Origin of the sequence: Streptomyces sp. NPDC026659 (assembly GCF_040638245.1) — a bacterium.
GTDB lineage: Bacteria > Actinomycetota > Actinomycetes > Streptomycetales > Streptomycetaceae > Streptomyces.
On sequence record NZ_JBEZXY010000007.1, the window covers coordinates 1 to 57,671 of the forward strand.

Annotated in this window: 45 protein-coding genes, 1 tRNA gene and 2 pseudogenes (1 of these 48 running past the window's edge); 22 read left to right on the top strand and 26 right to left on the bottom strand. The window is 71.9% G+C overall.

What is annotated here, in order from left to right:
* Window positions 1–437 precede the first annotated feature (437 nt).
* Window positions 438–3,158 (bottom strand): DNA polymerase I, encoded by a 2,721-nt coding sequence (gene polA / locus AB0E91_RS18440; RefSeq protein ID WP_361782479.1) that lies wholly within the window; start codon window positions 3,156–3,158, stop codon window positions 438–440.
* A gap of 245 nt (window positions 3,159–3,403) precedes the next feature.
* Between polA and AB0E91_RS18445 the strand changes: the two genes are divergently transcribed.
* The 7 genes from AB0E91_RS18445 (at window position 3,404) to AB0E91_RS18475 (ending at window position 12,714) form a co-directional block, all read left to right on the top strand.
* Window positions 3,404–5,704, top strand: a complete 2,301-nt coding sequence (locus AB0E91_RS18445; protein ID WP_361782482.1) for an FdhF/YdeP family oxidoreductase — start codon at window positions 3,404–3,406, stop codon at window positions 5,702–5,704.
* 80 nt (window positions 5,705–5,784) lie between these two features.
* The gene (locus tag AB0E91_RS18450; protein ID WP_361782485.1) at window positions 5,785–6,258 is read left to right on the top strand and encodes a hotdog fold thioesterase; all 474 of its coding nucleotides are present in this window, start codon (window positions 5,785–5,787) and stop codon (window positions 6,256–6,258) included.
* Between the two features lie 569 nt (window positions 6,259–6,827).
* On the top strand, window positions 6,828–8,063 hold the full coding sequence (locus AB0E91_RS18455; protein ID WP_361782488.1) for a branched-chain amino acid ABC transporter substrate-binding protein: 1,236 nt from the start codon (window positions 6,828–6,830) through the stop codon (window positions 8,061–8,063).
* A 109-nt stretch (window positions 8,064–8,172) separates the two neighbouring features.
* On the top strand, window positions 8,173–9,105 hold the full coding sequence (locus AB0E91_RS18460) for a branched-chain amino acid ABC transporter permease (RefSeq protein ID WP_361782491.1): 933 nt from the start codon (window positions 8,173–8,175) through the stop codon (window positions 9,103–9,105).
* A gap of 5 nt (window positions 9,106–9,110) precedes the next feature.
* On the top strand, window positions 9,111–10,949 hold the full coding sequence (locus AB0E91_RS18465) for a branched-chain amino acid ABC transporter permease (protein WP_361782494.1): 1,839 nt from the start codon (window positions 9,111–9,113) through the stop codon (window positions 10,947–10,949).
* 5 nt (window positions 10,950–10,954) lie between these two features.
* The gene (locus AB0E91_RS18470; RefSeq protein WP_361782497.1) at window positions 10,955–12,001 is read left to right on the top strand and encodes an ABC transporter ATP-binding protein; all 1,047 of its coding nucleotides are present in this window, start codon (window positions 10,955–10,957) and stop codon (window positions 11,999–12,001) included.
* Window positions 11,998–12,714: an ABC transporter ATP-binding protein gene (locus AB0E91_RS18475; protein ID WP_361782500.1), complete on the top strand. Its 717-nt coding sequence runs from the start codon at window positions 11,998–12,000 to the stop codon at window positions 12,712–12,714. The genes AB0E91_RS18470 and AB0E91_RS18475 overlap by 4 nt, the downstream gene beginning before the upstream one ends.
* A 69-nt stretch (window positions 12,715–12,783) precedes the next feature.
* On the opposite strand, the gene AB0E91_RS18480 is transcribed toward AB0E91_RS18475, so the two are convergent.
* The gene (locus tag AB0E91_RS18480) at window positions 12,784–13,455 is read right to left on the bottom strand and encodes a response regulator (RefSeq protein ID WP_361782503.1); all 672 of its coding nucleotides are present in this window, start codon (window positions 13,453–13,455) and stop codon (window positions 12,784–12,786) included.
* Window positions 13,456–13,554: 99 nt separating this feature from the next.
* Between AB0E91_RS18480 and AB0E91_RS18485 the strand changes: the two genes are divergently transcribed.
* Both AB0E91_RS18485 and AB0E91_RS18490 read left to right on the top strand, forming a co-directional pair.
* Window positions 13,555–13,629: transfer RNA gene (locus AB0E91_RS18485), tRNA-Leu, on the top strand.
* 105 nt (window positions 13,630–13,734) lie between these two features.
* A complete protein-coding gene (locus AB0E91_RS18490; protein ID WP_361782506.1) occupies window positions 13,735–14,511 on the top strand; it encodes a transcriptional regulator in 777 nt (258 codons plus the stop codon).
* A gap of 6 nt (window positions 14,512–14,517) precedes the next feature.
* On the opposite strand, the gene pyk is transcribed toward AB0E91_RS18490, so the two are convergent.
* Both pyk and AB0E91_RS18500 read right to left on the bottom strand, forming a co-directional pair.
* On the bottom strand, window positions 14,518–15,954 hold the full coding sequence (gene pyk, locus AB0E91_RS18495; RefSeq protein WP_361782509.1) for a pyruvate kinase: 1,437 nt from the start codon (window positions 15,952–15,954) through the stop codon (window positions 14,518–14,520).
* 203 nt (window positions 15,955–16,157) lie between these two features.
* Window positions 16,158–16,850, bottom strand: coding sequence for an SIMPL domain-containing protein (locus AB0E91_RS18500; protein ID WP_361782512.1), 693 nt, complete (start codon window positions 16,848–16,850; stop codon window positions 16,158–16,160).
* Between the two features lie 149 nt (window positions 16,851–16,999).
* Here AB0E91_RS18500 and AB0E91_RS18505 point away from each other — a divergent pair, with 149 nt between their 5' ends.
* The gene (locus AB0E91_RS18505; protein WP_361782515.1) at window positions 17,000–18,823 is read left to right on the top strand and encodes a 5'-nucleotidase C-terminal domain-containing protein; all 1,824 of its coding nucleotides are present in this window, start codon (window positions 17,000–17,002) and stop codon (window positions 18,821–18,823) included.
* An 8-nt stretch (window positions 18,824–18,831) separates the two neighbouring features.
* On the opposite strand, the gene AB0E91_RS18510 is transcribed toward AB0E91_RS18505, so the two are convergent.
* Window positions 18,832–20,244 (bottom strand): SidA/IucD/PvdA family monooxygenase, encoded by a 1,413-nt coding sequence (locus AB0E91_RS18510; protein WP_361782518.1) that lies wholly within the window; start codon window positions 20,242–20,244, stop codon window positions 18,832–18,834.
* Window positions 20,241–21,599 carry an aminotransferase class V-fold PLP-dependent enzyme gene (locus AB0E91_RS18515; RefSeq protein ID WP_361782521.1) on the bottom strand — a complete coding sequence of 453 codons (1,359 nt, stop codon included), beginning with the start codon at window positions 21,597–21,599 and terminating at the stop codon, window positions 20,241–20,243. The genes AB0E91_RS18510 and AB0E91_RS18515 overlap by 4 nt, the downstream gene beginning before the upstream one ends.
* A gap of 146 nt (window positions 21,600–21,745) precedes the next feature.
* Here AB0E91_RS18515 and AB0E91_RS18520 point away from each other — a divergent pair, with 146 nt between their 5' ends.
* Window positions 21,746–22,306 carry a GNAT family N-acetyltransferase gene (locus tag AB0E91_RS18520; protein ID WP_361782524.1) on the top strand — a complete coding sequence of 187 codons (561 nt, stop codon included), beginning with the start codon at window positions 21,746–21,748 and terminating at the stop codon, window positions 22,304–22,306.
* A 25-nt stretch (window positions 22,307–22,331) separates the two neighbouring features.
* Here AB0E91_RS18520 and pepN read toward each other — a convergent pair whose 3' ends face one another.
* Window positions 22,332–24,815, bottom strand: coding sequence for an aminopeptidase N (gene pepN / locus AB0E91_RS18525; protein ID WP_361782527.1), 2,484 nt, complete (start codon window positions 24,813–24,815; stop codon window positions 22,332–22,334).
* Between the two features lie 130 nt (window positions 24,816–24,945).
* Entirely contained in the window at window positions 24,946–25,287 is a 342-nt protein-coding gene (locus AB0E91_RS18530; protein WP_361782530.1) for a chorismate mutase, read from the bottom strand.
* Window positions 25,288–25,385: 98 nt separating this feature from the next.
* On the opposite strand from AB0E91_RS18530, the gene AB0E91_RS18535 reads away from it, so the two are divergent.
* Both AB0E91_RS18535 and AB0E91_RS18540 read left to right on the top strand, forming a co-directional pair.
* Window positions 25,386–26,273, top strand: a complete 888-nt coding sequence (locus tag AB0E91_RS18535; protein WP_361782533.1) for a hypothetical protein — start codon at window positions 25,386–25,388, stop codon at window positions 26,271–26,273.
* Window positions 26,274–26,956: 683 nt separating this feature from the next.
* Complete coding sequence (locus tag AB0E91_RS18540; protein ID WP_361782535.1) at window positions 26,957–27,874, top strand: rhomboid family intramembrane serine protease; 918 nt, start codon at window positions 26,957–26,959, stop codon at window positions 27,872–27,874.
* A gap of 107 nt (window positions 27,875–27,981) precedes the next feature.
* Here the strand turns inward: AB0E91_RS18540 and AB0E91_RS18545 are convergent, their stop codons facing one another.
* The 3 genes from AB0E91_RS18545 to AB0E91_RS18555 form a co-directional block, all read right to left on the bottom strand.
* Window positions 27,982–29,445 (bottom strand): glutamate synthase subunit beta, encoded by a 1,464-nt coding sequence (locus tag AB0E91_RS18545; RefSeq protein ID WP_361782538.1) that lies wholly within the window; start codon window positions 29,443–29,445, stop codon window positions 27,982–27,984.
* Entirely contained in the window at window positions 29,438–34,033 is a 4,596-nt protein-coding gene (gene gltB / locus AB0E91_RS18550; protein WP_361782541.1) for a glutamate synthase large subunit, read from the bottom strand. Before gltB ends, AB0E91_RS18545 begins: the two co-directional genes overlap by 8 nt.
* A 463-nt stretch (window positions 34,034–34,496) precedes the next feature.
* The gene (locus tag AB0E91_RS18555) at window positions 34,497–35,228 is read right to left on the bottom strand and encodes a VIT1/CCC1 transporter family protein (protein ID WP_361782544.1); all 732 of its coding nucleotides are present in this window, start codon (window positions 35,226–35,228) and stop codon (window positions 34,497–34,499) included.
* 282 nt (window positions 35,229–35,510) lie between these two features.
* Here AB0E91_RS18555 and AB0E91_RS18560 point away from each other — a divergent pair.
* From AB0E91_RS18560 to AB0E91_RS18590, 7 genes and pseudogenes are all read left to right on the top strand, one after another.
* Window positions 35,511–36,557: pseudogene (locus tag AB0E91_RS18560) on the top strand (ADP-ribosylglycohydrolase family protein); the annotation flags it as partial.
* A gap of 380 nt (window positions 36,558–36,937) precedes the next feature.
* Window positions 36,938–38,050: an ADP-ribosylglycohydrolase family protein gene (locus tag AB0E91_RS18565; protein ID WP_361782547.1), complete on the top strand. Its 1,113-nt coding sequence runs from the start codon at window positions 36,938–36,940 to the stop codon at window positions 38,048–38,050.
* A 7-nt stretch (window positions 38,051–38,057) separates the two neighbouring features.
* Window positions 38,058–39,272, top strand: a complete 1,215-nt coding sequence (locus AB0E91_RS18570; RefSeq protein WP_361782550.1) for an ADP-ribosylglycohydrolase family protein — start codon at window positions 38,058–38,060, stop codon at window positions 39,270–39,272.
* The gene (locus AB0E91_RS18575; protein WP_361782553.1) at window positions 39,269–40,630 is read left to right on the top strand and encodes an ADP-ribosylglycohydrolase family protein; all 1,362 of its coding nucleotides are present in this window, start codon (window positions 39,269–39,271) and stop codon (window positions 40,628–40,630) included. Before AB0E91_RS18570 ends, AB0E91_RS18575 begins: the two co-directional genes overlap by 4 nt.
* Window positions 40,627–41,520, top strand: a complete 894-nt coding sequence (gene rbsK / locus AB0E91_RS18580) for a ribokinase (protein WP_361782556.1) — start codon at window positions 40,627–40,629, stop codon at window positions 41,518–41,520. The genes AB0E91_RS18575 and rbsK overlap by 4 nt, the downstream gene beginning before the upstream one ends.
* Window positions 41,517–42,746 (top strand): CoA transferase, encoded by a 1,230-nt coding sequence (locus AB0E91_RS18585; protein WP_361782559.1) that lies wholly within the window; start codon window positions 41,517–41,519, stop codon window positions 42,744–42,746. Before rbsK ends, AB0E91_RS18585 begins: the two co-directional genes overlap by 4 nt.
* Window positions 42,743–43,555 (top strand): CoA ester lyase, encoded by an 813-nt coding sequence (locus tag AB0E91_RS18590; protein WP_161181070.1) that lies wholly within the window; start codon window positions 42,743–42,745, stop codon window positions 43,553–43,555. Before AB0E91_RS18585 ends, AB0E91_RS18590 begins: the two co-directional genes overlap by 4 nt.
* A 94-nt stretch (window positions 43,556–43,649) precedes the next feature.
* On the opposite strand, the gene lgt is transcribed toward AB0E91_RS18590, so the two are convergent.
* The 12 genes and pseudogenes from lgt to hisI form a co-directional block, all read right to left on the bottom strand.
* Window positions 43,650–44,669 carry a prolipoprotein diacylglyceryl transferase gene (lgt, locus tag AB0E91_RS18595; protein ID WP_361782564.1) on the bottom strand — a complete coding sequence of 340 codons (1,020 nt, stop codon included), beginning with the start codon at window positions 44,667–44,669 and terminating at the stop codon, window positions 43,650–43,652.
* An 85-nt stretch (window positions 44,670–44,754) separates the two neighbouring features.
* Window positions 44,755–45,531 carry a thioredoxin domain-containing protein gene (locus tag AB0E91_RS18600; protein ID WP_361782567.1) on the bottom strand — a complete coding sequence of 259 codons (777 nt, stop codon included), beginning with the start codon at window positions 45,529–45,531 and terminating at the stop codon, window positions 44,755–44,757.
* A 109-nt stretch (window positions 45,532–45,640) separates the two neighbouring features.
* Window positions 45,641–46,459 carry a tryptophan synthase subunit alpha gene (trpA, locus tag AB0E91_RS18605; protein ID WP_361782570.1) on the bottom strand — a complete coding sequence of 273 codons (819 nt, stop codon included), beginning with the start codon at window positions 46,457–46,459 and terminating at the stop codon, window positions 45,641–45,643.
* On the bottom strand, window positions 46,456–47,739 hold the full coding sequence (trpB, locus tag AB0E91_RS18610) for a tryptophan synthase subunit beta (protein ID WP_361782573.1): 1,284 nt from the start codon (window positions 47,737–47,739) through the stop codon (window positions 46,456–46,458). The genes trpA and trpB overlap by 4 nt, the downstream gene beginning before the upstream one ends.
* 326 nt (window positions 47,740–48,065) lie before the next feature.
* Complete coding sequence (gene trpC, locus AB0E91_RS18615) at window positions 48,066–48,875, bottom strand: indole-3-glycerol phosphate synthase TrpC (RefSeq protein WP_361782576.1); 810 nt, start codon at window positions 48,873–48,875, stop codon at window positions 48,066–48,068.
* A gap of 150 nt (window positions 48,876–49,025) precedes the next feature.
* Window positions 49,026–49,418 (bottom strand): DUF2752 domain-containing protein, encoded by a 393-nt coding sequence (locus AB0E91_RS18620; RefSeq protein ID WP_361783532.1) that lies wholly within the window; start codon window positions 49,416–49,418, stop codon window positions 49,026–49,028.
* 119 nt (window positions 49,419–49,537) lie between these two features.
* Window positions 49,538–49,962: pseudogene (locus AB0E91_RS18625) on the bottom strand (helix-turn-helix transcriptional regulator).
* Window positions 49,963–49,977: 15 nt separating this feature from the next.
* Window positions 49,978–50,208: a DUF6879 family protein gene (locus AB0E91_RS18630; protein WP_361782579.1), complete on the bottom strand. Its 231-nt coding sequence runs from the start codon at window positions 50,206–50,208 to the stop codon at window positions 49,978–49,980.
* 521 nt (window positions 50,209–50,729) lie between these two features.
* Window positions 50,730–50,987, bottom strand: a complete 258-nt coding sequence (locus AB0E91_RS18635; RefSeq protein WP_361782582.1) for an HGxxPAAW family protein — start codon at window positions 50,985–50,987, stop codon at window positions 50,730–50,732.
* A 172-nt stretch (window positions 50,988–51,159) separates the two neighbouring features.
* Window positions 51,160–51,798: a TIGR02234 family membrane protein gene (locus tag AB0E91_RS18640; protein WP_361782585.1), complete on the bottom strand. Its 639-nt coding sequence runs from the start codon at window positions 51,796–51,798 to the stop codon at window positions 51,160–51,162.
* A 50-nt stretch (window positions 51,799–51,848) separates the two neighbouring features.
* A complete protein-coding gene (locus AB0E91_RS18645; RefSeq protein WP_361783535.1) occupies window positions 51,849–53,330 on the bottom strand; it encodes an anthranilate synthase component I in 1,482 nt (493 codons plus the stop codon).
* A 5-nt stretch (window positions 53,331–53,335) separates the two neighbouring features.
* Window positions 53,336–53,716 (bottom strand): phosphoribosyl-AMP cyclohydrolase, encoded by a 381-nt coding sequence (hisI, locus tag AB0E91_RS18650; protein ID WP_361782588.1) that lies wholly within the window; start codon window positions 53,714–53,716, stop codon window positions 53,336–53,338.
* Window positions 53,717–53,798: 82 nt separating this feature from the next.
* Between hisI and AB0E91_RS18655 the strand changes: the two genes are divergently transcribed.
* Together AB0E91_RS18655 and AB0E91_RS18660 are read left to right on the top strand one after the other, a co-directional pair.
* Window positions 53,799–54,434: a TIGR03085 family metal-binding protein gene (locus AB0E91_RS18655; protein ID WP_361782591.1), complete on the top strand. Its 636-nt coding sequence runs from the start codon at window positions 53,799–53,801 to the stop codon at window positions 54,432–54,434.
* Window positions 54,435–54,453: 19 nt separating this feature from the next.
* Window positions 54,454–54,852, top strand: a complete 399-nt coding sequence (locus tag AB0E91_RS18660) for a VOC family protein (RefSeq protein WP_361782594.1) — start codon at window positions 54,454–54,456, stop codon at window positions 54,850–54,852.
* 18 nt (window positions 54,853–54,870) lie between these two features.
* On the opposite strand, the gene AB0E91_RS18665 is transcribed toward AB0E91_RS18660, so the two are convergent.
* From AB0E91_RS18665 to hisF, 3 genes are all read right to left on the bottom strand, one after another.
* Complete coding sequence (locus AB0E91_RS18665; protein WP_361782597.1) at window positions 54,871–56,346, bottom strand: MFS transporter; 1,476 nt, start codon at window positions 56,344–56,346, stop codon at window positions 54,871–54,873.
* A 14-nt stretch (window positions 56,347–56,360) separates the two neighbouring features.
* A complete protein-coding gene (locus AB0E91_RS18670; RefSeq protein ID WP_361782600.1) occupies window positions 56,361–56,948 on the bottom strand; it encodes a helix-turn-helix domain-containing protein in 588 nt (195 codons plus the stop codon).
* An 85-nt stretch (window positions 56,949–57,033) separates the two neighbouring features.
* On the bottom strand, window positions 57,034–57,671 hold the 3' portion of the coding sequence (gene hisF, locus AB0E91_RS18675; RefSeq protein ID WP_361782603.1) for an imidazole glycerol phosphate synthase subunit HisF. Its footprint extends 118 nt past the window's final position; 638 of the gene's 756 nt are visible here — the last part of the coding sequence; its start codon lies off the right edge, out of view — the gene reads right to left on this strand; the stop codon is at window positions 57,034–57,036.

The window sequence follows — 57,671 nt, forward strand, 5'->3', positions numbered from 1 at the left end:
TTTCCGATCCGATTTCCTCGGTGCTTTCCAGGTTCTCGCTTTCGCGTTTCCCTTTCCGGCGGTTCCGACTCTATCAGATCCTTTTCGGTGTCTGATTCCCGGCCGGCGGGATTGTCTGGGCTTTTCGGCTTTCGCCGTTCGGCCTTTCGACATTCACCACGTTAGCCGATTCCCTCTCGGACTCATAATCGAGTCCCAGCGGATTCAATTCGGACATGCGGACACGTCGAATCGACCCCCGCCAGGGGGAAGTCGTAGGTAGTGGGGTGGCCGCTTCCGTCTACTGGCGATTGCCGTACCCGGTTCAAGCGACTCGGAGAACATTACGCATCTTCCAAGACCGAGTCAACGTGACCTGCGTCTCGTCCGGGGTACGACACATACGACACGGGGGAGGGCAGTGCGGAACCTGCCCTCCCCCGACGACGCTGTCCACGTCAGTGCGCGGCCGACTCCCAGTCCGGGCCCACGCCCACCGAGACGTCCAGGGGCGCCCGGAGGGACACCGCGTCGGCCATTTCGCGGCGGACGATCTCCTCCACGGCGGCGCGTTCGCCGGGGGCGATCTCCAGGACGATTTCGTCGTGGACCTGGAGGAGCATGCGGGACTTCAGGTCGGTCTCGCGCAAGGCGCGGTCGACATGGAGCATGGCGATCTTGACGATGTCGGCCGCGGTGCCCTGGATGGGGGCGTTGAGGGCCATGCGCTCGGCCGCCTCACGGCGCTGGCGGTTGTCGCTGTTGAGGTCGGGGAGATAGCGGCGGCGGCCGAAGAGGGTCGCCGTGTAGCCCGTCGCCCGCGCCTCGTCGACGACCCGGCGCAGATAGTCCCGTACGCCGCCGAAGCGCTCGAAGTAGGTGTCCATCAGGGCGCGGGCCTCGCCCGCCTCGATGTTCAGCTGCTGGGAGAGGCCGAAGGCGGAAAGCCCGTACGCCAGGCCGTACGACATCGCCTTGATCTTGCGGCGCATCTCCGGGTCGACCGCGTCCCGGCCGACGGAGAACACCTGGGAGGCGACCGTGGTGTGCAGGTCCTCGCCGGAGGTGAACGCCTCGAGGAGGCCCTCGTCCTCGGAGAGGTGGGCCATCACGCGCAGCTCGATCTGGCTGTAGTCGGCGGTCATCAGGGACTCGAAGCCCTCGCCCACCACGAAGCCGCGGCGGATCGCGCGGCCCTCGTCGGTGCGGACGGGGATGTTCTGCAGGTTCGGGTCCGTGGAGGAGAGCCGGCCGGTCGCGGCCACCGTCTGGTTGAAGGTGGTGTGGATACGGCCGTCGCCCGCGATGGTCTTGATCAGGCCCTCGACCGTGACGCGCAGCTTGGCCTGCTCACGGTGGCGGAGCATGATCACCGGCAGCTCGTTCTCCGTCTGGGCGGCGAGCCAGGCGAGCGCGTCGGCGTCGGTGGTGTACCCGGTCTTGGTCTTCTTGGTCTTGGGCAGCGCCAGCTCGCCGAAGAGGACTTCCTGGAGCTGCTTGGGCGAGCCGAGGTTGAACTCGTGCCCGGCGGCCGCGTGGGCCTCCTTCACGGCCTGCTGCACCGCGCCCGCGAAGGTCTGCTCCATGGTCTCCAGGTGCGCGCGGTCGGCCGCGATGCCGTGCCGCTCCATGCGGGCGAGCAGCGCGGAGGTGGGCAGCTCCATGTCGCGCAGCAGATCGGCCGCGCCGACCTCCTCCAGGCGGGCCTCGAACGCCTCGCCCAGGTCGAGGATCGTGCGGGCCTGGATCATCAGCGCCTCGGCCTCGGCACCGTCGTCCGCGCCGAACGCCAGCTGGCCGTCGGCCGCGGCGGCCGGGGCCAGCTCGCGGTGCAGATACTCCAGCGAGAGCGCGTCCAGGTCGAAGGAGCGGCGTCCCGGCTTGACCAGGTACGCGGCGAGCGCGGTGTCCATGCGGACGCCCTCGACGCTCCAGCCGTGCTCACCGAAGACCCGCATCGCGCCCTTGGCGTTGTGGAACACCTTGGGGCGGTCCGCGTCCGCCAGCCACGCGGCGAAGGCCCGCTCGTCGGCCTCGTCCAGTTCGGCCGGGTCGAACCAGGCGGCCGCTCCGCCGGGCGCCGCGAGGGCGACCTCGGCCACCGAGCCCGTGCCCAGCGCCCAGGTGTCCACCGTGGCGACGCCAAGGATCTCCGTGCCGTACTCGGCCAGCCAGGGGGCCAGCTCGCCGGTGCCCAGGACCGTGCCGTCGATCTCCACGCCCTCGGTCGCGACCGGGGTCGTCTCGGCCTCCTCGGCGCCGGGGTCGACGGCGAAGAGCCGCTCGCGCAGGGAGGGGTTGCGGATCTCCAGGGTGTCCAGGATCGTCACGACGGCCTTGCGGTCGTACGGGGCGCGCTCCAGCTCGGCGACCGACTTCGACAGCTCGACCTCGCGCTCCAGCTCGGTCAGGACGCGGTTGAGCTTGACCGACTCCAAGTGGTCGCGGAGGTTCTGGCCTGCCTTGCCCTTGACCTCCTCGACCCGCTCGACCAGTTCCGCGAACGAGCCGAACTGGTTGATCCACTTCGCGGCGGTCTTCTCGCCGACACCGGGGATGCCGGGCAGGTTGTCGGACGGGTCGCCGCGCAGGGCGGCGAAGTCGGGGTACTGCGCGGGCGTCAACCCGTACTTCTCGAGAACCTTCTCCGGGGTGAACCGGGTCAGCTCCGAGACGCCCTTGGTCGGGTAGAGGACCGTGGTGTGGTCGCTGACCAGCTGGAAGGAGTCGCGGTCGCCGGTGACGATCAGTACGTCGAAGCCCGCGGCCTCGGCCTGGGTGGCGAGGGTGGCGATCACGTCGTCCGCCTCGAAGCCGTCGATCGCGAAGCGGGGCGCGTTCATGGCGTCGAGCAGCTCACCGATCAGCTCGACCTGGCCCTTGAACTCGTCCGGGGTCTTGGAACGGTTCGCCTTGTACTCGGTGAAGCGCTCCGAGCGCCAGGTCTTGCGGGACACGTCGAACGCCACCGCGAAGTGCGTGGGCGCCTCGTCACGCAGGGTGTTGGCCAGCATCGAGGCGAAGCCGTAGATCGCGTTCGTGGGCTGGCCCGTCGCGGTGGTGAAGTTCTCCGCGGGCAGCGCGAAGAACGCGCGGTACGCCAGCGAATGCCCGTCCATGAGCATCAGCCGGGGCCGGCCGGGGTTGGTCTCGTTCTGCTTCGCTGCTGTCTCTGCCACGCCTCCGATCCTGCCACGGCCCACTGACAGCCGAGTCCACGAACAGGACGGGGCCGGGCGGGCGACGACCGAGGAAGCCACCCGTCCGCCGTTCACCGCGCCCCTCCCTCCGCTCACCGACCGCCCCGCCCCACCCCCTCCCCCTGCGCCCCCTCGCCAGGCATCCTGATGCGCGGGACGTGGGAACGGGCCGCGAACAGCGCGCGGCGCCGGACCCGGAAACACAGTCGAAGGGGAGCGGGCACATGGCGACGAAGCCGCCCAAGAGCGATCCGGTGCAGGACGCGCCGCGGACAGGGGAGCCGAAGCACGCGGCGGCGGGGCTGCCCGCGGTGGTGCACTCCTTGAAGATCGCGCAGGAGCAGATGGGGGTCAGGCGCACCGCGCTCACCCTGCTCCGGGTGAACCAGAAGGACGGCTTCGACTGTCCCGGCTGCGCCTGGCCCGAGCCCGAGCACCGGCACGCCGCCGAGTTCTGCGAGAACGGCGCGAAGGCGGTGGCCGAGGAGGCCACGCTGCGCCGGGTGACCCCGGGGTTCTTCGCGGAGCACTCCGTCGCGGATCTGTCCGACAAGAGCGGTTATTGGCTGGGCCAGCAGGGGCGGCTCACGCACCCCATGTATCTCGCCGAGGGGGCGAGCCACTACGAGCCCGTGTCCTGGGAGCGTGCCCTCGGCATCGTCGCCGAGGAGATCGCCGCGCTGGGCTCCCCCGACGAGGCCGTCTTCTACACCTCGGGCCGTACCAGCAACGAGGCCGCCTTCCTCTATCAGCTGTTCGCGCGCGAGCTGGGCACCAACAACCTGCCCGACTGCTCCAACATGTGCCACGAGTCCTCCGGCTCGGCGCTGTCGGAGACGATCGGCATCGGCAAGGGCAGCGTCCTCCTGGAGGACCTCTACCGCGCCGATCTGATCATCGTCGCGGGGCAGAACCCGGGCACCAACCACCCCCGCATGCTCTCCGCACTGGAGAAGGCCAAGGCGTCCGGGGCGCGGATCATCAGCGTCAACCCGCTGCCCGAGGCGGGCCTGGAGCGGTTCAAGAACCCGCAGACCCCGCAGGGGATGATCAGGGGCGCCGCGCTCACCGATCTCTTCCTTCAGATCCGCCTCGGCGGCGACCAGGCCCTCTTCCGTCTCCTCAACAAGCTCGTCCTGGAGACGGAGGGCGCGGTGGACGAGGAGTTCGTCCGCGAACACACCCATGGGTACGAGGAGTTCGCGGACGCCGCCCGCAAGGCCGAGTGGGACGAGACCCTGGCCGCGACCGGCCTGGCCCGCGAGGAGATCGAGCGGGCGCTCGCCATGGTGCTGGAGTCGAAGCGGGTCATCGTCTGCTGGGCCATGGGGCTCACCCAGCACAAGCACTCCGTGCCGACCATCCGCGAGGTGGTCAACTTCCTTCTCCTGCGCGGCAACATCGGCCGCCCGGGCGCGGGCGTCTGCCCGGTGCGCGGTCACTCGAACGTGCAGGGCGACCGCACCATGGGCATCTTCGAGCGGCCCGCCCCGGCCTTCCTGGACGCGCTGGAGAAGGAGTTCGGGTTCGCTCCCCCGCGCGCGCACGGTTTCGACGTCGTACGGGCCATCCGCGCGCTGCGCGACGGCGAGGCGAAGGTGTTCTTCGCCATGGGCGGCAACTTCGTCTCCGCCTCCCCCGACACCGAGGTCACCGAGGCGGCGATGCGCCGGGCGCGGCTGACCGTGCATGTGTCGACCAAGCTGAACCGTTCGCACGTGGTCACCGGCGCCCGCGCCCTGATCCTGCCGACGCTCGGCCGCACCGAGCGCGATGTGCAGGGCGGCGGCGAGCAGTTCGTGACCGTCGAGGACTCCATGGGCATGGTGCACGCCTCGCGCGGACGGCTCGCGCCCGCGAGCCCGCAGCTGCTGTCGGAGCCCGCGATCGTGTGCCGCCTGGCGCGCCGGGTGCTGCCGGACAGCAGGGTGCCGTGGGAGGAGTTCGAGCGGGACTACGCGGCGATCCGCGACCGCATCGCGCGGGTGGTCCCCGGCTTCGAGGACTTCAACGCGCGCGTGGCCGACCCCGCGGGCTTCGCCCTGCCGCACGGGCCGCGCGACGAGCGCCGCTTCGCGACGGCCACCGGCAAGGCCAACTTCACGGCCGCCCCGGTGGAGCACCCCGAGCTGCCCGAGGGCCGGCTGCTGCTGCAGACGCTGCGCTCGCACGACCAGTACAACACCACGATCTACGGCCTGGACGACCGTTACCGGGGCATCACCGACGGCCGCCGCGTCGTCCTGATCCACCCCGAGGACGCGCGCGAACTGGGCGTGGCCGACGGGTCGTACGTCGATCTGGTGGGCGAGTGGCGCGACGGGGTGGAGCGGCGGGCGCCCGGTTTCCGGGTGGTGCACTACCCGACGGCGCGGGGCTGCGCGGCCTCGTACTACCCGGAGACCAATGTGCTCGTGCCGCTGGACGCCACCGCCGACACCAGCAACACCCCGGCGAGCAAGTCGGTGGTGGTCCGGCTGGAGGCGGCCGCGACACCCCGTCTGGAACAATCGGCGACCGACTGAGCGTTCGCTCAGCGACGGCGGCGTGCCGTCGGAGACAGGGACGTGCCGCCGGACAGGCGTGGCGAGAACGGAGCGGGATCATGGGTGAGCAGCAGCAGGTGAAATTCCCGCAGGAGATCATCGACGAGTACGCGGCGCTCGGTGTGGACCTGCCCGCGCTGTTCTCGGCGGGCCACCTCGGCACGCGGATGGGGGTGCAGATCCTGGAGGCGGCCCCGGACCGGGTGGTGGCCACCATGCCGGTGGAGGGCAACACCCAGCCGTACGGCCTGCTGCACGGCGGCGCCTCGGCGGTGCTCGCCGAGACCCTGGGCTCGATCGGCGCCATGCTGCACGGCGGCAGCTCGAAGATCGCGGTGGGCGTGGACCTGAACTGCACGCACCACCGGGGCGTGCGCTCCGGCCTGGTGACCGGCGTGGCCACGCCGGTGCACCGGGGCCGCTCGACGGCGACGTACGAGGTCGTGATCAGTGACGAGGAGGGCCGCCGGGTCTGCACGGCCCGGCTGACCTGTCTGCTGCGTGACGTCCGGCCGGGCGGCGCCGAGGGCTGAGCCCGCCGAGGACGGGACCAAGTGACCGTCCTTCTTGTCGAGTTGATGAAGTGTCAGGGCCGGGGGCCCGCGTCGTCCGGAGTGCCGGCGGCGCGGGCCCCCGGCCCTCGCCATGCCCGCATATGACCGAATTCCGGGAAACCGGAAGGCGCCGAACCATTTCCCTGAAAGTAACTCTGCGTAATACGCGCGCAATACGGATTCCTGTTCCACCCCACGTTCCCGATCCGCCCGGCAGATCGTCGCGGTCCCGAATGTCACGTGCCGCGACGAAGATCGCGTCATCACCAAAACCCTTGAGACGCCTGAACAGTTGAGGGGCGTTCCTGCGGGTTCTCACGATGTGGACGGGGCGAACCGGACCGAATTCCTGCCTTTCCCCCACCGCGTACCGCTCTGCATTACCTCGTGTCATAACAAGAGCGTCACAGCATTCGTCAGACCCTCCTCCACGTTCCCCACACACGCCTAGAGTCACGGCCAGTCACCGCGCCCCGGATTCACTTTTCGGCCAGTGCGCGGCTCGACCGTTTCCATGAGGATGCGGTCGTCCAGGGAAAGGACTGATCGTGCGTCAACGTTCGCTCATCGCCATCACCGCCGCGCTGGCTGCGGGAGCTCTCACCCTGACCGCCTGCGGCTCGCGCGACAGCGGCGACAAGGGGAACGGCTCCGCGGGCGGCGGCACCACCGTCACCATCGGCATCGACGCCCCGCTGACCGGCGACCTGTCCGCGCTGGGCCTCGGCATCAAGAACTCGGTCGACCTCGCGGCCAAGACCGCGAACAAGAAGGAGTACGTCAAGGGCGTCACCTTCAAGATCGACGCCAAGGACGACCAGGCCCAGCCCTCCTCCGGCCAGCAGAACTCCGTCGCCTTCGTCACCGACAAGAGCGTCCTCGGCGTCGTCGGCCCGCTCAACTCCTCCGTCGCCGAGTCGATGCAGAAGGTCCTCGACGACGCCAAGCTGGCCCAGGTCTCCCCCGCCAACACCAACCCGGCCCTCACCCAGGGCGTCGACTGGCAGAAGACCAAGGCCCGCACCTACAAGTCGTACTTCCGCACCGCGACCACGGACGCCATCCAGGGCCCGTTCGCCGCCCAGTACGTCTACAACAAGGCCAAGAAGACCAAGGTCTTCGTCATCGACGACAAGAAGACCTACGGCGCCGGTCTCGCCGCCACCTTCTCCGCCGAGTTCAAGAAGCTGGGCGGCAAGGTCGTCGGCACCGAGCACATCAACCCCGACACCAAGGACTTCTCCGCGGTCGCCACCAAGGTGAAGAACTCCGGCGCCCAGGTGGTCTACTACGGCGGCGAGTACCCGCAGGCCGGCCCGCTCAGCAAGCAGATCAAGGCGGCCGGCGCCAAGGTCCCGCTGGTCGGCGGCGACGGCATCTACGCGGCCGACTTCATCAAGCTCGGCGGCGCCTCCGCCACCGGCGACCTCGCCACCTCCGTCGGCGCCCCGGTGGAGACCCTCCCCTCCGCCAGGCAGTTCGTCGCCGACTACAAGGCCGGCGGTTACAAGGAGGAGTACGCGGCCTACGGCGGCTACTCCTACGACTCCGCCTGGGCCATCATCGAGGCCGTCAAGAAGGTCGTCGACGACAACGGCGGCAAGCTGCCCTCCGACGCCCGCGCCAAGGTCACCGCCGCCCTGCAGAACGTCTCCTTCGACGGCGTGACCGGCAAGGTCTCCTTCGACGAGTACGGCGACGCCACCAACAAGCAGCTCACCGTGTACTCCGTCGAGAACGGTGCCTGGAAGGCCGTGGAGTCCGGCACCTACAACGGCTCCTGACCCACACACCCGCACCAGCCGAGCCGCGCGGGGCGCTGAAGGGGCGCCCCGCGCGGACTCACATCCGGACACATCCGTCGAACTCATCCGAACGCTCGGAGGACATGCGGTGAACGAACTGCCGCAGCAGCTGGTCAACGGCCTGCTACTTGGTTCCATGTACGGGCTGGTCGCCATCGGCTACACCATGGTCTATGGCATCGTCCAGCTCATCAACTTCGCCCACGGCGAGATTTTCATGACCGGCGCCTTCGGCGCCCTCACGGTCTACGTGTACGTCCTTCCCGACGGCACCTCCATGTGGATCGCCCTGCCACTCATGCTGGTGGGCGCCATCGTGGTCGCCGTCGGTGTCGCCGTCGGAGCGGAACGATTCGCCTACCGGCCGCTGCGCACCGCCCCCCGGCTCGCCCCGCTCATCACCGCCATCGGCCTCTCCCTGGCCCTCCAGCAGGCGGTCTGGGCGTGGTACCCGGAGGCCAAGTCCGCACGCACCTTCCCGAGCATCCCGGGCGGCCCCTTCGAGCTCGGCAACGTCACCATCCAGACCGGTGACGTCTTCCTCGTCGTCGCCGCCCCCCTCAGCATGGCCGTCCTCGCCTACTTCGTGATGCGCACCCGCACCGGACGCGGCATGCAGGCCACCGCCCAGGACCCGGACACCGCCAAGCTCATGGGCGTCAACACCGACCGCATCATCGTGATCGCGTTCGCCCTCGGCGCCGCCTTCGCCGCGGTCGGCTCCGTCGCCTACGGCTTCAAGTACGGCCAGATCGACTTCCGCATGGGCTTCATCCTCGGCCTCAAGGCGTTCACCGCGGCCGTCCTCGGCGGCATCGGCAACATCTACGGCGCCATGCTCGGCGGCCTCGTCCTCGGCGTCGCCGAAGCCCTCTCCACCGCCTACATCGCGGACATCCCCGGCATGGACAAGTTCGGCAGCCAGTCCTGGGCAGATGTCTGGGCGTTCGTACTCCTCATCCTCGTGCTCCTGCTGAGGCCACAGGGCCTGCTCGGCGAGCGCGTCGCGGACAGGGCGTGACACCGATGACCACACAGACCACCACCCCCGGCACCCCGGAGATCCCGGAGACCCCGGACACCAGCGCCCCCGCAGCCACCGGCCTGATCGGCCTGCCGGCCACCCTCGGCCGCGCCCTGGCCACCGGCGGCGGCGCCCTGGCCGTCGTCTCCACCTTCCTCGCCTGGACCTGGACCGCCGCCTTCCCCGGCGACCTCACCGTCTACGGCTACCCCGGCGGCCTCCAGGTCCTCGTCCTCATCGGCGGCCTGCTCACCACCCTGTTCGGCCTCGCCTCCTACGGCGTCAAGGGCCTCAAGCTCCTGACCCCCGGAAGCGCCGACAGCGCCCTCAAGCTCGCCGCGCTCGGCACCTTCGCCACCGCCTGGTACACCGTCATCGCCATCAGCGCCACGCTCGGCGGCATCGTCAACCTCGAACCCGGCGGCTACCTCGTCGCCGTCGCCACCCTGGTCGCCCTCCTCGGCGCCCTCGCACTGCCCTTCCAGCGGCCCGAGCCCGACCCCGTCGACCCCGACGACACCGGCTGGGAAGCCTTCCGGCACCGCGCGCGGCAGAACCGGCAGAACTTCAAGGCCGCCTTCGCCTCCGAAGCCCCCGCCCCCGGCCGCACCCTGCCCGCCTGGGCCGAGATCCTCGTCATCGCCGGCGTCATGGCCCTCGGCCTGCTCGTCTTCACCTACGGCATCGGCACCGAGTACGACGAACTCTTCATCGGCTTCCTCATCACCGCCGGATTCGGCGTCGCCGCCCTCGCCAAGGCCGGACTCGTGGCCCGGATCTCGGCGATCACCGCACGCCACCGCAACGTCACCATGACCGGCGCCTTCGTCGCCGCCGCGGCCTTCCCCTTCACCCAGTCCGACGACCAGTACGCCACCATCGGCGTCTACATCCTCATCTTCGCCACCGTCGCCCTCGGCCTGAACATCGTCGTCGGCCTCGCCGGCCTGCTCGACCTCGGCTACGTCGCGTTCCTCGGCGTCGGCGCCTACACCGCCGCCCTCGTCTCCGGCTCGCCCTCCTCGCCCCTGCACGTGCACTGGCCCTTCTGGGCCTCCGCCCTGCTCGGCGCGGTCGTCGCCATGATCTTCGGCGTCCTCATCGGCGCCCCCACCCTCCGCCTGCGCGGCGACTACCTCGCCATCGTGACCCTCGGCTTCGGAGAGATCTTCCGCATCACCGTCCTCAACATGGACGGCACCTCCGGACCCGACGTCACCAACGGCTCCAACGGCATCTCCTCCATCCCCAACCTCAACATCCTCGGCTACGACTTCGGCCAGGAACACCAGCTCTTCGGCGCCACCATCGGCCGGTTCGCCAACTACTTCCTGCTGATGCTCCTCATCACCCTCGTCGTCGTCATCGTCTTCCGGCGCAGCAGCGACTCCCGCATCGGCCGCGCCTGGATCGCCATCCGCGAGGACGAGACCGCCGCGCTCGCCATGGGCATCAACGGCTTCCGGGTCAAGCTCATCGCCTTCGCCCTGGGCGCCTGCCTCGCCGGTCTCGCCGGGTCCGTCCAGGCCCACGTCACCTACACCGTGACCCCGGAGCAGTACCAGTTCGCGCACGTCGTACCGCCCAACTCGGCCTTCCTCCTCGCAGCGGTCGTCCTCGGCGGCATGGGCACCATCTCCGGTCCCCTCGTCGGCGCCGCACTGCTGTACCTGATCCCGGCCAAGCTCCAATTCCTGGGCGACTACCAGCTCTTCGCCTTCGGCGTCGCACTCGTCCTGCTGATGCGCTTCCGCCCCGAGGGCCTCATCCCCAACCGGCGCCGCCAACTGGAGTTCCACGAGGACACCGAGGCGCCCGTCCTCAGCAAGGCAGGGGCCTGACCACCATGACCACCGACACCACCACCCAGGAAACCGCCCCCGGCACCACCCCCGGCGAGACGGTCCTCGACGCCCGCGGCGTCACCATGCGCTTCGGCGGCCTCACCGCCGTCCGCGACGTGAACCTCACCGTCAACAGCGGCGAGATCGTCGGCCTCATCGGCCCCAACGGCGCCGGAAAGACCACCTTCTTCAACTGCCTCACCGGCCTCTACGTCCCCACCGAGGGCGAGGTCCGCTACAAGGGCACCGTCCTGCCGCCCAAGTCCTTCAAGGTCACCGCGGCCGGCATCGCCCGCACCTTCCAGAACATCCGGCTCTTCGCCAACATGACCGTCCTGGAGAACGTCCTCGTCGGCCGCCACACCCGCACCAAGGAAGGACTCTGGTCCGCCCTGCTGCGCGGCCCCGGCTTCCACAGGGCCGAAGCCGCCTCCCGCGCCCGCGCCATGGAACTCCTCGCCTTCGTCGGCCTGGACAACAAGGCCGAGCACCTCGCGCGCAACCTCCCCTACGGCGAGCAGCGCAAACTGGAGATCGCCCGCGCGCTGGCCAGCGAACCCGGCCTCCTCCTGCTGGACGAGCCCACCGCGGGCATGAACCCGCAGGAGACCCGCGCCACCGAGGAACTGGTCTTCGCCATCCGCGACCAGGGCATCGCCGTCCTCGTCATCGAGCACGACATGCGCTTCATCTTCAACCTGTGCGACCGCGTCGCCGTCCTCGTCCAGGGCCAGAAGCTCGTCGAGGGCGACAGCGCCACCGTCCAGGGCGACGAGCGCGTCGTCGCCGCCTACCTCGGCGAACCCTTCGAGGACGCCCCCGGCGCCGAGGAGGTGGCCGAGGTCGAGGCCGCCGAGGCCGCCGAGGCCGACGCGGCCGGAGCGGCCGGAGCGGTGGCGACCGAGGCCGAGGCGGTCGCGGAAAAGGCGACCGAGACAGCGACGGTCGTGGAAGAGACGGTCGTGGAAGAGGCCCAGGCCACGACGGACGCCGCGCCCGACGAGGAGAACGGCACCGGCGCGGAGAACGGCAAGGAGAACGACCGATGACCGCACTGCTCGAAGTCGAGGACCTGCGGGTCGCCTACGGCAAGATCGAAGCCGTCAAGGGCATCTCCTTCAGCGTCGAAGAAGGCCAGGTCGTCACCCTCATCGGCACCAACGGCGCGGGCAAGACCACCACGCTGCGCACCCTCTCCGGGCTGCTCAAGCCGGTCGGCGGCCAGATCCGCTTCAACGGCAAGTCGCTGAAGAAGGTCCCCGCCCACGACGTGGTCTCCCTCGGCCTCGCCCACTCCCCCGAGGGCCGGCACATCTTCCCGCGCATGACCATCGAGGACAACCTCCGCCTCGGTGCCTTCCTGCGCAACGACCGGCCCGGCATCGAGAAGGACATCCAGCGCGCCTACGACCTCTTCCCCATCCTCGGGGAACGCCGCAAGCAGGCCGCGGGCACCCTCTCGGGCGGTGAGCAGCAGATGCTGGCCATGGGCCGGGCCCTGATGTCCCAGCCCAAGCTGCTCATGCTGGACGAGCCCTCCATGGGCCTCTCGCCCATCATGATGCAGAAGATCATGGCGACGATCGCCGAGCTGAAGTCCCAGGGCACGACCATCCTCCTGGTCGAACAGAACGCCCAGGCCGCCCTCTCGCTCGCCGACCAGGGCCACGTCATGGAGGTCGGCAGCATCGTCCTCTCCGGCACCGGCCAGGACCTGCTCCACGACGAGTCCGTGCGGAAGGCGTACCTCGGCGAGGACTGAGCCGTCGTACGACGGAGGCCCGCGCTCCCCTCCCGGGGGAGGCGCGGGCCTCTTCGCGTGGACCAGGGGTCAGTCCTTGTCCTTGTCCTTCTTCTTGGACGCCTTCTTCTCGTGGTCGTCCGCGATGACCGCCTCCGCGACCTGCTGCATCGACAGCCGGCGGTCCATGGAGGTCTTCTGGATCCAGCGGAACGCGGCGGGCTCGGACAGGCCGTACTCCGTCTGGAGGATCGACTTCGCGCGGTCCACCAGCTTGCGGGTCTCCAGGCGCTGGGTGAGGTCCGCGACCTCCTGCTCCAGCTGGCGCAGCTCCGTGAACCGGGAGACGGCCATCTCGATGGCCGGGACCACGTCGCTCTTGCTGAAGGGCTTGACCAGGTAGGCCATGGCACCGGCGTCGCGGGCGCGCTCCACGAGGTCGCGCTGCGAGAACGCGGTGAGCATCAGGACCGGGGCGATGGACTCCTCGGCGATCTTCTCGGCCGCCGAGATGCCGTCGAGCTTCGGCATCTTCACGTCCAGGATCACCAGGTCCGGCTTGTGCTCCCGGGCCAGCTCCACGGCCTGCTCACCGTCGGCGGCCTCGCCTACGACCGTGTAGCCCTCCTCCTCCAGCATCTCTTTCAGATCGAGCCGGATCAGCGCCTCGTCCTCCGCGATGACGACACGGGTCGTCAGCGGGGGCACATGCGACTTGTCGTCGTCGGACACGTCTGCGGGCTGGGGCGACTCGGCGGTCACTGGTGCTCTCCGTTCAGGCAGGGGTACTGCTGACAAGAGCCTACCTAGCTGCGGTAAGGTGGACGCGCGGAGGGTCGGGGGAAACCTTGGATTCTACGAGCCCCGGTAGCCCAATTGGCAGCAGGCAACGGATTCAAAACCCGTACAGTGTCGGTTCGAGTCCGACTCGGGGCACTTTTCCTTGGATTCGAAGGTTCACCTCGCCAGCGGATGCGCACGTTCGCGTGAACATCCGCTTTTTGCTGCGTGTCGCCGCGCCCCCTCCCACAAAGTGGCCGCATGTACGACCTCAGCACACGCGAGCGAGCGCTCGCACTCGTGGCCCAGGGACGCAGCCTCAACTCCGTGAGCAAGGAGACCGGTGTCTCCCGCAGCGCGATTCGTTCCTGGCAGACCCGCGTCACCCCGCTCCCCCGCATGGAGCGCACCCCGTGCTCACTGTGCGGGCCTGCGGGCGAGCCGCCCGCGGACAGGGCTTCGTACAGCTACCTTCTCGGCCTCTACCTCGGCGACGGCTGCATCAGTCCGGGCATGAAAGCCGGCTACTACCTCCGCATCGCGTGCTCCGATGCGTGGCCAGGACTCATCGAAGCCTGCGTTGCCGCAGTCGAAGCCATCAACCCCAGCAAGAAGTCGTACCGGGTCCAAGCTGTCGGCTACACCTCCGTGGTCGGCTACAGCTGGCACTGGCGTTGCCTCTTCCCCCAGCACGGCCCCGGCAAGAAGCATGAACGCGCGATCGCCCTCGAACCCTGGCAGCAGGAGATCGTCGACGCCCACCCCTGGGGGTTCGTCCGTGGGCTCATCCACTCCGACGGATGTCGGATCACCAACTGGACCGAGAAGCTGATCGGCGGCGAGCGCAAGCGCTATGAGTACCCCCGGTACTTCTTCACCAACGTCTCCGACGACATCCGGCGCCTCTACACCGACACCCTCGACAAGCTCGGCGTCCAGTGGACCCACTGCACGCGCAACGGAAACGCGTTCAACATCTCCGTCGCCCGCAAACCCTCCGTCGCCCTCATGGACGCCCACGTAGGCCCCAAGTACTGACCGCGTCTACCGAGGGCTGTCGTCCTCCCCCACGTGATGCACCCGGACCAGATTCGTCGTGCCGGACACCCCCGGAGGCGACCCCGCCGTGATGACCACCACGTCGCCCTTCTCGCAGCGGCCGTAGCGAAGCAGCAGTTCGTCCACCTGGGCGACCATCGCGTCGGTCGAGTCGACATGCGGGCCGAGGAACGTCTCCACGCCCCACGTCAGGCTCAGCTGGGAGCGGGTCGCCGGTTCGGGGGTGAAGGCGAGGAGGGGGATCGGGGAGCGGTAGCGGGAGAGGCGGCGGGCGGTGTCGCCGGACTGGGTGAAGGCGACGAGGAACCTGGCGCCGAGGAAGTCGCCCGTCTCCGCCGCCGCGCGGGCGACGGCGCCGCCCTGGGTGCGGGGCTTGTCGCGTTCGGTCAGCGGCGGCAGGCCGCCCGCGAGCATGTCCTCCTCGGCGGCGGTGACGATCTTCGCCATGGTGTGCACGACCCCGACGGGGTACTTGCCAACGCTGGTCTCGCCGGAGAGCATCACCGCGTCCGCGCCGTCGAGCACCGCGTTGGCCACGTCGGAGGCTTCGGCGCGGGTCGGCCGGGCGTTCTCGATCATGGAGTCGAGCATCTGGGTGGCGACGATGACCGGCTTGGCGTTGCGCTTGGCGAGTTGTACGGCGCGTTTCTGGACGACGGGGACGTGTTCGAGGGGCATCTCGACGCCGAGGTCGCCGCGGGCGACCATGATGCCGTCGAAGGCGGCGACGATCTCTTCGATGTTCTCGACGGCCTGGGGCTTCTCCACCTTGGCGATGACGGGGAGGCGGCGGCCTTCCTCGTCCATGACGCGGTGGACGTCGAGCACGTCGCGTCCGGCGCGGACGAAGGAGAGGGCGACGGTGTCGAAGCCGGTGCGCAGGGCCCAGCGCAGGTCGTCCTCGTCCTTCTTGGTGAGGGCGGGGACGGAGACGGAGACGCCGGGGAGGTTGAGTCCCTTGTGGTCGGAGACGACGCCGCCTTCGAGGACGCGGGTGTGGACGCGGGGGCCGTCGACGGAGGTGACCTCCAGGCAGACCTTGCCGTCGTCGACGAGGACGCGTTCGCCGGGGGTGACGTCGGTGGCGAGTCCGGCGTAGGTGGTGCCGCAGCGGTGGCGGTCGCCCTCGACGCCTTCTTCGACGGTGATGGTGAAGGTGTCGCCGCGTTCGAGGATCACAGGGCCTTCGGCGAATCGGCCGAGCCGGATCTTCGGGCCTTGAAGATCGGCGAGGAGTCCGACGCTGCGGCCGGTTTCGTCGGCGGCCTTGCGTACGCGCTGATATCGCGCCTCGTGTTCGGCCTGGCCGCCGTGGCTGAGGTTGAAGCGGGCGACGTCCATTCCGGCTTCGACCAGTGCCTTGATCTGGTCGTACGAGTCGGTGGCCGGCCCGAGTGTGCAGACGATCTTTGCTCGGCGCATGAGGCGAGCCTAGGGCTTACCGGCGGGTAGAGAATCCGGGCCCGATGGCCATTCAACGACCTTTACGGAAAGGCTTATTGACAAGTGTTGAATTGTGCGGCGACCCGCTCCTATGAGCGATGTTTTTCGCGCAATAGTTCGTCACCCATTTCCCTCACCCATTCACCCCGCCCGTTCATGTCGCCCATTCCGGGGCCGCGTTTTCACAGCCTCAGCGGCACCAGCGTGAAGCGTGCCGTGACCTGTGCGGCCACCGTGATCCGTGCGGGTTCCAGGTCGAGGGCCTCGGGCGGTTCGGCGGGGCCGCCCCTGGTGAGGGAGCGGGCGGCGCCCCCGTAGGCGGCCATGGTGCGGGGGCGGGCGGCGCCGGTGTCGGCGAGTTCGACCAGGGCGGCGACGGAGGTGCCGAGTGCGTCGGCGTACTCGCGGGCGCGCTTGAGGGCGTCGGCGACGGCGCGGCGGCGGGCCTCGGTGTGGACCGGGGAGCCGGGGCGCAGGGACCACCAGGGGCCGTCGACTCGGGTCAGTTCCAAGTCGGCCAGTCGGGTGGTGAGTTCGGCCAGTGCGGTGAAGTCGGTGAACTCGGCGTCGAGGCGGACCTGTCCCTGGTGGCTGCGGACGCGTTCGCCGCGGCCGCGTTCGGAGAGTTCGGAGGTGATGGAGAAGACGCCGGTGGAGAGTTCAGCGACGGCTTCGCCGTAGGACTTGACGAGGTCGAGGACGGCGGCGTTGCGGCGGGTGAGGTCGTCGAGGGTGGCGCGCCGGTCGCGGCCGCGGGCGGCGACGGTGATGCCGATGCGGGCGATCTCGGGTCCGGTCTCGAGTTCCGCCTCGCCCTGGACCACGAGGAGGGGGGCGTCGGGGGTGCCGTGCGCGGGTGCCGGTGGAGTGGTCATGTGTCCCACTGTGTCATGTGACGCCCGTACGGGTGGCGGGAGTTCAGGGTGTATCGGTCACCGGATCGCAACCTGGGAGGTCTGTTGCGGCGGGGCGCGGCCCGGCACAATCTACGCGCGTTGTCCGATCATGCCGAGAGAGGCCACCGATGTCGTTGAACCGCCGGAAGTTCCTGAAGAAGTCCGCCGTGACCGGGGCGGGGGTGGCCGTCGCGGGCGGGGTGGGAGCGCCGGTGGCCGAGGCCGCGCCCGGCAGCCACAGTGAGCACGACAAGCACGGCAGGCATCACGAGAAGCGGTACGCGCTGACGGTGATGGGCACGACCGATCTGCATGGGCACGTCTTCAACTGGGACTACTTCAAGAACGCGGAGTACGCCGACCCTGCGGGCAACGCTCTGGGGCTGTCCCGGGTCTCGACGCTGGTGAACCAGGTCCGTGAGGAGAAGGGGCGGCACAACACGCTGCTCCTGGACGCGGGCGACACGATCCAGGGCACCCCGCTGACGTACTACTACGCCAAGGTGGACCCGATCACCGCCAAGGGCGGCCCGGTGCATCCGATGGCGCTGGCGATGAACGCGATCGGGTACGACGCGGCGGCGCTGGGCAATCACGAGTTCAACTACGGCATCGAGACGCTGCGCAAGTTCGAGAGCCAGCTGCGCTTCCCGCTGCTGGGCGCGAACGCGCTGGACGCGAAGACGCTGAAGCCCGCGTTCCAGCCGTATTTCATGAAGGACTTCCGGGTGCCGGGGGCGCCGCCGGTGAAGGTGGCGGTGCTGGGGCTGACCAACCCGGGTATCGCGATCTGGGACAAGGCGTACGTCCAGGGGAAGCTGGCGTTCGAGGGTCTGGAGGAGCAGGCCGCGAAGTGGGTGCCGAAGCTGCGCTCGATGGGTGCGGACGTGGTGATCGTCTCGGCGCACTCGGGTACGTCGGGCACGTCGTCGTACGGTGACCAGGTGCCGTACGTGGAGAACGCGGCGGCGAACGTGGCGCGGCTGGTGCCGGGGATCGACGCGATTCTGGTGGGGCACGCGCATGTGGAGATCCCGGAGTTGCGGGTCGTCAACGAGAAGTCGGGGAAGACGGTCGTGCTGTCGGAGCCGCTGTGCTTCGCGGAGCGGCTGACGCTGTTCGACGTGGAGCTGGTGCTCCGGCGGGGCAAGTGGGAGGTGGAGTCGGTCGCGGCGTCGCTGCGGGACTCGCGGACGGTCGCGGACGACCCGAAGATCACCAAGCTGCTGACGGCGGAGCACACGAAGGTGGTCGCGTACGTCAACCAGGTGGTGGGCCGGGCGACCGAGACGCTGACGACGGTGGACGCGCGGTACAAGGACGCGCCGATCATCGATCTGATCAACAAGGTGCAGGAGGACGTGGTCAAGGCGGCGCTCGCGGGCACCGCGTATGCGTCGCTGCCGGTGCTGTCGCAGGCGTCGCCGTTCTCGCGGACCAGTGAGATCCCGGCGGGCGAGGTGACGATCCGGGATCTGTCGAGCCTGTACGTGTACGACAACACGCTGGTGGCGAAGCTGCTGACGGGGGCGCAGGTGCGGGCGTACCTGGAGTACTCGGCGGAGTACTTCGCGCAGACGGCGCCGGGTGCCGCGGTGGACGTGGACAAGCTGACGAACGCGAACGGCCGCCCGGACTACAACTACGACTATGTGTCCGGGCTGTCGTACGACATCGACGTGGCGCAGCCGGCCGGGTCGCGGATCAGGAATCTGACGTTCGGCGGGGCGCCGTTGGACGACGCCGCGCAGTTCGTGTTCGCGGTGAACAACTACCGGGCGAACGGCGGCGGCGCCTTCCCGTTCGTGGCGTCGGCGAAGGAGCTGTGGTCGGAGTCCACGGAGATCCGGACCCGGATCGCGGAGTGGGTGACGGCCAAGGGTGAGCTGGACCCGAAGGACTTCGCGTCGGTGGACTGGAAGCTGACGCGGAACGGCACGCCGGTGTTCTGAGTCGTCTTCTAGACCGGTGCCCCGGTGACGGTGCGGACCTGGTGGGTCCTGCCGTCGCCGGGGTTCGTGCGTTGCGGGTGGAGTCCGAAGGTGGTGAAGGCGGTCCGGGTGGGGAGCGGGTACTGCTCCTTGCCCGTCAGGGAGTTGAGGATGCTCGCGCTGCGCCAGGCGGTGAGGCCGAGGTCGGGGGCGCCGACGCCGTGGGTGTGGAGTTCGGCGTTCTGGACGTGGACGGCGCCGGTGACGGCGGGGTCCAGGACGAGCCGGAACTCGTCGTCGATCAAGGGGCGCCCGTGGCTGTCGCGGCGCAGGTGCGGGGTGAGTCCGGCGAGGACGCCGTCGAGGGGGCGTTCGCGGTAGCCGGTGGCGAGGACGACGGCGTCGGTGGCGAGGCGGGTACGGGTGCCCTGGTCGTGGTGTTCGAGGTGGAGTTCGACCTGTCCGGTGCCGAGGCGGCCCGCGGTGCGGACGTGGACGCCGGGGGTGAGGACGGCGTCGGGCCAGCCGCCGTGGAGGGTGCGGCGGTAGAGCTCGTCGTGGATGGCGGCGAGGGTGCCCGCGTCGACGCCCTTGTGGAGCTGCCATTGGGCGGGGACGAGCCGGTCGCGGACGGGTTCGGGGAGGGCGTGGAAGTAGCGGGTGTGGTCGGGGGTGAAGTGTTCCAGGCCGAGCTTGGAGTACTCCATGGGGGCGAAGGCGGGGGTGCGGCCGATCCAGTGGAGGCCCTCGTGGCCTTGGGGGCGGTGGCGGAGGAGGTCGAGGAAGACCTCGGCGCCGGACTGTCCTGAGCCGACGACGGTGACGTGTCCTGCGGCGAGGAGGGCGTCGCGGTGGGTGAGGTAGTCGGCGGCGTGCAGGACGGGGACGCCGGGGGCGGCGGCGAGCGGGCGCAGGGGTTCGGGGATGTGGGGGGCGGTGCCGATGCCGAGGACGAGGTTGCGGGTGCGGGTGCGGCCGAGGGATTCGGCGTGGCCTTCGGCGTCGAGGCGGGTGAAGTCGACCTCGAACACGTCGCGTTCGGGGTCCCAGCGGACGGTGTCGACCTGGTGGGAGAAGCGCAGTCCGGGCAGGTGCCGGGAGACCCAGCGGCAGTAGGCGTTGTACTCGGCGCGCCGGATGTGGAAGTGCTCGGCGAAGTAGAAGGGGAAGAGGCGCTGGCGGGCGCGGAGGTAGTTGAGGAAGCTCCAGGGGCTGGTGGGGTCGGCGAGGGTCACGAGGTCGGCGAGGAAGGGGACTTGGAGGGTGGCGTCGTCGATGAGCAGGCCGGGGTGCCAGTCGAAGCCGGGGCGCTGTTCGTAGAAGACGGCGTCGAGTTCGGCGAGGGGGTGGGCGAGGGCGGCCAGGGAGAGGTTGCAGGGGCCGATGCCGATGCCGACGAGGTCGCGGGGGGATGCGGGCTCGTGCTGTGGGGGCTGGGTCATCCGGTCGTGTGTCCTTCGACGAGTTTCAGGAGGTGGGCCAGGTCGTCGGGGCGGGTGTGGGGGTTGAGGAGGGTGGCCTTGAGCCAGAGGCGGCCGTCGGCGCGGGCCCGGCCGAGGACGGCGCGGCCCTGGTGGAGCAGGGTGCGGCGGACGGCGGCCACGGTGTCGTCGGGGGCGTGGGCGGGCCGGAACAGGACGGTGCTGATTCCGGGCGGGCCGTACAGCTCGAAGCGGGGGTGGTCGTGGACGAGGGCGGCGAACTCCTCGGCGCGGGCGCAGACGTGGTCGACCAGTTCGGCGAGTCCGGTGCGGCCGAGGGTCTTGAGGGTGACGGCGGCCTTGAGGATGTCGGGGCGGCGGGTGGTGCGCAGCGAGCGGCCGAGGAGGTCGGGGTGGCCGGCGTCGGTGTCGTCGTCGGCGTTGAGGTAGTCGGCGCGCTGGTGGAGTGCGGTGAGTTCGGTGGGGCGGGCGACGGCGAGGAGTCCGGCGGCGACGGGCTGCCAGCCGAGTTTGTGCAGGTCGAGGGTGACGGTGTCGGCGGCGTCGAGTCCGGCGAGTTTGGGGCGGTGGCGGTCGCTGAAGAGGAGTCCGCCGCCGTAGGCCGCGTCGATGTGGAGGCGGGCGCCGTGGGCGGCGCAGCGGGCGGCGATCTCGGGGAGCGGGTCGATGAGTCCGGCGTCGGTGGTGCCCGCGGTGGCGGCGACGAGGGCGGGGCCCGCGAGTCCGGTGAGTGCGGTGTCGAGGGCGGCGGGGTCGAGGGTGCCGTTCGGGGTGGGCAGGACGAGCGGGTCGGGCAGGCCGAGGAGCCAGGCGGCGCGGGGCAGGGAGTGGTGGGCGTTGGCCCCGCAGACGAGGGTGAGGGCGCTGCCACGGGTTTCGCGGGCGAGGAGCAGGGCGAGCTGGTTGGACTCGGTGCCGCCGGTGGTGACCAGGGCGTCGGCGAGTCCGGCCTCGTGGGCGAGGGTGCGGGTGACGCGGGCCTCCAGTGCGGAGGCGGCGGGGGCCTGGTCCCAGGAGTCCATGGAGGGGTTGAGGGCGCCGGCGGCGAGGTCGGCGGCGGTGGCGACGGCGAGCGGGGGGCAGTGCAGATGGCCCGCGCAGAGCGGGTCGGCGGGGTCGGCGGCACCGGCGGCGAGGAGGTGGACGAGGGTGCGCAGGGCGTCGGGGTCGCCGTGCTCGGGGAGGACGTCCCCGAGGGCTTCCTCGACCCGGGCGTCCACGGCGTGCGGCCCTCCGGCGGGCAGCGGTCCGCCCCTGTCGCGCGCGCCCGCCGCGAGCGCGTCGAGCACGGTGTCCAGCAGGGGCCGCAGCGCGTCGGGGCCGTGCGGTCCGGCGGCGAGGGGCGGGGTGCTCATGGGCTCTCCTGCGGGGCGGGGGACGTCCGGCCGGGCGGATTTGGGGCCGGGTGTCCGCGATGTCCAACGACGCGGGGCGGTCGTGGGTACTGCCGTACGGGGAAAACGCGTCGGAGGAGTGCGTGTACGGGCATATCGTCGGCGGGATGAACGAGGTGTGGCCGGTCGACGTCCCAGGTGAGCGCGTTCTCGTCCGGGAGGTGCGCCCCCGTGACGAGGGACCGCTGCTCAGACTGTTCGAGGAGTGCGAGGACTGGTTCCTGGCGGCGACGGGGCTGCCGTCGGGGCCGGGTGATGTGCAGAGTCTGTTCTACGCGCTGCCGCCGGGCGCGGACCCGGAGGCCAAGGCGCTGCTGGTGGTGGAGCGCAACGGCGAGGTCGCGGGGGTGATCGACGCGGTGCGGGACCATCCCGAGCGGGGAGCGGTGGCGGTGGGCCTGTTCCTGCTGGCGCCGTGGGCGCGGGGGCGGGGCCTGGGGCGGGCCGTGTCGGAGGCGCTCCTCCCCCGCTTCGGCGAGCCCGCGCTGGTGACGGCGACGGTTCCGCCGGGCTGGGTGCCGGGTGAGCGTTTTCTGACCCGCCTCGGCTTCACGCTGGACGGCCCGCCGGAGGGGACAGCACCGGAATGGACGGCGTCGGCGGGGGCGGCCGGTCGCGGTGCGGGGGCGCCGCGCCGGGCGGTGCTGCGGAGAGCGGCTTCCGCCTGACAGCACCGCCCGGCGCCCCGGTCGGCTACTCGCCCCGTACGTGCAACGCCCGTGCCAGATCGTCCAGTTCGTCGATCAGCTTGCGGCGCAGGGCCGTGGGCGGGGCGTCCTCGCGCAGACAGGTCTCGCCGAGGGCCAGGGTCTCGCGGTCGACGGCGTGCCGGGGGAAGGCCCAGACGCCCGCGGCGGCGGCGATGGCGGGGCCGCGGCGGGCGGCGAGGGCGGGGGCCTCCTTGAAGTAGCGGGGGACGTACTCCCGTACCAGGTCGGCCTGTTCGGGCTGCCAGAAGCCCTGGGCGACGGCCTTGAAGAGGTAGTTGGAGAGGTCGTCGCCGGTGAACATCGCGTCCCAGGCGGTCCGCTTGGCCTCCGGGTCGGGCAGCGCGGCGCGGCAGCGGGCGGCGCCCTCCTGGCCGCTGGCGGAGGGGTCGCGTTCCAGTTCGGCGGCGATGGCGGCCTCGTCGGTGTCGCCGAGCACGGCGAGCCGGCCGAGGATGCGCCAGCGCAGCTCGGGGTCGAGTTCGGGTCCGCCGGGCACGGTGCCGTCGGCGAGCCAGGCGGCGATGGTGTCGGGGTGGGCGGCGACGTCGATGAGGCGGCGTACGGCGATCAGGCGCAGGCCGGGGTTGTCGCCGTCCTCGGTGCGGCGGATGAGGTCGCGGCAGAGCGAGGTGAGGGTGGCCAGCGCCGCGGGGCGCTCCTCGGGGGTGAGGTAGCGCAGGGCGATGTTGCCGATGGCGAAGGCGAGGACGCCCTCGACGAGGGCGAGGTCGGTCTCCAGCGGGAGGTGCGCGCGGGCGGCCTCCAGGTAGGCGGCGGGCGGGAGTTCGCCGTCGCGTACGGCGTCGCGCAGGGCGTTCCAGACGACCGCGCGGGTGAGCGGGTCGGGCAGGCCGGAGAGGCTGGTGCGGACGGTGTCGAAGGAGTCGGCGTCGAAGCGGATCTTGGCGTAGGTCTGGTCGCCGTCGTTGAGGACGACCAGCGCGGGGCGCTTGCCGATGGGGGCGGGCCCGGTGTGCGGGATGTCGAGGCCGAGGTGTCCGCGCGGGGTGAGGCGGCCCTCCTCGGTGAGGTCGTGGTCGTAGAGGCCGACGGTGACGCGGTGCGGGCGGCTGCCGTCGTGCTCGACGGTGAGGGTGCGGGTGCCGTCCTCGGCGGAGCCGATGTGCGCGGTGAGCTTGTCGACGCCGGTGGTGCGCAGCCAGGCGTCGGCCCAGGCGTGGACGTCGCGTTCGGTGGCGGCGGCGAGGGAGTCGATGAAGTCGGCGAGGGTGGCGTTGCCGAACCGGTGCCGCTCGAAGTGGATGTTGATGCCCGCGAGGAAGTCCTTCTCGCCGAGCCACGCGACGAGTTGGCGCAGCGCGGAGGCGCCCTTGGCGTAGGAGATGCCGTCGAAGTTGAGGAGGGCGGCGGCGGTGTCGTCGACGGCCTCGGGGGCGACGGGGTGGGTGGAGGGGCGCTGGTCGGCGTCGTAGCCCCAGGCCTTGCGGGTGACGCCGAACTCGACCCAGGGCTCGCTGAAGCGGGTGGCCTCCAGGGTGGTCTGGTAGCCCATGTACTCCGCGAAGGACTCGTTCAGCCAGATGTCGTCCCACCACTTGAGGGTGACGAGGTCGCCGAACCACATGTGGGCCATCTCGTGGGCGATGACCATGGCGCGGGTCTGCCGCTCGGTGTCGGTGACGGCGGAGCGGTAGACGAACTCGTCGCGGAAGGTGACGAGTCCGGGGTTCTCCATGGCACCGGCGTTGAACTCGGGGACGAACGCCTGGTCGTAGGAGTCGAAGGGGTAGGGCTCCGTGAACTTCTCGTGGTAGCGGTCGAAGCAGGCGCGGGTGACGTCGAGGATCTCGTCGGCGTCGGCGTCGAGGTGGGGGGCGAGCGAGCGGCGGCAGTGAATGCCGAAGGGCAGGCCGCGGTGTTCGGTGCGCACCGAGTGCCAGGGGCCCGCGGCGACGGCGAGGAGGTAGGTGGAGATGAGCGGGGTGGTGGCGGCCTTCCAGCGGCCCTCGCCGAGGTGTTCGGTGATGCCGTTGGCGAGGACGGTCCAGTCCTCGGGGGCGGTCACGGTGACGTCGAAGACGGCCTTGAGGTCGGGCTGGTCGAAGGCGGCGTAGACGCGCTGGACGTCGTCGAGGAAGAGCTGGGTGTAGACGTAGGTCTCGCCGTCGGTGGGGTCGGTGAAGCGGTGCATTCCCTCGCCGGTGCGCGAGTAGCGCATGACGGCGTCCACCACGAGGTCGTGCGGGCCCTTGGTGAGGTTCTTGAGCGGCAGCCGGTTGCCGTCCAGGGTCTCGGGGTCCAGGGGCTGTCCGTCCAGGGTGACGGAGCGCAGCTCGGCGGGCTTCAGCTCGACGAAGGTGTCCCCGTCGGACCGCGCGCCGAACGCGATCACGGTACGGGAGCCGAAGGTCTCGTCCCCGGTGGTGAGGTCGAGGTCGACGGTGTAGCGGTGGACGTCGATGAGCTGTGCTCGGGCTTGCGCTTCGTCGCGCGTCAGTACGGACATGCAGGCCATGCTGCCCGATGCCGCCGGTGCCGGACAGGGGCGGACCGGTACATGGCTTATGTCCGCCCCTCGCCCGCCCCTCGCGCGCGCTTCCCCCGGCTCACCGGAGGCTGCGCGCCCCGCTCCTCCCTCAGTTCGCCGGAGGCCGCACCGTGTCCTCGGCGATGCGCTCGTGGTGGCGGATCACCTCGGCCACGATGAAGTTGAGGAACTTCTCGGCGAAGGCCGGGTCGAGGCGGGCGTCCTCGGCGAGGCTGCGCAGGCGGGCGATCTGGCGGGACTCGCGGGCCGGGTCGGCCGGGGGCAGCCGGTGGCGCGCCTTGAGGCGGCCGACCTGCTGGGTGGCCTTGAAGCGTTCGGCCAGCATGTGGACGACGGCCGCGTCGATGTTGTCGATGCTCGCCCGCAGCCGCTCCAGCTCCTCGCGGACCTCGGGCTCGACGTCACCGGTACCGGTGTTGCTGATGGTCATGGGCGACAACCCTACGGGGCGCGGCCCGGCCCCGTTCCGGGACGGTCGGGACGGACCTATGGTGGAGGGGGCTTCCCGGCGTCTTTGGGGGTGCGGACGTGGCGAACGGCGGACCGGTCGAGCATGGTTTCCCGCATCTGGCGACGGTACGGCGGGCGGTCACCGCGCTCTACAAGCGGCTGTCGTACGACGTGGTGGAGACCTTCTCGGCCAGCGTGGCCCCGGCCGACGTGGCCTTCGGGGACGCGGACGACCTGCATCTGGGCGCCCAGCGGGTGGCGCGCGAGCTGGTGCGGCACTTCCGGCTGCCGGACGCCCGGCTGATCGTGGGTTTCCGGGAGATGACCCACGCGGCGAACGTCGAGCTGGCGGCGGGCCCGGAGTACTTCGTGGAGCTGAACGACCGCTTCCGCACCCACCGCGAGGACATCGGCGCGGCCCTCGCGCACGAGGTCACGCACGTCTATCTGCACCGGCTCGGCCTGGCCTTCCCGACCACGGCGGAGAACGAGATCCTGACCGACACGGTGGCGGTCTACCTGGGCGCGGGCTGGCTGCTCCTGGACGCCTACCGCGAGCACGGCCCCGCCTCGCAGAAGCTGGGCTATCTCACCCCGGAGGAGTTCGGGTACGTGCTGGCCAAGCGGGCCCTGCTGTTCCACGAGGACCCGGCGGTGTGGTTCACCAGCCCGCAGGCGGCGGACGCGTACGCCAGGGGTCTCGCCCGGGCCCGGCACGACGAGCGCAGGCCCCCGCTGACGGCGGCGGGCCGCCCGGCCCGGCTGCGCTACGCCCATCAGCGCCGCCGTCCTCCGCGCACCCCGCCGGACCCGGAGGCGGGCTACACCTTCACTTCCGGGGCCGACGGGCACCCGCGTGTCTCCTTCGACTGCCCGGTCTGCCACCAGCGGATCAGGGTGCCGGTGCGGGGCCGGGTCAAGGCGCGGTGCGGGCTGTGCCGGACGGTGCTGGAGTGCGACACCTGAGCGGCGGGGGGGGCTAGTCCGGGAGCCGGTCCAGCAGCCAGGTGGCCAGTTCCTCGGCACGAAACAGACCTCAGGGTGCCGCCGGGGGCGCCGTCCAGCTCGGGGAAGCCGCTGGTGGTGATGGTCTTCTCGGCGGCCGGGAAGCGCCGCTTCAGCTCGGCGACCGTGACGTCCTTGCCCTGGGCCTGGGCGTGGAAGGCGGTGCCGGGGTAGATCCGGTCCACCGTGAGCACGGTCTCGCCGGTCTTCGGGTCGTAGTGGCGCCAGAGCATCTGGCGGGCGGCGGGGCTGTCTGGTCGAGGCCCGTGCAGAGCCAGTCGAGGTCGCTGCGGCCAAGGTTGAAGCCGTCGGCCATGATCACCGGGCGGACGATGCCCCGGTTGCGCACGGCGCAGCAGCCCGTCGGATGCGGGCTGGGCGACTGCGGTTGGCGCGATGATCGGGGACATCATCAGCACGCACTCCGACCAGCGGATACGTGCCTCACCGGTCCTGTCATCCCTAAGAGTGCGCGGGCTGCGGGACGGTGACGCGGCGTCGGGAAATCAGGTGATCACAGCCGGAGCGGCGGCCCTCCCCGGCCGTTCTCCCGCCGTCCGCCCCGGTCCGATAGTTTGTTCGCCGCCGCCCCACCGGCCCATCCTGTCCCAGTCTTCCCCGAGTCTTCCCCCGAGGAGCCGGCCGTGACCGCCGAGTCCGACGTGACCACCTGTTTTCGCCATCCCAAGGTGGAGTCGCACGTCCGCTGCACCCGCTGCGACCGTTACATCTGCCCGGACTGCATGCGCGAGGCTGCGGTCGGCCACCAGTGCGTGGAGTGCGTGAAGGAGGGGACACGGTCGGTCCGGCAGGCGCGCACGGCGTTCGGCGGCAGGATCAGCGCGGTCCCGCTGGTCACCTATGCGCTGGTCGGCCTGAACGTGGCCGCCTATCTCCTGGAGCTGGCCCGGCCGTCGCTCGTGGACCGGTTCGGGATGCTGGGCGCGGGGCTGCTCGGCCCGCACGGCGGGCACTACCTGTGGCAGTACCCGTACGACCCGGTGCTGCGCCCGGAGGGTCTGGCGGGCGGCCAGTGGGAGCGGCTGCTGACCGGTGAGTTCCTGCACATGCCGCCGGACGAGGGCATGGGGATGGTGCACATCGTGATGAACATGGTCTCGCTGTGGAGCATCGGCCGTGTCGTGGAGACCCAGTTGGGCCGGGCCCGCTATCTCGCGCTGTATCTGCTGGCGGCGCTGGGCGGTTCGGTGCTGGTGCTCCTTGTCGCCCCGGACGAGCTGACGATCGGCGCCTCGGGCGCCATCTTCGGCCTGGGCGCGGCGTACTGGGTGATGGGGCGCCGGCTGGGCTACGACATGAAGGCGGTCAACCAGTACATGACCGGTCTGCTGGTGTGGCTGGTGGTCTCGGCGTTCATGACGTCCTGGGAGGCGCATCTGGGCGGCCTGTTGACGGGCGGTCTGGTGACGCTGGCGTACGCCTACGCGCCCCGCGACAAGCGCCGGACGCTGATCCAGGCGGGGGCGTGCGCGGCGCTGGTGGTGGTACTGCTGGTGCTGGCGTGGGTGAAGGTGGCGGGCTTCACGAGCGTCATGGCATGACGTGAACAGGCGGCGGCGCCTGCCTGGGCGTCCGGTCGGGGACTGTCGGGCAGGCGCCGCCCGATGCCGCGTACGTCGTTGTACGGGACATCCGGTGGAAGGGACCGTCAGACCGCCAGGGAGCGGTCGGTCGGACGGATCGGGGCGGGCAGGTCGCTCGCCCCGGTGAGGTGGCGGTCCACGCCGCGGGCGGCGGAGCGGCCCTCGGCGATGGCCCACACGATGAGGGACTGGCCGCGGCCGGCGTCACCGGCGACGAACACGCCGGGCACGTTGGTCCGGAAGTCGTCGTCGCGGGCGATGTTGCCCCGCTCGTCCAGTTCCAGGCCGAACTGCTCGACCAGGCCGTTCTCGCGGTCGGTGCCGGTGAAGCCCATGGCGAGGGTGACCAGCTGGGCCGGGATCTTCCGCTCGCTGCCGGGCTTCGGGGTGAGCCTGCCCTCGATGAACTCGACCTCGGCCAGGTGCAGCCACTGGACGTTGCCGTCCTCGTCGCCCTCGAAGTGGGTGGTGGAGACGGAGTAGACCCGCTCGCCGCCCTCCTCGTGGGCGCTGGTGACCTTGTAGAGCATGGGGAAGGTCGGCCAGGGCTGGTTCAGCGCGTGCCGCTCGTCGTTCGGGCGGGGCATGATCTCCAGCTGGGTGACGGAGGCCGCGCCCTGGCGGTGGGCGGTGCCCACGCAGTCGGCGCCGGTGTCGCCGCCGCCGATGACGACGACGTGCTTGCCCTCGGCCGAGATCGGCGGGGCCACGTAGTCGCCCTCCTGGACCTTGTTGGACAGCGGCAGGTACTCCATCGCCTGGTGGATGCCGTTCAACTCCCGCCCGGGGACGGGGAGATCGCGGGCGGTGGTGGCGCCGACGGCGAGGACGACGGCGTCGTAGCGCTTCTTGAGGTCGGTCGCCTTGAGGTCGCGGCCGATCTCGACGCCGGTGCGGAAGCGGGTGCCCTCCGCGCGCATCTGCTCTATGCGGCGGTTGATGTGCCGCTTCTCCATCTTGAACTCGGGGATGCCGTACCGCAGGAGGCCGCCGACGCGGTCGGCGCGCTCGTAGACGGCGACCGTGTGCCCGGCGCGGGTGAGCTGCTGGGCGGCGGCGAGCCCGGCCGGGCCCGAGCCGATGACGGCGACGGTCTTGCCGGAAAGGCGCTCGGGGATGCGCGGGGCGACGTCCCCGGTCTCCCACGCCTTGTCGATGATGGAGACCTCGACGTTCTTGATGGTGACCGGCTGCTGGTTGATGCCCAGCACACACGCCGACTCGCAGGGCGCGGGGCAGAGGCGGCCGGTGAACTCCGGGAAGTTGTTGGTCGCGTGCAGCCGCTCGGAGGCGGCGGCCCAGTCCTGCCGGTAGGCGTAGTCGTTCCACTCGGGGATCAGGTTCCCGAGCGGACAGCCGTTGTGGCAGAACGGGATGCCGCAGTCCATGCACCGGCTGGCCTGCTTGCTGATGATCGGCAGCAGGGAGCCGGGGACGTAGACCTCGTTCCAGTCCTTGAGGCGCACGTCCACGGGGCGGGAGCGGGCGACCTCGCGGCCGTGGTGGAGAAAGCCCTTGGGATCAGCCATTGGTCGCCGCCTCCATCATCTTCTCGGTGATCTCGGTCTCGGAGAGACCGGCTCGCTCGGCGGCGTCCTTGGCGGCGAGCACTGCCTTGTAGGTGCTGGGGATGATCCTGCTGAAGCGTTCGACGGCCCGGTCCCAGTCGTCGAGCAGCTTGGCGGCGACCGTGGAGCCGGTCTCCTCCGCGTGGCGGCGCACCACCTCGTGCAGCCAGATACGGTCGGCGTCGTCCAGGGGCTCGATCGCGCCCGCGTTGCCGGGGTTGACGTTGTCCCGGTCGAGGTCGATCACATAGGCGATGCCGCCGGACATGCCCGCCGCGAAGTTGCGCCCGGTCTCGCCGAGGACGACCGCGTGGCCGCCGGTCATGTACTCGCAGCCGTGGTCGCCCACGCCCTCGGAGACCACCAGGGCGCCGGAGTTGCGGACGCAGAAGCGTTCGCCGGTGCGGCCGCGCAGGAACAGCTCGCCGCCGGTGGCGCCGTAGCCGATCGTGTTGCCCGCGATGGTGGAGTACTCGGCGAGGTGGTCGGCGGCGCGGTCGGGGCGGACCACGATGCGGCCGCCGGAGAGGCCCTTGCCGACGTAGTCGTTGGCGTCGCCCTCCAGGCGGAGGGTGACACCGCGCGGCAGGAAGGCGCCGAAGGACTGGCCGGCCGAGCCGGTGAAGGTGATGTCGATGGTGTCGTCGGGCAGGCCCGCGCCACCGAACTTCCGGGTCACCTCGTGGCCGAGCATGGTGCCGACCGTGCGGTTGATGTTGCGTATGGCGACCTGGGCGCGCACCGGGTGGGCCTCGGCGGCGTCCGGGGCGGCGAGCGCGTCGGCGGCGAGCCTGATCAGCTCGTTGTCGAGCGCCTTCTCCAGGCCGTGGTCCTGGGTGGTGATCTGGTGGCGCACCGCGCCCTCGGGCAGCTCGGGCACGTGGAACAGCGGGGCGAGGTCCAGGCCCTGGGCCTTCCAGTGGTCGACCGCGCGCTCGACGTCCAGCACCTCGGCGTGGCCGACGGCCTCCTCGATGGAGCGGAAGCCCAGCTCGGCCAGGAGTTCGCGGACCTCTTCGGCGATGAACCGGAAGAAGTTGACGACGTACTCGGCCTTGCCGTTGAAGCGCTCGCGCAGCACCGGGTTCTGGGTGGCGATGCCGACCGGGCAGGTGTCCAGGTGGCAGACGCGCATCATCACGCAGCCGGAAACGACCAGGGGCGCGGTGGCGAAGCCGAACTCCTCGGCGCCGAGCAGCGCGGCGATCACCACGTCGCGGCCGGTCTTCAGCTGGCCGTCGGTCTGGACGACGATCCGGTCGCGCAGCCCGTTGAGCAGCAGGGTCTGCTGGGTCTCGGCGAGGCCCAGCTCCCAGGGACCGCCCGCGTGCTTGAGCGAGGTGAGCGGGGAGGCACCCGTACCGCCGTCGTGGCCGGAGATGAGCACCACGTCCGCGTGCGCCTTGGACACACCCGCCGCGACCGTGCCGACGCCGACCTCGGAGACCAGCTTCACGTGAATCCGCGCCTGCGGGTTCGCGTTCTTCAGGTCGTGGATCAGCTGGGCCAGGTCCTCGATGGAGTAGATGTCGTGGTGCGGCGGCGGGGAGATCAGGCCGACGCCGGGCGTGGAGTGCCGGGTCCTGGCGACCCACGGGTAGACCTTGTGGCCGGGCAGCTGGCCGCCCTCGCCGGGCTTGGCGCCCTGGGCCATCTTGATCTGGATGTCGTCGGCGTTGACCAGGTACTCGGAGGTCACGCCGAAGCGGCCGGAGGCGACCTGCTTGATGGCGCTGCGCCGGGCCGGGTCGTAGAGCCGGTCCGGGTCCTCGCCGCCCTCGCCGGTGTTGGACTTGCCGCCCAGCTCGTTCATCGCGATGGCGAGCGTCTCGTGCGCCTCGCGGGAGATGGAGCCGTACGACATGGCGCCGGTGGAGAAGCGCCTGACGATCTCGGAGACCGGCTCGACCTCCTCCACCGGGATCGGCTCGCGGCCGGAGGTGAAGCCGAACAGGCCGCGCAGCGTCATCAGGCGCTCGGACTGCTCGTTCACCCGGTCGGTGTACTTCTTGAAGATGTCGTACCGGCCGGCGCGGGTGGAGTGCTGGAGGCGGAAGACCGTCTCGGGGTCGAACAGGTGCGGCTCGCCCTCGCGGCGCCACTGGTACTCGCCGCCGATGTCGAGCGTGCGGTGCGCGGGCGCGATGCCGCTGGCCGGGTACGCCTTGGCGTGGCGGGCGGCGACCTCACGCGCGATGACGTCGATGCCGACGCCGCCGATCTTGGAGGTGGTGCCGTCGAAGTACTTCGCGACGAACTCGTCCTGGAGGCCGACGGCCTCGAAGACCTGGGCCCCGCGGTAGGAGGCGACTGTGGAGATGCCCATCTTGGACATGACCTTGAGGACGCCCTTGCCGAGGGCGTGGATCAGGTTGCGGATGGCCTGCTCGGGCTCCATGCCGGGCAGGAAGGTGCCCGCGCGGACCAGGTCCTCGACGGACTCCATCGCCAGGTACGGGTTGACGGCGGCGGCGCCGTACCCGATCAGCAGGGCGACGTGGTGGACCTCGCGCACGTCACCGGCCTCGACCAGCAGGCCCACGTGGGTGCGCTGCTTGGTGCGGATGAGGTGGTGGTGGACGGCGGCGGTGAGCAGCAGCGAGGGGATCGGCGCGTGCTCGGCGTCGGAGTGCCGGTCGGACAGGACGATCAGCCGGGCGCCGTTGTCGATGGCGGCGTCCGCCTCGGCGCAGATCTCCTCGATGCGCGCGGCGAGGGACTCGCCGCCGCCGGAGACCCGGTAGAGGCCGGAGAGGGTCGCGGCCTTGAAGCCGGGCATGTCGCCGTCGGCGTTGATGTGGATGAGCTTGGCCAGCTCGTCGTTGTCGATCACCGGGAACGGCAGCAGGACCGAGCGGCAGGAGGCCGCGGTCGGGTCGAGCAGGTTGCCCGAGGGGCCGAGCGAGGAGCGCAGGGAGGTGACCAGTTCCTCGCGGATGGCGTCCAGCGGGGGGTTGGTGACCTGGGCGAAGAGCTGGGTGAAGTAGTCGAAGAGCAGCCGGGGGCGCTCGGAGAGGGCCGCGATGGGGCTGTCGGTGCCCATGGAGCCGATGGGCTCCGCGCCCGCCTTGGCCATGGGGGCGAGGATGACGCGCAGCTCTTCCTCGGTGTAGCCGAAGGTCTGCTGGCGGCGGGTGACGGAGGCGTGGGTGTGCACGATGTGCTCGCGCTCGGGCAGGTCGCCCAGCTCGATCTCCCCGGCCTCCATCCAGTCGCCGTAGGGCTGCTCGGCGGCGAGGGACGCCTTGATCTCGTCGTCCTCGATGATGCGGTGCTCGGCGGTGTCCACGAGGAACATGCGGCCGGGCTGGAGGCGGCCCTTGCGGACCACGCGCGCGGGGTCGATGTCGAGGACGCCGACCTCGGAGCCGAGGACGACCAGGCCCTCGTCGGTGACCCAGTAGCGGCCGGGGCGCAGGCCGTTGCGGTCGAGTACGGCGCCGACCTGGACGCCGTCGGTGAAGGTGACGCAGGCGGGGCCGTCCCAGGGCTCCATCATCGTGGAGTGGAACTGGTAGAAGGCGCGCCGGGCCGGGTCCATGGAGTCGTGGTTCTCCCACGCCTCCGGGATCATCATCAGCACGGAGTGGGGCAGCGAGCGGCCGCCCAGGTGCAGGAGTTCCAGCACCTCGTCGAAGGACGCCGAGTCGGAGGCGTCCGGCGTGCAGACCGGGAACGTCCGGGTGAGGTTGTCCTCGGTGCCGAACAGGTCCGAGCCGAGCTGGGACTCGCGGGCGCGCATCCAGTTGCGGTTGCCCTTGACGGTGTTGATCTCACCGTTGTGCGCGATGAAGCGGTACGGGTGCGCGAGCGGCCACGACGGGAAGGTGTTCGTGGAGAAGCGCGAGTGGACGAGCGCGATCGCGGAGGCGAAGCGGCGGTCGGACAGGTCCGGGAAGAAGGGCTCCAGCTGGCCGGTGGTCAGCATGCCCTTGTAGACGATGGTCCGGGCGGACAGCGAGGGGAAGTAGACCCCCGCCTCCCGCTCGGCGCGCTTGCGCAGCACGAACGCCTTGCGGTCGAGCGCGATGCCCTCGCTGACCCCGTCGCCGACGAACAGCTGACGGAAGGCGGGCATGGTCGAGCGGGCGGTCGCGCCGAGCAGCTCGGGCGCCACCGGGACCTCGCGCCAGCCGAGGACCGTGAGGCCCTCCTCGGCGGCGATCGTCTCAATCCGTGAGACGGCTTCGGAGGTGCCGTCCTCGGGCAGGAAGGCGACGCCGACCGCATAGGAACCAGCGGCCGGCAGATCGAATCCGGCCACCTCACGGAAGAACGCGTCGGGCACCTGGGAGAGGATTCCCGCGCCGTCCCCGGAGTCGGGTTCGGAGCCGGTGGCGCCCCGGTGCTCCAGGTTGCGCAGTACGGTCAGCGCCTGCTCGACCAGCGCATGGCTCGCCTCGCCGGTGAGGGTGGCCACGAAACCGACGCCACAGGCGTCGTGTTCGTCGCGGGGGTCGTACATGCCCTGAGCCACAGGGCGGGCATCCATGAAGGACCAGGGGCGGTCGGTCACGGAGTGCTGGGACGGCTGGCGCGGCGTACGCATCGGCTCTCCCGTCGTCGTCATCTGGCCATGTGCGGTACCGAGGGACGACGCTGGCCCTCTGCGTGGAGTGCAAAATTTCGTGCAGGTTACATGATGGGACGGCTCCCGGGAACCGGATAGACCGTTCCACCATGCGGACGCCACGCGGAAGGTCGCGTCGGGTGCCGCGGGGGTGCGGCGAGGGTGCCGCAGGGGTCGCGGCGGGTGCCGCGGGGTCGTTCGCGGCGGGTGCCGCGCACGGCGGCGGGAAAGGTGCGTGAAGGCCGGGCCGGGGATGATCGGTCGGATCGGGACCGGGCCGGTCCGAGGGGGGCGGGCCGGGTGTCTTTCCCCCGATCCGCGGGCGCACCGCAGGCGTCATTGCCCGCAGTGCCAGTGCTCACAGGTCATGCCCCGTGGTTAAGCGTTCGAAACCCGCGAGTAACGATTATTTATACGGGCCCTCGCATACATACCGTGGACATCATCCTAGGGCCGTACCGAACAGGCTGCCCAGGGCGTACGTCACACCGGCCGCGGCACCGCCGAGGGCGAGCTGCCTGAGTCCGCTGAACCACCAGCTCCGCGCCGTCACGCGGGCCACCACCGCACCGCAGCCGAAGAGCCCGGCGAGGGCCAGCAGCACGGCGGGCCAGAGCACGGTCGCACCCAGCAGGAACGGCAGCACGGGCAGCAGGGCGCCCAGCGCGAACGAGGCGAACGACGACACGGCGGCCACCAGCGGCGAGGGCAGGTCGGCCGGGTCGATGCCCAGCTCCTCGCGGGCGTGGATCTCCAGGGCGCGCTCGGGGTCCTTCGACAGCTGCCGGGCGACCTCGCGGGCGAGGCCGGGCTCGACTCCGCGCGCGGTGTACAGCGCGGCCAGCTCCTCCTCCTCGGCCTGCGGGTGCTTGCGCAGCTCACGGCGCTCGACGTCCAGCTCGGCCAGCACCAGCTCGCGCTGCGAGGCGACGGAGGTGTACTCGCCGGCCGCCATGGAGAAGGCGCCCGCGGCGAGCCCGGCGAGGCCCGTGATCACGATCGTCTGATGGCCGACGGACCCGCCCGCGACGCCGGTCAGCAGGGCGAGGTTGGACACCAGGCCGTCCATCGCGCCGAAGACGGCGGGGCGCAGCCAGCCGCCGTTGACGTCGCGGTGCGTGTGGTTGTCACGGTGCGCCTCGTGCAGCGTGGCCTCGGTGTCGATGATGGCCATCCAGAACCCCCGGGAAGCTTAGCCAAAGCTAACTTTGGACTGTTTCTATCTTTTGACAACCATCAACCTACGTCGGCCATTCCACGCCCGCCAGCAAGGAAAGGCTGCGCTAACCTGCGGCTTTACCTTTTCTTGCTCATCCGAGGATTCAGACGCTCAGATGCCGAGAGGGTGATACCGGCCCTCCGGAGGCTGGTCGGCGCGTGTCGCGGGGGACACATCCGCAAAGGGCCGCGCGGCCGACAGGACCTGGCGCGGCCCACCGCCGAAGGAGAGTCCGCCATGGCTTCGACCGCCCGCACCGCCCCGGACCCCGCCCCAGACCCCGACCCGGATCCCGCCCCGGACCCGGCGCACGGGGACCGGCCCGGACCGCGCGAGCGGGCGCGCGGCGCGCTGCTCGGCCTGGCGGTGGGCGACGCGCTCGGCGCGCCGGCCGAGAACATGAAGCCCTCCGAGATCCGCGCCCGCTGGGGCCGTATCACCGGGTACGTCACCGACCGGCCCTCGGGCACCGACGACACCGAGTACGCGATCTTCTCGGGGCTGCTGCTCGCCCGGCACGGCTCCGCGCTCACCCCGGCGCATGTCGAGGCGGCCTGGCACCAGTGGATCGCGGACCGGGCCGAGGGCCCCTTCCGGGGCGCGGGCTTCAGCGAGCGCGGCACCCTGGAGAACCTGCGGCGGGGCCTGGCGGCCCCCATCTCCGCCCAGCACCGGCACGCCTGGAGCGACGGGCTCGCGATGCGGGCGGCGCCCTTCGGGGTGTTCGCCGCCGGGCGGCCCGCCGAGGCGGCCCGGCTCGTGGCGATCGACGGCTCGGTCAGCCACGAGGGCGAGGGCATCCACGGCGGGCAGGCGGTCGCGGCTGGGGTGGCGGCGGCGATGGCGGGCGCCGACCCGGCCGTGGTCGTCGCCGCCGCGCTCGCGGCCGTACCCGACGACTCCTGGACCGCCCGCTCGCTGCGCCGCGCGGTCGCCGTCGCCCACCGGGGCGAGCGTGCGGTCCGGTCCGCCGTGGTCATCGGCGGCTACCCCTGGACCGACCTCGCCCCCGAGGCCGTCGCCCTCGCCTTCGGGGCGTACGCGGCGGCCGACGGCGACTTCCGGGAAGCGGTGTTGACGGCCGTCAACATGGGCCGCGACGCCGACACCACGGCGGCCGTCGCGGGCGCCCTGGCCGGCGCCACCCGGGGCGCCTCCGCCATCCCCGCGGACTGGGCCGCCGCCATCGGCCCCGCCCGAGGCCGCTGCCTCCCCGCCATGGCCGGCCATCACATCCTGGACGTGGCCGAACTCCTGGTCCCGGAGGAGGGCGGCAAGTGGGGCGAGGCGCTGGCCGTCCCGGACTTCCTGCCGGTGGAGGTACGGGAGCTGGTGCGGGGCGGGGCGCTCCGCGAGGCGGCTCCGGCGGGGAACGGCACGGCACCGGAGACGGTGCGGGAACTGGTGACGGCCGGAAGCGAAGAGGTACAGGGACTGGTGGCGGTCGGCAGCGAAGAGGTGCGGAAGCTGGTGACGGCCGGAAGCGAGGAGGTGCGGGAACTGGTGACGGCCGGGAGCGGCGCCGTACCGGAAGAGACGCGGGAGCTGGTGTCCGCAGGAAGCGGGGCCGTGCCGGAGGGCGGGGCCCTCACCCCCTCCGTGCCGCCCGACCCCGCCGCACCCACCCGGGCCACAGCCGCCCGCACCGACTCGGAGGTCCCCGCGTGAGCCGCCGTATCGAAGGACTGCTGCTCGGACTCGCCGCCGGGGACGCCGCCGGGTGGCCCGCCGCGCGGCACCGGGCGGCGCGGATGCCCGAGTGGACGCGGCGGCTCACCCGGGAGCTGGACACGTTCGCGGAGCAGAACGCGACGACCACGCTGCCCGTGCCGGTCGCGCTGAACCAGCCCCCGGAGCCGCTGCGGCTCGGCCCCTCCGACGACGCCGAGTGGGCCGCGTTCGCCGCCGAGGCGGTGCTGCGGGCCGGGGACGACGTGCTCGGGGACCTCAGCCGGGAGCGCAGGATGCGCGCGGCCATCGACCTGACCTGGACCGCAGTGGCCGCGGAGGTGTCGGCGGCGGCGGACCGGGCCCCGGAGATCGAGTCCGCCGTACTGCCGCTGCGCGCGCGGATCTCGGTCCGCGCGGGCCTCGGGAATCTGGCCGCCGGGCTGCGGCCGCCCGCCACCGGGCACGACAACCCGCACTACTTCGACGACGCCGCCTGCGTGCGCGCCTGCGTCCTCGCCGTGGCCCACCCCGGCGATCCCCGGCGCGCGGCGGACCTCGCGGAGTTCGACGCCCGCTACACCCAGGACGGCGACGGCGTGCACGGCGCGCGGGCGATGGCGGCGGCCCTGGCGTCGGCCCTCGACGGGGCGAAACCGGACGAGTGCGTCGCGGCGGCGCTCGCGGAACTCCCCGCCGGGACGGAGATCGGCCGCAACGCCCGCCAGGCGCTCGCACTGGTCGCGGACAGCGGCTCGGCCTTCGAGCTGATCCCTCTCCTGGAGCACCGGATCGTCGATCATGTGTACAGCTACGGCGTGGCCGCAGCCGAAACGGTCCCCGTCGCGCTCGCGCTGACCGCCGCCTCCGGGGGCCGTATCCGCGAGGCCGTTCCCGCCGCCGCCTGTCTCTCCCGGGTCGCGGATTCCGCTCCGGCGCTGGCCGGGGCGCTCACCGGCGCGCTGGGCGGCGGCGCGTGCGTGCCCGGAACCTGGCGGGACGCGTGCCGTGTCCTGTCCGGCTGCGCGCTGCCCCGGCTCACCGGTACGGACCTCGTGGAACTCGCCGGGCTGCTGGAAGCCGCACAACGGGCCCGACCGGAGGGATGATTCGGGCATGACGCCCGAAAAGGAAGAATTCCCCGGTCCGGGAGCCGTCGGCCGAGAAGGCTCCGGCGCCCCCGGCCCGGGACTGACCGCGCTGGACGCCCGGATCACCGGGGCCCTGGTCGGCGCCGCCGTGGGCGACGCGCTCGGCGGCCCCGTCGAGGGCTACTCCCCCGACCAGATCGCCGATCGCCACGGCGGCCGCGTCCACGGCTTCGTCGGCCCCTGGAACGGCGACGAGTGGCGCACCGCCCGCCCCATCGCGCCGTACCACAAGGGCGACGGGCACGTCACCGACGACACGTTGATGACCCACGCGCTGATCCGGGTCTACGAGCGCGTCCGGGACCATCTCGACGCCTACGCGGTCGCCGACCACCTGGTCCCGGACCTGATGACCAACCCCCGCTGGATTCCCGAGCTGGAGGCGGAGGCGCTGCCGCTCCAGCGGATCTTCCTCGCCGAGAAGTGGCTGGTGGCCCGGCTGGCCTACGGTCACGTGGACCCGCGCGAGGCGGGCAGCGGAAACATCGTCAACTGCGGTGCGGCGATGTACATGGCCCCGGTCGGCCTGGTCAACGCCGCCGACCCGGCCGCCGCGTACGCCGAGGCACTGGACGTCGCGGGCGCGCACCAGTCGTCGTACGGCAGGGAGGCCGCCGGGGTCTTCGCCGCGGCCGTCGCCGCCGCGACCGCGCCCGGGGCCACCCCGGACTCGGTGGTGGCGGCCTGCCTGGCGCTGGCGAAGGACGGCACGCGCGAGGCGATCGAGGAGGTCTGCGAAACGGCCGCCGGGTACGGCGACTTCGAGTCGGCGCTGGTCCCGCTGCGCGCGGCGGTCGCCCCGTACGACACGGTCGGCCCCGACTACCGCGCCCCCTCGCTCGGCGCCCGCCGCCCCTCGCGGCTGCACTCCATCGAGGAACTGCCGGTGGCGCTCGGCATGGTGGTGGTCGCGGGCGGCGACTACCGGCACGCGGTGCTCGGCTCGGTGAACTACGGGCGCGACTGCGACTCCATCGCCACCATGGCGGGCGCGATCACCGGCGCGCTCGGCTCGCCCGTGCCCGAGGAGTGGGCGAAGACGGTGGCCGAGGCCAGCCGCCTCGACCTGTGGGCTCCGGCGCGGGAACTGGCCGGGGTCGCCCGGGAGGTCTTCGCACGGGACGTGGCCCGGCGGCGCGCGCACGAGCTGGCCTTCGCCGCCCTCGGGGGCCCGGCATGATCCGGCTGACCTGGGTCCAGCCCGAGGACCTGCTCGGGCACGAGATCCGGCAGGCCCGCCTCGACGGCCGGGAGCCCGCGCGGATCGAGGCACGCTGGCAGGCGGCGGGCGGCCCGGACGCCCCCGGGCGGGCCGGTGCCTCCCCGGAACCGGTCTCCCGCTCGCTGCGGCTGCTCGCCGAGGACCTGCTCGACGAACTGGCCGATCTGCCCAGCGCGTTGAAGGCGGACGAGCCGACGGAGTGGACCGCGCTCACCGAGGCGTGTCCCCACTGGCCTGCCTCGCAAGGCCGTACCCGCGTCTCCCCCGCCGCCCTGGAGGCCGCCTGGCTCGGCCGCGCGGCCGGGTGCCTGCTGGGCAAGCCCGTGGAGAAGCTGCCGCTGGACGGCATCCGCGCCCTCGCCGAGGCCGCCGGGAACCGCCCGCTGACCACCTGGTTCACCGCCAAGGGCGTCCCCGCCGAGCTGCTGGCCCGACACCCCTGGAACCGCCGCTCGGCCACCACCTCGCTCGCCGAGAACATCGACGGGATGCCCGAGGATGACGACCTCAACTACCCCCTGCTCAACCTGCTGCTGCTCCGGCGGCACGGCCGCGCCTTCACCACCGACCAGGTGGCCGCGCTCTGGCTGGACGAACTCCCGCCCGGCCGCGCCTTCACCGCCGAGCGCGTCGCCTTCCGCAACCTCCTGGGCGGGATCGAACCCCCGCGCACCGCCCGGTACCGCAACCCGTTCCGCGAGTGGATCGGCGCGCTGATCCGCGCCGACGTCCACGGCTGGACCAACCCGGGCGACCCGGCGGCCGCCGCCGAACAGGCATACCGCGACGCCGTGCTGACCCACACCGCGAACGGCGTCTACGCGGCGATGTTCACCGCCGCCGTCCTCGCGGCCGCCGCGACCGGCACACAGGACGTGCACGCCTGTCTGCGCACCGGCCGCACGGTCGTCCCGGCCCGCTCCCGGCTGGCCGAGGCACTCGACCACGCGATCCAACTGGCGCACGAGCACGACGACTTCGACGACGTGGTGGACCGGCTCCACACCCGTTACGACGCCACCCACCACTGGGTGCACGCGATCCCCAACACCGCCCTGATCGCCGCCGCCCTCACCCACGCCGACGGCGACTTCTCCGGCTCCATCTGCCGTGCGGTGTCCGGCGGCTGGGACACCGACTCCAACGGGGCGACGGCGGGCAGCGTCGCGGGGCTGCTCGCGGGCTCCCCCGAGGCGCTGCCCGAGCGCTGGCGGTCCCCGCTGAAGAACCGGCTCGCCACCACCGTCGCCGACTTCGACGGCACCGGCTTCGACACCCTGGCCCACCTCACCCACCTGGAGGCGACCCGACCATGACCCACATCGCGGTCCTCGGCAGCACCAACATGGACCTCGTCACCTACGTCGCCAAGGCCCCGCAGCGCGGCGAGACCGTGACCGGGCGCGAGTTCCACACCATCCCCGGCGGCAAGGGCGCCAACCAGGCCATCGCCGCCGCCCGGTGCGGCGCCACCGTCTCGATGATCGGCGCGGTCGGCAACGACGCCTTCGGGCTCCGGCTGCGCGACACCCTCGAACACTCCGGCGTGGACACCGACTTCCTGCGCACGGTCGAGGGCCCCTCCGGCACCGCGCACATCGTCGTGGACGACGAGGGCGGCAACTCCATCGTCGTCATCCCCGGCGCCAACGGCACCGTGGACCACCTCGCCCCCGGCGACGAGGGCGCCCTCACCGCCGCCGACGCCCTGCTGCTGCAGCTGGAGATCCCGCTCGACGGGGTCCTCGCGGGTGCCGAGGCCGCCCGCCGGCACGGCGTGCGCACCGTGCTCACCCCCTCCCCCGCCCAGCCGCTGCCCCCCGAACTCCTCGAAGCGACCGACCTGTTGATCCCCAACGAGTACGAGGCCATCACCCTCACCGGCCGCATCGACCCGCGCGAGGCGGCCACCGCCCTGCTCGACCTCGTGCCGGAGGTCGTCGTGACCCTCGGCGAGGCCGGGAGCCTCTACGTCGCACGCGGCAAGGAGCCGCTGGCCGTACCCGCGACCGTGGTCACCGCCGTGGACTCCACCGGCGCGGGCGACACCTTCGCGGGCGCGCTCGCGGTCGCCCTCGCCGAGGAACGGCCCATCCGCGAGGCCCTGATGTGGGCGTCCGCCGCGGCGGCGCTGTCGGTGCAGCGGGAGGGCGCGTCGGCGTCCATGCCGTACCGCCAGGAGATCGAGGCGCAGTACACCGCATGAGCAGCCGAGACGAGAACACGCCCCGCGCCCCGCGCCCGTCCGTCCAGCCGCTGGACGGACTGCGCGTCCTGGACCTGGCCACGCTCTTCGCCGGTCCCCTCGCCGCCACGATGCTCGGTGACTTCGGCGCCGAGGTGATCAAGGTGGAGCATCCCCGGCGGCCCGACCCCTCGCGCGGGCACGGCCCGGCCAAGGACGGGATCGGCCTGTGGTGGAAGGTGCTCGGCCGCAACAAGCGCGCCATCACCCTCGACCTCTCCCGCCCCGGCGGCCGCGCGACCCTGCTGCGGCTCGCGGCCACCGCCGACGTGGTGATCGAGAACTTCCGCCCCGGCACCCTGGAGAAGTGGGACCTCGGCTGGCCGGAGCTGTCGGCCGTCAACCCCCGCCTGATCCTCACCCGGGTCACCGCCTTCGGCCAGTTCGGGCCGTACGCGCACCGGCCCGGCTTCGGCACGCTCGCGGAGGCCATGAGCGGCTTCGCGGCGCTCACCGGCGAACCGGACGCGCCGCCGACCCTGCCGCCGTTCGGGCTCGCGGACTCGATCACGGCGCTGGCGACGGCGTACGCCGTGCTCACCGCGCTCGCCGCCCGGCACCGCACCGGCACCGGACAGGTCGTGGACATGGCCATCATCGAGCCGATGCTCGCCGTGCTCGGCCCCCAGCCCACCTGGTACGACCAGCTCGGCCATGTGCAGGAACGCACCGGCAACCGCTCCGCGAACAACGCCCCGCGCAACACCTATCGCACCGCCGACGGCTCCTGGGTCGCGGTCTCCACCTCGGCGCAGTCGGTGGCCGAGCGGGTGATGCGGCTGGTGGGCCGGCCGGAGCTGATCGAGGAACCGTGGTTCGCGAGCGGCGCCCAGCGGGCCGCGCACGCCGACGTCCTGGACGCGGCGGTCGGCTCCTGGATCGCGGCCCGCGACCGGGACGAGGTGCTGGCCGCCTTCGAGAAGGCGGAGGCGGCGATCGCCCCCGTGCAGGACGTACGGGACGTGTTCACCGACCCGCAGTACCTGGCCCTGGACACGGTCACCACCGTCGCCGACCCCGACCTCGGCCCGCTGAAGATGCAGAACGTCCTCTTCCGGCTCTCCGCGACCCCCGGCGCGATCCGCTGGGCGGGGCGGGCCCACGGCGCCGACACCGAGGACGTACTCACCGAACTGGGACTCGGCCCGGCCGAGCTCGGCGCCCTGCGCGAGGAGGGCGCCCTGTGACCCGCACCCCGCTGACCTGGCTCTACGTCCCCGGCGACCGGCCCCACGTGGTGGACAAGGCGCTCGTCGCGGGCGCCGACGTGGTGGTGATCGACCTGGAGGACGCGGTCGCCCCGGACCGCAAGGAGTACGCCCGCACGGCCACCGCCGAACGGCTCTCCGAGCACCAGCCGGTCCCGGTGCACGTCCGGCTGAACGCGGCCGAAGGGCCCTGGGGCGCGGCGGACCTCGCCGCCCTGGCCTCCCTGCCCGGCGCGTCCGGACTCCGGCTGCCCAAGGTCGCCTCCCCCGACGAGGTACGGCACACCGCCGTCCTCACCGCGCTGCCGCTGTACGCGCTCCTCGAATCCGCCCTCGGCATCGAGCACGCCCACGCCATCGCCCGCGCCCATCCCTCCCTGCGCGGGATCTCGCTGGGCGAGGCGGACCTGCGGGCCGACCTCGGGGTACGGGCCGACTCGGGGCTCGACTGGTCCCGGTCCCGGGTGATCGTCGCCGCCCGCGCGGCGGGACTCGCCCCGCCCCCGCAGTCCGTCCACCCCGACATCCGGGACCTGGACGGTCTGGCCGCCTCCTGCGCCCGGGGCCGCGCCTTCGGCTTCCTGGGCCGGGCCGCGATCCACCCGCGCCAGCTCCCGGTGATCGAGCGGGCCTACCAGCCGACCCCGGCGGAGCTGGAGGAGGCCGAGACCGTGGTCAAGGCGGCCGCCGCCGAGCAGGGCGCCCAGGCCCTCCCCGACGGCCGCTTCATCGACGCGGCGACGGTGGCCCTGGCCCGGCGCACGCTGTCGCTGGTGCGGCGGGGCTGAGGGCGGGGTCCCTGCGGGGCACGTACGCGAAGAGGGCGCCCGGGGAATCCCCGGGCGCCCTCTCCCTGTGCCACATGCGCGTGCCGTGTGCGCGTCAGCCCTTCTTGGCCTCGGCGGTGTCCTTGGCCATGTCGACCTTGGGTGCCGTGCCGGCGGTGTCCTCGGGTTCGGCCTTCTCGGACTGCTCGGGCTTCGCCGCGCCGTCCTCGGGCTTCGCCTCGTCCTTGCCCTCCGGCTTGTCGCCCTCGGGCGCGTCGCCCTTCGCCTCGACCGCTTCGGCGCCCTCGGCGCCCTCGGCGGCGCCCGCCTCCACGACCGGCTCCCGGCCCGGACGCATCCGCGCCGAGACGATCAGGTAGGTCACGGCCAGCAGGAAGACGATCAGCGCGGTCCAGTCGTTGAGCCTGAGGCCCAGGATGTGGTGGGCGTCGTCCACGCGCATGTACTCGATCCAGCCGCGGCCCACGCAGTAGGCGGCGACGTAGAGCGCGAAGGCGCGGCCGTGGCCCAGCTTGAAGCGGCGGTCGGCCCAGATGACCAGGAAACCGACGCCGACGCACCACAGCGACTCGTACAGGAACGTCGGGTGGTAGTAGCCCGGCACCCGGCCGCCCTCGGAGGAGGTGATGTGCAGGGCCCAGGGCAGATGGGTCTCGCGGCCGTACAGCTCCTGGTTGAACCAGTTGCCCCAGCGGCCGATGGCCTGCGCGAAGGCGATGCCGGGGGCGACGGCGTCGGCGTAGGCGGGCATCGCGACGCCCCGGCGGCGGGCGCCGATCCAGGCACCGAGCGCGCCGAGCGCGATCGCGCCCCAGATGCCGAGGCCGCCTTCCCAGACCTTGAAGGCGTCCACCCAGTTCCGGCCCGGGCTGAAGTACAGCTCGTAGTCCGTGATCACGTGGTAGAGCCGTCCGCCGACGAGGCCGAAGGGCACCGCCCACACGGCGATGTCGGCGACCGTGCCGGCGCGGCCGCCCCGGGCGACCCAGCGCTTGTTGCCGAGCCAGACGGCGACGAAGACGCCGATGATGATGCAGAAGGCGTAACCGCGCAGCGGAATGGGGCCGAGGTACAGCACCCCGCGCGACGGACTGGGAATGTAGGCAATATCCATGGCAGGGTCGACGCTACCGTGCCGGGCCGCGCGGACGCCGGGCGACCGGGCTACGGCTCCATAACGGGCAGGTGAGAAACGTGGCTCACCCTCGGTCGTTGGCCTCCACCAGCTGCTTGAGCTTCTCCGGGGTCATGGTCTGGTCCTGGTAGATGTTCCTGCCGTCGAACAGCACCGTGGGCGTCCCGCCGAGCTTGGCCGCCTCGAACGCCTGGTGGGAGCGGTTCACCCAGCTGTTGTGCGTGCCGTCCTTCACACAGGAGCGGAAGGCCGGGGTGTCCAGGCCCTTGACCTTGCCGGCGAGCTGGATCAGCTTGTCGTCGCTCGCGAAGGCGTCGTCCGACTCCTCGGGCTGGTTGGCGTAGAGCACGTCGTGATAGTCGCGGAACCTGCCCGCGTCCTGCGCGCAGGCGGCGGCGTTGGCCGCGCGCAGGGAGCCGGTGCCGCCCAGGTTGCCGTCGATCAGCCGGACCAGGTGGTAGTCGACGCGGAGCTTGCCCGCGTCCGTCAGCTCGTGCAGCACCGGGCGGTACCGCACCTCGAAGGCCTGGCAGGCCGGGCAGCGGAAGTCCTCCCAGACGGTGAGCGTCGACCTGGCGCCGTCCTTGCCGACCGGGATCGCGAGGCTGTCCTTGCCCTGGGCGCCGGAGGGGGCCACGACCGGGCCCGCGTTCTTGCTGCCCTTGTCCTTGCCCGCGTTCGCGGCGATGATGCCGATCACCGCGGCGAGGCCGAGGACGCAGACCACGCTCGCGCCCACGATCAGCGCCCGGCGCCGCCTCTCCGCGGACTTCTGCTTCTCGCGCTCCGCCGCAATCCGCTGCCGGGCGGTGCGCTTTCCGTCACGGTTCTTCTCGCTCACACCCCCTGAACGAACCGGGGAGGCGCATTGCGCCTCCCCGGCCGTAGGTCCACCCGTTCGAGTGACCACGGAGTTCCGTGCCCGTCTCCGTGCCCGTCGGGGCGGCGGCTCAGACCGTGCCGCGCACGCCCTTCGCCAGGTCGGCGGCGAGCGCGCGGACCGCTTCGAGACCGGCGGCCTCGTCCGGGGCGTCCAGCATCAGCTTGACGAAGGCCGAGCCGACGATCACGCCGTCGGCGAAGCCCGCCACCTCGGCGGCCTGGGCCGCGTTGGAGACGCCGAGGCCGACGCAGACGGGCAGGTCGCCGTTGGTCGCGCGGGTGCGCTCCACCAGGTCCTGGGCCTGCGCGCCGACCGACTCACGGGTGCCGGTGACACCCATCAGCGAGGCGGCGTAGACGAAGCCGCTGCCCGCCGCGGTGATCCGGGCGAGCCGCTCGTCCTTGCTGCTGGGGGCGACCACGAAGACGGTCGCGAGACCGTGCTTCTCGGCGTGCTCGCGCCACAGCGCGGACTCCTGCACCGGCAGGTCGGGCAGGATGCAGCCCGCGCCGCCCGCCTCGGCCAGCTCGGCGGTGAACCGCTCGACGCCGTAGCGGTCGATGGGGTTCCAGTACGTCATGACGAGCACCGGCTTGCCGGTGGCCGCGTGCGCCTCGCGGACCGTGCGCATCACGTCCGCGATCTTCACGCCGCCGCGCAGCGCGATGTCGTCGGCGGTCTGGATGACCGGGCCGTCCAGGACCGGGTCGCTGTGCGGCAGCCCGACCTCGACGACGTCGGCCCCGCCGTCGAAGACGGCCTTGATCGCCTCGATGCCGCCGTCCACGGTCGGGAACCCGGCCGGGAGGTAGGCGATGAGCGCGGCGCGGTCCTCGGCCTTCGCGGCGGCGAGGGTGTCCGACAGCAGCTGAATGTTCCCGCTCACTTGGCGTCCCCCTCGATCTCGGCGGTGTCGGCTTGGTCGGCGGCCACCTCGGCGTCGGTGTCGTAGAGGCCGAAGTAGCGGGCGGCGGTGTCCATGTCCTTGTCGCCGCGCCCGGAGAGGTTGACGATGATCAGGCCGTCCGGGCCCAGCTCCTTGCCGACCTCCAGGGCACCGGCGAGCGCGTGGGCGCTCTCGATGGCCGGGATGATGCCCTCGGTGCGCGAGAGCAGCCGCAGCGCCTGCATGGCCTCGTCGTCGGTGACGGCGCGGTACTCGCCGCGGCCCGAGTCCTTCAGGAAGGCGTGCTCGGGGCCGATGCCCGGGTAGTCCAGGCCGGCCGAGATCGAGTACGGCTCGGTGATCTGGCCCTCCTCGTCCTGGAGGACGTAGGAGCGGGAGCCGTGCAGGATGCCGGGCTCTCCCTGGGTGAGGGTCGCCGCGTGCTCGCCGGTCTCCACGCCATGTCCGGCAGGCTCGCAGCCGATCAGGCGGACGTCCGCGTCGGGGATGAAGGCGTGGAAGAGGCCGATGGCGTTGGAGCCGCCGCCCACGCACGCGATGGCGGCGTCCGGGAGGCGTCCGGCCTGCTCCAGGATCTGGCGGCGGGCCTCCACGCCGATGACGCGGTGGAAGTCGCGGACCATCGCCGGGAACGGGTGCGGGCCCGCGACGGTGCCGAACAGGTAGTGCGTGTGGTCGACGTTGGCGACCCAGTCGCGGAACGCCTCGTTGATGGCGTCCTTCAGAGTGCGGCTGCCGGACTTCACGGCCACGACCTCGGCGCCGAGCATCCGCATCCGGGCCACGTTGAGGGCCTGGCGCTCGGTGTCGATCTCGCCCATGTAGATCGTGCAGTCGAGACCGAACAGGGCACAGGCGGTGGCGGTGGCGACGCCGTGCTGTCCCGCGCCGGTCTCCGCGATGACGCGGGTCTTGCCCATGCGCTTGGTGAGCAGGGCCTGGCCGAGCACGTTGTTGATCTTGTGTGAGCCGGTGTGGTTGAGGTCCTCGCGCTTGAGGAACACGCGGGCGCCACCGGCGTGTTCGGCGAACCGGGGAACCTCGGTCAGGGAGCTGGGGCGGCCGGTGTAGTTGACCAGGAGGTCGTCCAGTTCGCGGGCGAATTCCGGGTCCTGCTTGGCCTTCTCGTACTCGACGGCGACCTCGTCCACGGCGGCCACGAGGGCTTCCGGGATGAACTTGCCGCCGAAGGCGCCGAAGTACCCCTCGGCGGTGGGGACTTGGCCTTCCGGGTCAGGGAAGAAGTAGTTGCTGGGCATGCCAGTACCTCACGGTGAGTGCGTGGAAAAAACACTAATCGCCGTGGGGGCGGGGTTCGTCTGTTGGCTGCGAGCCGTTAGTGGCTTGTCGCGCCCACGCGGCGGAGCCGCATGATCGATCGGAGCCCCGCGCCCCTGAGGGGCTGCTGCTGCCATCGCATGCCATTGATCTGGCCGGGCTCCGCGCCGATGTGGTACCTCACCCTGCGACCGTGGACCCGGCGGGCCGGGGCGCGGCAGCCACGGGGACGGCAGCCGCGCGCGAGGCGGGCGTGCCGGTCCACGGTGGTCAGGGTCCTGTTCATCGGTGTCAGCCTACCGGGTGGTCAGCCCCGGCCGTGCCGGAGCGCGGGGTGCTCCCCGGCCGCCACCAGGTCGGCCACGGCCGTCTTGGGGTCGCGGCCCGTGACCAGGGACTCGCCGACCAGGACGGCGTCGGCGCCCGCGTTGGCGTAGGCGATCAGGTCGTGGGGGCCGCGCACGCCGGACTCCGCGATCTTGACGAGGTCGTCGGGGATCTCGGGGGCGACGCGCTCGAAGGTGGTGCGGTCGACCTCGAGGGTCTTGAGGTTGCGGGCGTTGACGCCGATGATCCGGGCGCCCGCGTCCACGGCGCGCTCCACCTCGTCCTCGTCGTGGACCTCGACCAGGGGGGTGAGGCCGATGGAGACGGCGCGCTCGATCAGGGACTCCAGGGCGGGCTGCTCCAGGGCGGCCACGATCAGCAGCGCGAGGTCGGCACCGTAGGCGCGGGCCTCCCACAGCTGGTACGACGTGACGATGAAGTCCTTGCGCAGCACCGGGATGTCCACGCGGGCGCGGACGGCCTCCAGGTCGGCCAGCGAGCCGCCGAAGCGGCGCTGCTCGGTGAGGACGGAGATGACGGAGGCACCGCCCGCCTCGTAGTCGGCGGCGAGGCCCGCCGGGTCCGCGATGGCGGCCAGCGCGCCCTTGGAGGGGCTGGAGCGCTTGACCTCGCAGATGACCTTGACGCCGTCGCCCTTGAGCGCGGCCACCCCGTCCTTGGCGGCGGGAGCCTTGGCGGCACGCTCCTTGAGCTCGTCGAGGCTGACGCGTGCCTGGCGCTCCGCGAGGTCGGCCCGGACTCCGTCGATGATCTCGTCGAGCACGCTCACGGGAGCGGCCCCCTTCCAGACGGTCGTGAAGATCAGGCCGTTAAGCCTGCGGGGTTCGAAAACCCGTGGTCACTGCGATGGTATCCGCAGGAGGTGTCCGACTTCGCATCCGGTGCGCGGCGGTCCCCTTACCTGGACATTCGTAGTTGATCAAGGATGCAACCAGCCACCGAACGGCAGGTTCCGGACGACGGTGAACGCCAGGAGGGCTCCCCCGAGGACCCACAGCCGGGCGGTCGGGATGTCGATCCGCAGCGGCTTTCCGCGTGCCGCCCGTACGGCCCAGACGGTCCACAGCACGGCGAAGGCGACGTAGGCGGCCACACCGAACGCGTTGTCACGCAGCGCGCCGAGGAGATCGCCGTGCACGAAGGCGTGCGCGCTGCGCAGCCCCCCGCAGCCGGGGCAGTACAGCCCGGTGAGCGCGTACAGCGGGCAGACCGGATAGTGGCCGGGCTGGTTCGGATCCACGGCCCCGACATAGGCGAACGCCCCGGCCACGGCCACGAGCGTCCCGGCGGGCGCGGCGAGCCGCCGCAGCAGGGGGGCGGGTGCCGGTGCGGCGGAGGGGTGCGGGCGGCCGGGTGCGGGCGGGGTGTCGGCGTTCACGCTCGCATTGTGCCGCGCGGGGTGCGCGGGCGCGCGGGACGGGCCTCCGCGCGTCAGCGCAGGTTCAGTGCACGACATGCCGCGTTGATGACGTTGTGGGCGTCGGACCCGTACACGGCCGACTCGCGCAAGGTGTTCCACGTGCGGAGGTGGAGGGCGACGCTGTCGGCGTCGTCGAGCCACAGTTCCGCGTGAAGCTGCGCCGCGAGGACGGACGGTGGACAGACCAGGGAGCGCAACGCGCCTTCCCACATCATGATCCGGTACATCCTGCCCGGCTGGTACAAACCCTCCTGTGTTCAAGGTCCTCGGGCGTGGCCGTCTGCTTGCTCAACTCCAGCTTCGAGACCTTCGAGTTGGGCCACCCGAGCTTGCGGGCCAGAGCGGTGCCGGTGAGTCGACCGTCAGGGCAGGACAGGCGAAGCTCCCGGAGCCGTACCCCGAGCGCTTCGCGGGCCTGCTGGTAGTCGGTGCTCACCGGCGCATACCTGCTTTACTCCTCCTTCGCGGCCAGCTCCGCCACGAACTTCCTGAACGGCGTGGCGTAGTGCTGGGCCACATCCCGCAGTCGGTTGTACTGGTTGACGCGCGCCGGTTCCGTGATCAGCTCGGCACCCGTCAGGTTGTCGTCGTCATCGAAGATGCACACGGCGACGATGTACGAGTCGAAGATCCAGAAGTCCTCATCCGGCAGGTTGACGCGCTTCGCGTCCTCGCGCCACATGTTGCGTACTTCCTCGCCACAGGCGGCGTTCTTCTCGGCGTGCGCGAGAGCAGGTACCGCTGCCCCTCGGTCGACGGGTTGTCCACGATGCGCACCCGGCCGACGTACACGCCGTCCGCCGTCTTGGCCCGGATGCCCCGGCTCCGCGCTCGTCGGCCCCGGAGACCGGATCGGCTACGAGGGACAGTGGCGCACGGGCAAGGCGGCGAAGACCGGCATCGGCGCGATGGGTGGCCTGTTCGTGGTCGTCGCCTGGGAAGAGGGCGGCACCGAGCGCTTCCGCGCCGGGGATGAGCTGCTGCTGGGACAGTCCGGGGCGGCGTAGACCCGTCATGGGGTACCCGTCGCTCCCCCAGGACACAGAAACGCCCCGCCGAATACCGGCGGGGCGTCCTCGTGCGCTCCCAGGACCGTCCGTGGGGCTCAGGCGGCGATGGCCGGCCGGAACCCGGATCGGGACCAGAGCGGCGTCCCCGGACAGATGTGCGGGGCCGCCCCCCGGGTGCGGTGTGCCAGGGCGGTCAGCTCTCGGCGGTGACCGGCTCGCGGGTCGTGGCGGTGGTCAGGTGCGCGATCTGAGGGTTCTCCTTGGGCTGGCCGAGACCCATCGAGCGCATGACCATGCCCACGACACCGCCGAGGACCACGATCACCATGCCGGCCCAGAAGCCGAGCGGCTGGGCCATCACCATGAAGGCGCCCGCGACGCAGAAACCGATGAAGGCGATGATGACACCGGTCCAGGCGGCCGGGGTGTGACCGTGGCTGCTGCCCGCCATGACTTGCTCCTAGCTGCTGTGTACGTGACGTACGTTTTTGAAGGCCGCCGGTCGGTACGGGCCGGACGCCCGACGCCCATTGTCGCGCACGCGCGCGGGAGACCGACGCGGGGGTCGAGTCTGGTTGGCCACACCCGTTGACCACACCCGTAGGCCACACCCGCGGCAGGGCTCAGGTGCCGGTGGGGTCCTCGCCCCGGTCCAGGGCCTTCCACATCTCCTCGGGACGCTCGGGGTCGACCGGGCGCGCCGTGCGCCGGGGACGCTGCGCGCCGCGCTCGTAGCGCCCGGACATGGCGGGCCACAGACGGCCGTACCGCAGGGCGAGTACCCCGGCGAGCAGGATCAGCACACCGCCGACGGCCGCGACGTACGGCCAGCCGGTGTGGGTGAGGGCGGCGACGGTGGCCGAGGTGTCGCCGGTGGCGCGGGCGGCCTTCTCGTCCAGCGCGGAGCCGTCGGAGGCTCCGGCGAGGGCGGCGGCGACGATGCCCGCGCCGGAGAGCGCGAGCAGCCCGGCGACGGCGAACCGGCCGGCCCGGCGGACCGCGAAGACGGCGACCAGCGCGGCCAGGCCCACGACGGCGAGCGCCGCCGGGACTCCGGTGACGTCGCTGCCCTTGGCGGTCAGCGGGAAGGTGCCGCCGGCCACCGTCGCGGTGCCCTCGGACCAGCGCTGCCGGGTCGCGAGCAGCGCCACGGCGGCGCCGAGCGCGCCGAACAGCAGGGCCGCGGCGAGGCTGCGCCGGCTGGACCGGACGGGCGCGGCGGCTTCGGTACGGGGGTGAGGTACGGCAGTCACGTACTCCACTATCGCCTGAACCCCGGGCGATCAGTCACCCGGGGTTCACCAGGAAGGCGTCAGACGGTGCCGAGCCGGTTGGCGGTGTGCACCGCGCGGAGCACCGCGGCGGCCTTGTTGCGGCACTCCTGGTCCTCGGCGACCGGGTCGGAGTCCGCGACGATCCCGGCACCCGCCTGGACGTACGCCGTGCCGTCGCGCAGCAGGGCGGTGCGGATGGCGATGGCGGTGTCGGAGTCGCCCGCGAAGTCGAGGTAGCCGACGCAGCCGCCGTACAGACCGCGCCGGGAGGGCTCCAGTTCGTCGATGATCTGCATCGCGCGGGGCTTGGGGGCGCCGGAGAGGGTGCCCGCCGGGAAGCACGCGGTGAGCACGTCGAAGGCGGTGCGGCCGCCGGAGACCTTGCCGGTGACCGTGGAGACGATGTGCATGACGTGGGAGTAGCGCTCGATCGACATGAAGTCGACGACCTCCACGGAGCCGGGTTCGCAGACCCGGCCGAGGTCGTTGCGGCCGAGGTCGACCAGCATCAGGTGCTCGGCGCGCTCCTTGGGGTCGGCCATCAGCTCGTCGGCGAGGGCCTGGTCCTCCTGCGGGGTGGCGCCCCGGTGCCGGGTGCCCGCGATGGGGTGCACCATGGCGCGGCCGTCCTCGACCTTGACCAGCGCCTCGGGCGAGGAGCCGACCACGTCGAAGCCGTCGAAGCGGAACAGGTACATGTACGGGGACGGGTTGGTGGCCCGGAGGACCCGGTAGACGTCCAGCGCGCTCGCGGTGCACGGGGTCTCGAAGCGCTGCGAGGGGACGACCTGGAACGCCTCGCCCGCGCGGATGCGCTCCTTGACGTCCTCGACGGCCTCCTGGAAGTCGGGGCCGCCCCACAGGGCGGTGTACTCGGGCAGCTCGGAGGGCGGCAGTACGGCCGGGGGCTGGGCGACCGGGCGGGCCAGGTCGGCCTCCATGGCGTCGAGCCGGGCGACCGCGTCGGCGTACGCCTCGTCCACGCCGGTGTCGAGGTCGTTGTGGTTGATCGCGTTGGCGATCAGCAGGACCGAGCCCTCCCAGTGGTCCATGACCGCGAGATCGCTGGTCAGAAGCATGGTCAACTCGGGCAGCTTCAGGTCGTCGCGCTCGCCGGGGCCGATCTTCTCCAGGCGGCGGACGATGTCGTAGCCGAGGTAGCCGACCATGCCGCCGGTGAAGGGCGGCAGGCCCTCCTGGTGCGGGGTGTGCAGGGCCTGGAGGGTGGCGCGCAGGGCGGCGAGCGGGTCGCCGTCGGTGGGGACGCCGACCGGCGGGGTGCCGAGCCAGTGGGCCTGGCCGTCGCGCGTGGTCAGGGTGCCGGCCGAGCGGACGCCGACGAAGGAGTAGCGCGACCAGGAGCGGCCGTTCTCGGCGGACTCCAGGAGGAAGGTGCCGGGGCGTTCGGCGGCGAGCTTGCGGTAGAGGGCGACGGGGGTGTCGCCGTCGGCGAGGAGCTTGCGGGTGACGGGGATGACGCGCCGGTCGGCGGCGAGCTTGCGGAAGGTGTCGAGGTCCATGGCGCTCACTGGCCTTCACCCTTCAGCAGCACGTCGGCGTCGAAGCAGGTGCGGTCACCCGTGTGGCAGGCGGCGTCCGTCTGGTCGACCTTGACCAGCAGGGTGTCGGCGTCGCAGTCCAGCGCGACGGACTTCACCAGCTGGACGTGGCCGGAGGTGTCGCCCTTGACCCAGTACTCCTGGCGGCTGCGGGACCAGTACGTGCAGCGGCCGGTGGTCAGGGTGCGGTGCAGCGCCTCGTCGTCCATCCAGCCGAGCATCAGTACCTCGCCGGTGTCGTACTGCTGGGCGATGGCGGGCACGAGTCCGTCGCGGTCGCGCTTGAGGCGGGCGGCGATCTCCGGGTCGAGGCCGCTGGGGCGGGGGCTGCCGGTCGTACGGGTCATGGGTGCCATTGTGCCGTGCGGGGCGGCGCGTCACGGTCCGTGTCCGCTGTGCGGTCCTTCCGTATGGTCGTAGGCTGAGCCCATGTCGACCTTCGCCAAGCGTGAACGGCTGTTGCTCGCCGACCTCTTGGAAACCGCCGGACCGGAAGCCCCGACGCTGTGCGAGGGGTGGACCACCCGGGACCTGGCCGCCCATGTGGTGGTGCGCGAGCGCCGCCCGGACGCGGTCGCGGGCCAGTTCGTGAAGCAGCTCGCGCCGCGCCTGGACCGAGTGATGGAGGAGTACGCCGCGAAGCCGTACGAGGAGCTGATCCAGCTCATCCGGACGGGCCCGCCGAAGCTCTCGCCGTTCTCCGTCAAGCAGGTGGACGAGGCGTCGAACACGGTGGAGTTCTTCGTCCACGCCGAGGACGTGCGCCGTGCCCAGCCGGACTGGAGCCCGCGCGAGCTGGACCCGGTGTTCCAGGACGCGCTGTGGTCGCGTCTGGAGCGCGCGGCCCGGCTCGCGGGACGCAAGGCGCCGACCGGGCTCGTACTGCGCCGCCCGGACGGGCAGACGGTGGTGGCGCACAAGGGCGCGCCGGTGGTGACGGTGACCGGCGAGCCCGCCGAGCTGCTGATGTTCGTCTTCGGGCGGCAGGACGCGGCCAAGGTGGTCCTGGACGGCGACCCGGACGCGATCGACAGGATCGGCGACTCCCGGCAGCTCGGCATCTGACGTCCGGGAGCGCGCCGCCGTGATCAAGGTCGCGATGACCGGGGTGTACGTCGACGACGTCGAGCGGGCGCACGCCTTCTACACGGAGGTGCTGGGCTTCGAGACGCGGCTGCACGTGGACCTCGGCGACGGCGCGCTGTTCGTCACGGTGGGCGCGCCGGACGGGGTCCAGCCGGACGTGCAGCTCCTGCTGGAGCCCGGCGAGGGCCCGATCGCGGAGCCGTACCGGGCGGCGCTGTACGAGGCGGGGCTGCCGTCCATCGTGTTCGCGGTGGACGACCTGTTCGCCGAGTACGAGCGGCTGCGCGGCCTCGGCGTGCGCTTCCCGCACCCCCCGACCGTCCAGGGCCCGCTGCTGGCGGCGGTCCTGGACGACACGGTGGGCAATCTGGTCCAGCTGACCCAGCCGATCCCCTGACGGGACCTGGTCATCGGGTCATCGGGGCAGTTCGGCGCGGCGCAGCGCGGGGAACGCGAGGACGACGACCCCGCCCAGGCCGCAGACGGCGGCGCTGACGGCGTACACCGGTCCGACGCCCCAGACGCCGATCGCGGCGGCGGCGAACGGCATGCTCAGCGGGGCGATGCCGAGGCTGACCAGGCTGGCGACGGAGATGACCCGGCCGAGGTAGGCGGGGTCGCCCTGGGTCTGGAGCAGCGCCCCGCACAGGGCCCCGCTCAGTCCGGTGAGCAGTCCGATCAGCAGGGCGATGCCGACGGCGACGGGCAGCGCGGGTGCCTGGCCGAGAGCCCCGACGGCGACGGCACCGGCCACGCAGGCGCACCCCGTGACCAGTCCGGCCCGGGGCAGCCGCCCCCGCACGGCGAGCAGCATCGAGACGGCGCCCGCACCGACCCCGAACCCGGCGAGCACCCAGCCCATGCCGGACGCCCCCCAGCCGCGCTGGTCGGCCAGCAGGGTCAGTCCGATGTTCAGCGGCGCGACGAACCCGAGGTCCCCGAGCGCGATGGCCAGCACCAGGGGGCCGAGGACGCGGTGGTGACGGAGGTAGGCGAGCCCGGCGCGGAGATCGTGCCAGGCGGCGCGGCCCGGACGCGAGGCGGGGGCCGGGACGGTCACGGCGTCCGGCGCGGCCGGGACGGTCACGGCGTCCAGGGTGTCCGGGGCGGTCGGCGCGAGCGGCACGGTGGCCACGGGCGGAACGGTCCCCGCGGACGGCACCGCCGCCGTCGCCGCCGCGTCCGGACCGGCCGGGACGGCCTCCGCGGCCACGGCGCCCGAAGGCGCCTGCCCCGGCCCGCCCGTCCCCTCCGGCACACCGGTCTGCTCGACCGCGTCCCGCCGGGGCAGCTCCCGTATCCGCACCGAGACCAGCAGCGGCACCGATATCGCGATGAGCGCTCCGGCCAGGCCGAAGGCGGTCGCCGCGCCGCCCAGGGCGATGCCGAGTCCGCCGAGCGGGGCGCCGACGACGGACGCGAACCGGTTGGCGAGGCCGCGCATCCCCTGGACCCGGGTGAGCTGGTCCGTGCCGGTGATCCTGGCCGGCAGGGCGCCCACGGCCGGGACGAACACGGCGTCGACGGCGCCGAACAGCAGCGCCAGCGCGGCCAGCGGCCACAGTCCGGGGTGGGCGAGGAACAGCAGCGCGGCCACGGCGAGGACGGCCACGCAGCGCACGGTGTCGCTGCCGATGACGACCCGGCGCGGCCCGAACCGGTCGGCCACCACCCCGCCGCCCAGCATGAGCACGGCACGCGGCAGCGCGCTGACCGACACCACGACCCCGGCCTCCGCCGGACTCCCGGCCCGCACGGCGGCCCAGGACAGGGCGAGGTAGAAGACGTTGTCGCCGACCATGGAGGAGGCGTAGGCCCCGAGCCAGCGCAGGACGTTGGGGTCGCGGTGGGCGGGGCGGCCCACGGCCGGTACGGCGGTGACGGTGGTCAAGTCGGTGATCCTTCTCAGACGCGGAACGGGAAGCCGTACATGTACAGCGCGACGTTCTCGCGCCCTTCGGTGTCGCCGGAGGCCTCGGCCGCCCGGCCCTTCTCGTCGTACTTCCTGACGACCGCGGTCAACTCCTCGCGGAGCCGCTCCAGTTCGGAAGCGGTGAGGCGCATCAGGGCCTCGCTGTCCCCGGAGGCCGCGGCCCACTCGGCGGACCAGGTCGGGCGTTCGTCGAGGTGGCGCCGGTAGAGGTCGGCACGCTGCTCGTGGAAGAGGCGGGCGGCGGCGAGGTGGGCCGCCGCCTTCTCGGGGGCGTCGCGGAAGTCCTCGTCCCGGATGCTCACGCCGTCCGACGACGGCTGCCACCAGCGCTCACGGGCGTCACCGGTCCGCGACTCCGCCTGCTCGATCAGGCCGTGCTCGGCGAGCTTGCGCAGGTGATAGCTGACCAGGGACACGGCCTCGTCCACGTGCTCGGCCAGCCGGGACGCGGTGGCGACGTTCTCCACGCACAGCAGCCGGTACAGGTCGGCGCGCAGCGGGTGCGCGAGCGCCTTGAGGGTGCCGACGTCGGTGATGCGCCGGTTCTCCTTGCTTGCCATGGGCACGACTGTAGATGCGAAAGGAAACTTGCACAATAAATCTTGCGCAACTTTCCTTTCGCATCTGCCGAAGCTCAGCGCAGCGTCACCGCACGGGGTGCCCCGCCTCCCGCAGCGTCCGCTTCACGTCCCCGATCCGCAGGTCCCCGAAGTGGAAGACCGAGGCCGCGAGGACCGCGTCCGCGCCCGCCTCGACCGCCGGGGCGAAATGGGAGAGCGTGCCCGCACCGCCCGAGGCGATCACCGGGACGGAGACGTGCCCCCGGACGGCGGACAGCATCTCCAGGTCGTAGCCGTCCTTCGTGCCGTCCGCGTCCATCGAGTTGAGCAGGATCTCGCCCGCGCCCAGCTCGGCGGCCCGGTGCGCCCACTCGACCGCGTCGATGCCGGTGCCCTTGCGGCCGCCGTGGGTGGTGACCTCGAAGGAGCCGGACGCCGTGCGGCGGGCGTCCACCGAGAGGACCAGCACCTGGCTGCCGAACCGCTCCGCGATCTCGCGGATGAGCTCGGGACGGGCGATGGCGGCGGTGTTGACGCCCACCTTGTCCGCGCCCGCGCGCAGCAGCTTGTCCACGTCCTCGGCGGTGCGGACGCCGCCGCCCACGGTGAGCGGGATGAAGACCTGCTCGGCGGTGCGGCGCACCACGCCGTAGGTGGTCTCCCGGTTGCCGGAGGAGGCGGTGATGTCCAGGAAGGTCAGCTCGTCGGCGCCCTCGGCGTCGT

Coding starts and splice junctions, on each gene's coding strand:
- hisI (WP_361782588.1), bottom strand. CDS start 53,716: ATGACCCGTACGACCGGCAGCCCCCGCCCCAGCGGCCTCGACCCGGAG.
- AB0E91_RS18530 (WP_361782530.1), bottom strand. CDS start 25,287: ATGACCATCAGCAACACCGGTACCGGTGACGTCGAGCCCGAGGTCCGC.
- AB0E91_RS18575 (WP_361782553.1), top strand. CDS start 39,269: ATGATCCGGCTGACCTGGGTCCAGCCCGAGGACCTGCTCGGGCACGAG.
- AB0E91_RS18510 (WP_361782518.1), bottom strand. CDS start 20,244: ATGACCCAGCCCCCACAGCACGAGCCCGCATCCCCCCGCGACCTCGTC.
- pyk (WP_361782509.1), bottom strand. CDS start 15,954: ATGCGCCGAGCAAAGATCGTCTGCACACTCGGGCCGGCCACCGACTCG.
- AB0E91_RS18585 (WP_361782559.1), top strand. CDS start 41,517: ATGAGCAGCCGAGACGAGAACACGCCCCGCGCCCCGCGCCCGTCCGTC.
- AB0E91_RS18450 (WP_361782485.1), top strand. CDS start 5,785: ATGGGTGAGCAGCAGCAGGTGAAATTCCCGCAGGAGATCATCGACGAG.
- AB0E91_RS18645 (WP_361783535.1), bottom strand. CDS start 53,330: ATGGACCTCGACACCTTCCGCAAGCTCGCCGCCGACCGGCGCGTCATC.
- AB0E91_RS18520 (WP_361782524.1), top strand. CDS start 21,746: ATGAACGAGGTGTGGCCGGTCGACGTCCCAGGTGAGCGCGTTCTCGTC.
- AB0E91_RS18500 (WP_361782512.1), bottom strand. CDS start 16,850: ATGACCACTCCACCGGCACCCGCGCACGGCACCCCCGACGCCCCCCTC.
- trpB (WP_361782573.1), bottom strand. CDS start 47,739: ATGCCCAGCAACTACTTCTTCCCTGACCCGGAAGGCCAAGTCCCCACC.
- gltB (WP_361782541.1), bottom strand. CDS start 34,033: ATGCGTACGCCGCGCCAGCCGTCCCAGCACTCCGTGACCGACCGCCCC.
- AB0E91_RS18465 (WP_361782494.1), top strand. CDS start 9,111: ATGACCACACAGACCACCACCCCCGGCACCCCGGAGATCCCGGAGACC.
- AB0E91_RS18470 (WP_361782497.1), top strand. CDS start 10,955: ATGACCACCGACACCACCACCCAGGAAACCGCCCCCGGCACCACCCCC.
- AB0E91_RS18655 (WP_361782591.1), top strand. CDS start 53,799: ATGTCGACCTTCGCCAAGCGTGAACGGCTGTTGCTCGCCGACCTCTTG.
- AB0E91_RS18555 (WP_361782544.1), bottom strand. CDS start 35,228: ATGGCCATCATCGACACCGAGGCCACGCTGCACGAGGCGCACCGTGAC.
- AB0E91_RS18670 (WP_361782600.1), bottom strand. CDS start 56,948: ATGGCAAGCAAGGAGAACCGGCGCATCACCGACGTCGGCACCCTCAAG.
- AB0E91_RS18505 (WP_361782515.1), top strand. CDS start 17,000: ATGTCGTTGAACCGCCGGAAGTTCCTGAAGAAGTCCGCCGTGACCGGG.
- AB0E91_RS18635 (WP_361782582.1), bottom strand. CDS start 50,987: ATGGCGGGCAGCAGCCACGGTCACACCCCGGCCGCCTGGACCGGTGTC.
- AB0E91_RS18570 (WP_361782550.1), top strand. CDS start 38,058: ATGACGCCCGAAAAGGAAGAATTCCCCGGTCCGGGAGCCGTCGGCCGA.
- AB0E91_RS18490 (WP_361782506.1), top strand. CDS start 13,735: ATGTACGACCTCAGCACACGCGAGCGAGCGCTCGCACTCGTGGCCCAG.
- AB0E91_RS18515 (WP_361782521.1), bottom strand. CDS start 21,599: ATGAGCACCCCGCCCCTCGCCGCCGGACCGCACGGCCCCGACGCGCTG.
- AB0E91_RS18475 (WP_361782500.1), top strand. CDS start 11,998: ATGACCGCACTGCTCGAAGTCGAGGACCTGCGGGTCGCCTACGGCAAG.
- AB0E91_RS18630 (WP_361782579.1), bottom strand. CDS start 50,208: ATGTGGCGCGAGGACGCGAAGCGCGTCAACCTGCCGGATGAGGACTTC.
- rbsK (WP_361782556.1), top strand. CDS start 40,627: ATGACCCACATCGCGGTCCTCGGCAGCACCAACATGGACCTCGTCACC.
- AB0E91_RS18545 (WP_361782538.1), bottom strand. CDS start 29,445: ATGGCTGATCCCAAGGGCTTTCTCCACCACGGCCGCGAGGTCGCCCGC.
- pepN (WP_361782527.1), bottom strand. CDS start 24,815: ATGTCCGTACTGACGCGCGACGAAGCGCAAGCCCGAGCACAGCTCATC.
- AB0E91_RS18445 (WP_361782482.1), top strand. CDS start 3,404: ATGGCGACGAAGCCGCCCAAGAGCGATCCGGTGCAGGACGCGCCGCGG.
- lgt (WP_361782564.1), bottom strand. CDS start 44,669: ATGGATATTGCCTACATTCCCAGTCCGTCGCGCGGGGTGCTGTACCTC.